The organism is Methylobacterium sp. W2, assembly GCF_020662345.1.
Classification (GTDB): Bacteria; Pseudomonadota; Alphaproteobacteria; order Rhizobiales; family Beijerinckiaceae; genus Methylobacterium.
The window spans coordinates 168843-226513 of record NZ_VMOA01000001.1 but is presented as its reverse complement, the minus strand read 5'-3'; the positions used below and the strand labels follow the sequence as shown (position 1 = coordinate 226513).

The window sequence follows — 57671 nt, the reverse complement described above, 5'->3', positions numbered from 1 at the left end:
ATTCCGCCCCAGAACGTTGACCGTGACGGTGCCGCCGACGCCCAGATTGAGCGCCCGCCCGAGCTCCGCATCGAAGGACACCAGCGGCTTCGCGCCTTCCTCGGCGCTCCACCACGCCCCGTCGACGAGGCTGGAGCCCTCCGGCAGATCGTCGGAATAGGTGATGCCGCGGTCGCCATCGAGCACCCAGGCGGCATCCTCCGGCGGCTTGATGGCGGCGGCGGGGGTATCGTTGATGGCCACGATCCGCCCGCGCATCATCGGCACGCGCTCGATCTTGGCGCCGGGCGCGAGCCTGCCGAGTTCCGCATGGAACCCGTCCGCGTCCGCCGCCGGGATGTCGAGAAAGAACAGGTTCGGCGCACGGGCCGGCAGCGAACTCGTCAGCGTTCGCCGGACATTGGCGTCGATCAGGCTCAGCGTCACCAGCAGGGTCACGCCGAGACCGAGCGACAGGACGATGGCGGGGGTGAGCGCGCCGGGGCGGTGGAGGTTGGCCAAAGCCATGCGGGGCGCTGCCGAACGCGGCCGGGGCAGACGCCGCGCCCCGGCCATGAGGCCGAGGGCGACGAGGCGCAGAAGCCCGAAGGCAAGGCCGGCCGCCACGATGAACATCAGCGCCACCCTGCGGTCGAAGGCGGTGGCCAGCGCCAGCGCCACCAGGGCGGCGAGCGCCGCGACGAGGATCAGCCGGTAGCGCAGCCGAGTCTTGCGGGTGTCGGGATCGACCACATCCCGGAACAGGCCGGAGACCGGCACGTCATGGGCGTGGCCCAGGGGAATGATGGCGAAGGCGAGCGCCGTCAGCAGGCCGTAGGCGGCGGCGAGCAGCAGCTCTGCCGGTGCCAGGGTCGGGTTCAACGGCAGTGGCAGCGCATCGTGGAACAGGGCATCGAGGAGGAAGGGCAGGCCCGCCCCGATCGCGAGTCCGATCACAGTGCCGAGCCCGGCCACCAGCATCACCTGCGTGAGATAGATGGCAACCACCTGCCCCCCCGGCGCACCGACGCTCTTCAGGGTGGCGATAGACCCGCGCTTCCTCGCCACGAAGGCATTGACGGCATTGGCGACACCGACTCCACCGACGATCAGCGCCGTGAGACCGACCAGGGTGAGGAACTGGGTGAAGCGCTCGACGCTCTTGGCGAAACGCGGATCGGCATTGGAGCGCGAGCGCATCTCCCAGCCGGCATCCGGCGCCGCCCTGGCGACGGTCGCGACCCGCCGCTCCAGCTCCGCATCGTCGGCGGCGGGCGCCTGGATACGATAGCTCCAGCGGTTGAGGCTGCCCGGGCGGATCAGCCCCGTCGCCTGGAGCGTCGCGGCCGAGACGAGGAGGCGCGGGCCGAAGCCGATGCCGTTGGCGATCTTGTCCGGCTCGGAGACCAGGGTGGCCCGGATGGCGATCGGCTTGCCGGCGATCTCGATCCGGTCGCCGACTTTGAGGTCGAGGCGCGTGAGCAGGATCGGGTCGGCGACGGCGCCGAACGTCCCATCCTTCTCCGCCAGCAGATCGGAAAGCGGCAAGGCCGGGTCGGTGACGAGGTCCCCGGCAGCGGGATAGGCGCCGTCCACGGCCTTGAGTTCCACCAGGGCCGCCCCCTTGTCGCCGGCCAGAGCCATGGCCCGCAGGGTCGTGACCACAGAGACCTTGCCCTGCGCGTCGAGGGCGGCCCGCTCGTTCACCGTCGCCTCGCGGTTGATCAGGCTGTAGGTGAGATCGCCGCCGAGGATGCGCTTGCCCTCGCGGCCGAGACCGTCCGTGAGCGAGCGCGAGATCGAGGCGACCCCGGCAATGGCCGCGACGCCCAGCGCGATGCAGGCGAGGAACACGGCAAAACCGGCGAGCCCGGCGCGCAGCTCGCGGAAGGCGAGGCGCAGGGTGAGCGGGACGCGGCTGCGGCGCGGGGTCGGGCCCGGCCTGGCGAGGGTGCCGTGCATGGATCAGGCCTTCCGCCGAACACAAGGATTCAGCTGGATCACGCCGCCACTGCCTCGTCCACCTGTCCCGAGCGCAGGCGCACGGTGCGGTCGCAGAGCCGAGCGAGGCCGGGATCGTGGGTGACGAGGACGAGGGTCGCGCCGCGATCGCGCTTCAGGGCGAAGAGAAGGTCCACGATCTGCCGGCCCGTGGCCTCGTCGAGATTGCCGGTGGGTTCGTCCGCCACCAGGATTGCCGGGTCCGGCGCGATGGCGCGGGCGATGGCGACGCGCTGCTGCTCGCCGCCCGAGAGCTGAGCGGGGTAGTGGTGCAGCCGGTGGCCGAGGCCGACCGCCTCCAATTCCGCCCGCGCCCGCTCGTGCGCACCCGGCTTGTCGGCGAGTTCGAGGGGCAGCGCGACGTTCTCCAGGGCCGTCATCGTCGGCACGAGGTGGAAAGCCTGGAACACGATGCCGATGCGCCGGCCGCGAAACCGCGCGAGGGCATCCTCGTCGAGCGCTCCGAGATCGGTGCCCTCCACATGGATCGCTCCGGATTCCGGGCGCTCCAGACCCGCCATCACCATCAGCAGGGTCGACTTGCCCGAGCCGGAGGGGCCGACGAGGCCGACCGCCTCGCCGCGTGCCACATCGAGGGAGATGCCACGCAGGACATGGACCCGCGCCGCGCCCCGGCCGAGGCTGAGATCGATCCGCGACAGCGCGATCGCGGGAGCGTCCACCTTGCCGGGCATCACGGCAGGACCGATCTGTGTTGGACCATCGTCATGAACACCATAGGTCGAGGCTGTGCGGGAATGGGTCTGTGTCATACGTCACACGACGAGGTCGATATGGTTGGTCTCGCCCCACCACGCCAGCATTCCCGCCGGGCGATGCTGGTGATGGCACTCTTTGCCGCATTGGGGACGGGCATCGGCCATGCCGCGGCACGTCCCCTCAACCTCGTGGCCTTCGGCGACAGCCTGACCGCAGGGTATCGCCTGCCCTCGGCCGCGGCCTTCCCCTCCGTGCTGGAACGCGAACTGAAGGCCAAGGGCCGCGCCGTGTCGATCGCCAATGCGGGCGTCTCCGGCGACACCAGCACCGGCGGCTTGGACCGGCTCGACTGGTCGGTCCCCGATGGGACCGACGGAGTCATCCTCGAACTCGGCGCCAACGACATGCTGCGCGGCACCGACCCAGCCGTCACGAGAAAGGCCCTCGACACCATCGTCTCCCGGCTCAAGGCCCGCAACATCCCGGTCCTGCTCGCCGGCATGAAGGCCTCGACCAATCTCGGGCCGGATTACGTGGCGCGGTTCGACGCGATCTACCCCGATCTCGCCCGGCAACACGGCCTCGTCTTCTACCCGTTCTTCCTGGAGGGCATCCTCAACGACCGGCGCTTCAACCTGGAGGATGGGCTGCACCCGAACGTGAAGGGCGTCGAGACCATCGTCGCCGGCATCCTGCCCACGGTGGAGACCTTCCTCGACCGGCTCGGCGCGGGGCAGAAATAGACCGATGCCGCGCCTGTTCACCGCCCTGGAATGTCCCGACGACCTCGCCGAGGCGCTGTCGCGGTACCAATGCGGCCTGCGCGGCGCGCGCTGGATCGAGCGCGGCGACCTCCACATCACCCTGCGCTTCCTCGGCGACGTGGAGGACGAGGTGGCCGAGGCGTTCCATGCCGGCCTCGTCGAAGCGCGCCCGCGCCCGCCTCTCAACGTGACGCTGTCCGGACTCGACGCGTTCGGCGGAGACAAGCCTCGCGCGATCATCGCAGGCGTGACTGCCGGCCCCGACCTCCTCGACCTGCAGGAGGAGCATGAGCGCATCGCCCGCGCCGCCGGCGCCGAACCCGAGCGACGCAAGTTCATGCCGCACGTGACCCTGGCCCGTCTCGCCAAGCGCGACACCAGCGCGCCGGACGTGGCGGAGTATCTCGCCGAGATGGGCCTGTTTCCGGCGCTGCGGTTCACCGCGACGCGGGTGGCCCTGTTCTCGGCGCGCGAATCGCGGGGCGGCGGGCCGTATGTGGTGGAGGCGGCGTATCCGCTGGGGTGAGGGATACGCTCCGGCTCACAACCGCCGCAGCGCCACGCTCTCGATTCGATGGCTTGCGCCCTTGGCCAGGATCAGGCTCGCGCGCTGGCGCGTCGGCAGGATGTTGTCGCGTAGGTTCGGCAGGTTGATCGTGGTCCAGAGGTTGTCGGCGATCTCGAGGGCTTCGGCCTCGGTCACCTCGGCGTATTTGCGGAAATACGAGAGCGGATCGCGGAAGGCGGTCTGGCGCAGGCGCAGGAAGCGGTTGACGTACCAGCGGTGCAGGTCGTCCTCGTGCCCGTCGAGATAGATCGAGAAATCGAAGAAGTCGGAGACGAAGGGGATCGCGGTGCCGTCGCGCGGCAGGCGCGCCGGCTGAAGCACGTTGAGGCCCTCGACGATGAGAATGTCGGGAGATTCCACCACCCGCTCCTCGCCCGCCACCACGTCATAGACGAGGTGAGAATACAGCGGCGCGGCCACGCGCTTCTTGCCGGCCTTGATGTCGGTGAGAAAGCGCAGGAGGGCGGCGGTGTCGTAGCTCTCGGGAAAGCCCTTGCGCTCCATGGCGCCCATGCGCTTCAGCTCGGCATTGGGCAGCAGGAACCCGTCCGTGGTGATGAGGTCGACCTTCGGCGTGTTCGGCCAGCGGGCGAGCAGCGCCTTGAGGACGCGGGCGGTGGTGGATTTGCCCACCGCCACCGAGCCGGCCACCCCGATAATGTAGGGGACCTTGGCCTCGCGCTCGGCGATCAGGAAGCGCTGCGTCGCCTTGAACAGCCCCTGCGTCGCCGCGACGTAGAGGGAGAGCAGGCGCGACAACGGGAGATAGATCGCCACCACCTCCTCGATGGAGATGGGATCGTTGAGCGATTGCAGGCGGGTGACGTCGTCCCCCGTCAGCGTCAACGGGGTATCGGCGCGCAACTGCGCCCATTCCTCGCGGGAAAACAGGCGATAAGGCGACAGGCGCTCGGGGCCGATCCCCGTCACCGGATCCTGGCCGAGGGCGGGATCACGCTCGGACACGATCGCGATGGGCCGTGACGGCTCGACGGTCACGTGTGCCTCCGGGCCGCTTTCTCGGCGATGCCGCTCTGGGCGGTGCGGCGCTCCAGTTCCGCCATCACCTCCGGCAGGCCGACGCCGCCGGCACGCAGCAGCACGAGGAGGTGGTAGAGCACGTCCGCCGCCTCGCTCACGAGCCCGTCACGATCGCCCTGCACGGCGGCGATGGCGGCCTCGACCGCTTCCTCGCCGAGCTTCTTGGCGGGCTTGGCCGGACCGCCGGCCAGGAGCTTGGCCGTGTAGGACTGGTCCGGCGGCGCGGCGGCGCGGTCGGCGATGAGGGCGTCGAGGTCGCTCAGGGTGAAATCGGTCATGCGATCCTAGCTCTCGGCAGGCCGGACGATGCACGCTACGGCGACGAGCCTGCGGCAAGGGAGGAGATTGGGCAAGGGCCGGACTTCGGCGCCGCGCCCCGTCACGGGTCGAGCCGCATGCGCAAGCCGGCCTTGGCCATATGCGCCTTGGCCTCGGCGATGGTGTGCTGGCCGAAATGGAAGATCGAGGCAGCCAGCACCGCGCTGGCGCCGCCGTCGCGCACTCCTGCCACGAGGTCGTCGAGGCCGCCGACGCCACCCGAGGCGATGACCGGCACCGAGACCGCGTCCGAGATCGCCCGCGTCAGGGCGATGTCGTAGCCCGAGCGCATCCCGTCCCGGTCCATGGAAGTGACGAGGAGTTCACCGGCGCCGCGCGCCGCCACGGTCCGGGCGAAGTCGATGGCATCGAGCCCGGTGGGCTTGCGCCCGCCATGGGTGAAGATCTGCCAGGCATCCGGCTCGCCCGGCGCGGAGGTCCGCTTGGCGTCGATGGCGACGACGATGCACTGGCTGCCGAACTTGAGGGCGCCGCGCTCCACGAAGGAAGGGTCGTTCACCGCCGCCGTATTGATCGAGACCTTGTCGGCCCCGGCGAGCAGCAGGGTGCGGATGTCCTCCACCGTGCGCACGCCGCCGCCCACGGTGAGCGGCATGAAGCAGGCCTCGGCCGTACGGCTCACCACGTCGAGCAGGGTGCCGCGGGCCTCGTGGCTCGCGGTGATGTCGAGGAAACAGAGTTCGTCGGCGCCGGCCGCGTCATAGGCCTTGGCCGCCTCCACCGGATCGCCGGCATCGCGCAGTTCCAGGAACTGGACGCCCTTGACGACGCGCCCGTCCTTCACGTCGAGGCAGGGGATGATACGGGTCTTCAACATGGTGGACCTGTCACGCTTGCGGCCGAACCGGGTCGCACGCATCGGGCCATGCCCGTCCCTGCACCATTCCGTCAACTCGACGGCGGGGATCGGCACCATTTTGCAGGGTCGTTCGCCGGAATTTGAAACCCGAACCGGGCGTCGGGGATTCTCAACCCTATCCCCACAGGTCCGGCGTCGGCGGATGGATCAGACTGCCGTCGAAGCGCAGGGCCGGCTCGCGGTCCCGCGCTAGAAGCAGCGGGCCGTCGAGATCGACATAGTCCGCGTGGTGGGCGAGCAGCATGGCAGGCGCCATGGCCAGCGACGTGCCGACCATGCAGCCGATCATCAGCGACAAGCCCCGCGCCTTGGCCTCGTGCGCCAGCATCACCGCCTCGGTGAGGCCGCCGGCCTTGTCGAGCTTGATGTTGATGGCGTCGTAGCGGTCGGAGAGCGCGTCGAGCCCGGCCCGGTCGTGCAGGCTCTCATCGGCGCAGATCGGGATCGGCCGGGCGATACGGGCGAGCAACTCGTCCTCGCCGGCCGGGAGAGGTTGCTCGATGAGGCCGACCCCCGCGGCGACGCAGGCGGCCAGATTCGCCTCGATGGTCTCCGCGCGCCACGCCTCGTTGGCATCGACGATCAGGCGCGACTCCGGCGCGCCGCGACGCACGGCGGCGATGCGCTCGGGATCCCCCTCGCCACCGAGCTTGACCTTGAGCAGGGGCCGGTGCGCCGCGCCGCGCGCGGCCTCCTCCATGCTCTCCGGCGTGCCGAGGCTCAGCGTATAAGCGGTGGTGGCGACCTGCGGCGGGCTCAGGCCCGCGATCTCCCAGGCCGGGCGGCCGCGCTGCTTGGCCTCCAGATCGAGGAGGGCGCAATCGAGAGCGTTGCGCGCGGCTCCCGCCTTCATTAGCGCGAGCAGATTGGTGCGGGTGGCCCCCGCCGCGATCGCGTCGGCCTGTGCGAGGATCAAGGCGCAGACGCTCTCGGGGGATTCGCCGTAGCGGGGATAGGGCACGCATTCGCCCCGGCCCAGATGGCCGTCGGCATCGTCCGTGATGGTGGCGAGCACCACCACCGCTTCCGTGCGGCTGCCCCGCGCGATGGTGAAGGCTCCGGCGATGGGGAAGCGCTCGACAGCGACGGTGAGGCGGCGGGTCATGCCGCACTCCCGGCGGGGAACTCCGCCAGCAGGCGGGCGATGATTCCGTCGACACCGAAGCGGACCGGATCGGTGGCGGGCAACCCATGCTCCTTGGTCAGATCCTGGAGCAGGGTGCGGGCCTCGTCCTCCCCGAGCTTCTGCGTGTTCACGGCGATCCCCACCGGGCAGATGCCGGGATTGGTGAGGCTGCCGAGCTGGATCGTGAGGTCGATCACCTGCTGGATCGAGGGCAGCGGATGCGTCACGCCGCGCATGGCGGTGCGGCTTGGCTCGTGACAGACGACGAAGGCATCGGCCTGGGCACCGTGGAGCAGGCCGAGGCTGACGCCCGCGAAAGACGGGTGGTAGAGCGAGCCCTGTCCCTCGATCAGGTCCCAATGGTCCGGGTCCGCCGCGGGAGCGATCCATTCCACGGCACCGGAGATGAAGTCGGCCACCACCGCATCGATGGCGACGCCGCGCCCGGAGATGAACACGCCGGTCTGGCCGGTGGCCCGGAAATCCGCGTCGAGGCCGCGCTCGCGCATGCCGCGCTCCAGGGCGAGGACGGTGTATTTCTTCCCCACGGAGCAATCGGTGCCGACGCTGAGGAGCCGGCGTCCGGGCCGCCGGATGCCCTTGCCGGTGTCGAAGGTCTCGGTGGTGTGGCGCACGTCATGGAGCTGACGGCCGTTCCTCTCGGCCGCCTCGGCGATCTCCGGCAGCGAACCGAGGCGCACGTGAAGGCCGCTGGCGATGTCGAGCCCCGCATTCAAGGCAGCCACGACCTCCGAGACCCAATGCTTCGGAAGCACGCCGCCGGCATTGGCGACGCCGATGACCATGGTCCTGCAGCCCTTGGCCACGGCCTCGTCCAGGGTGAGGTCCGGGATGCCGAGATCGGCGGCGCAGCCGGGCAGGCGCAACTGGCCGACGCACCAGTCCGGGCGCCAGTCGGCGATGCCGTAGGCAGTCTTGGCTGCCAACGTATCGGGCACGTCGCCGAGGAACATCAGGTAGGGCGTTTCGATCTGCATCTCGCGGGCACCCATCGCAATCGCGGTCTTCCGAACCGTTCCCGACGTCTATGCGCGAAGCGGGCGGTGCTGCCAAATGCAGGATAGAGGCCGGTGGTACGATGACGGACGGAGCGCCCGCGGCCGCGAACCATCGCCAAGCCCTGCCCGACGCACCGTCGCCGATCGCGACCGCCATGCATCAGTGGCGAGGGCGGAAGTGAAGTGGGGCGGTGGCCATTAGATTTTTAACCGGGCTGCCGTCCGGAAATGGCAGAAAGCTGGTTCCCGGGCGCACCAGATCCAGGGCTAAAGTATCGAGATACCGCGATCCGGATGTCTGCTTGATCTCAGCCTTCTCGACGACCCCCGATCGGTTGACGACGAAGACGAGCAGGACAGTTCCCCCGAACGGGTACCGGTAGCCGGTATTGTTCAACCGGAAGGCCAAGGTCTTCGCCAAAGTAGATTTATATTCGCTCATTGAAACGAAAAATTTCCGCTCATTCTGACCCAAGGCCTGGGAGTTTAACGCGCAGATAACGACGAGACCGCCAAGGGCTCGCGTTACGGATGCGCGGAGGGAATGGATCGACCGGTTCGTCATTCATTTAGCTCCTGCGGTCACGATCGCTCTCGCTCATCCGCGGAACCGGGATGAAGAGTTTCTACAACCGCACCGTGTCTCCATAGACGCTCTTTGCCGCCGGTGGGATGATCTATCGGCCGCTGATGGACCGGAAGCCGAACCTTGGCTGTGGACAGGGGATGGCTCGGCTTGGTGCACGCGAAGGGTCGTCGCCGGTCTTGGCTGACGCAGGATCGACATCCGTCGGTGGGAGCACGTGAATTACTGACGGAATCGGCACTTGCGATCGGCGCAGTTGTCGGGTGTGGTCCCCGCCGAACAAAGGCTGAAGGGGAGACGGCCATGAAGATGTACGGCAACTGGCGCTCGGCCGCCGCTTTCCGGGTGCGCATCGCCCTCAACCTCAAGGGCCTCCCCTGCGAGGAGACCTTCATCGATCTCGATGCCGGCGACCAGTTCAAGCCCGAGTATCTCGCCATCAACCCGCAGGGCGCCGTGCCGGCCTTCTTCGACGGCGACGGCCCTCCCCTGACCCAATCGCTGGCGATCCTCGACTATCTCGAGGACATCCATCCCGAGCCGGCCCTGCTGCCGAGCGATCCGAAAGCCCGGGCACGCGCCCGCTCCCTGGCGCAGGTCGTCGCGTGTGACACCCATCCGCTCTACGTCCCACGGGTGCGCAACTACCTGATGTCGGCCTACGACATCCCGAAGGACGGCATGATGGGGTTCGTGCGGCACTGGTTCGAGAGCGGACTCAAGACGCTGGAGACCCGCCTCGCCCATGAGCCGGGCACCGGCCGCTACGCGCAGGGAGACGCGATCAGCCATGCCGATCTCTGCCTCGTGAGCCTCTGGGTCGGCACCGGCATCTTCGGCGTCGAGACCGCGCCCTATCCCACCGTGAAGCGGATCGCCGAGGATTGCCTGTTGCAGGAGGCGTTCGCCAGAGCGCATCCCCTGCGCCAGCCCGGCGCGCCCGCGTGAGAATATCGGCCGGGCTGCGCGCCTGAGGCTGCCGCTCAAATAAGATTTTGCCTATAATACCCGAGCGGAGAAAAAGGCGGACTGCCTGCCGCTCAAGTTTGAGGGACGAGGGACGCATGGTACCGGGCGAAACCGTGGACAACCTCCACCGCATCGTGGTCGTCGGTGGAGGCGCGGCTGGGCTCCAGCTCGCCACCAAGCTCGGCGACACGCTGGGCCGGAAGGGCAAGGCGCACGTCACCCTCGTGGACAGGGCACGGACCCATATCTGGAAGCCGCTGCTGCACGAGGTCGCCGCGGGCAGCCTCGATGTCGGTCACCACGCGGTCGATTATCTCCACCACGCGCATCAGCATCATTTCCGCTATCGCATCGGCTCGATGACGGGGCTCGACCGGACCGCGCGCACGATCCAGCTCGCGGCGAGCCACGACGCCGAGGGCCGCGAGGTCACGCCCGTCCGCTCGATCCCCTACGATACGCTGGTCCTGGCTGTCGGCTCGACCACCAACGATTTCGGCACGCCGGGGGTGAAGGAGAACGCCATCGCCCTCGACACGCCGGACCAGGCGGTGCGGTTCCACCAGCGCCTCGTCAACGGCATGCTGCGCGCGCATACGCAGGTCGGGCCGGTCCGCCCCGGCCAGCTCCATGTGACGGTGATCGGGGCCGGCGCCACCGGCACCGAACTCGCGGCGGAGCTCCATCGCACCACCCGGGACGTGGCCTCCACCGGCCTCGACAAGATCGACCCGGCCAAGGACCTGAAGATCACCCTCGTCGAGGCGGCGAGCCGGATCCTGCCGGCCGTCCCCGAGCGTCTGTCGGCGGAGGTGATGGCACTGCTGAACAAGATCGGCGTCGAGGTTCGCACCCAGGCGCGGGTGACGGAAGTCCGCGCCGACGGCGTTCAGCTCGCCGATGGCGGGTTCATCCCCTCCGAACTCGTGGTCTGGGCGGCCGGCGTGAAGGCGCCGCCGTTCCTGCAGGAGATCGGCGGCCTCGAGACGACGCGCAACAACCAGCTCGTGGTCACGCCGACGCTCCAGACCACGCGCGATCCCGACATCTTCGCCATGGGCGACTGCGCCTATCTCGTGGAGCAGGGCTCGGACACGCCGATCCCGCCGCGTGCGCAGGCGGCGCACCAGCAGGCGAGCCATCTCATCAAGCAGATCCCGATCAAGATGGCCGGGGAGCCCCTGAAGCCGTTCAAGTACCGGGATTTCGGCTCGCTGGTGTCCCTCGGGGAATATTCCACGGTGGGCAACCTGATGGGCTTCATCCAGGGAAAGAACATGTTCATCGCCGGGCTGTTCGCGCGGATGATGTACTGGTCGCTCTACAAGATGCACGAGCGCGCCCTGCACGGCACGATCAAGACCGCCCTCGACGCCACGGCCCGCGCCCTGACGCGCCGTACGGAGCCGCGGGTGAAGCTCCATTAGCCAACGACCGAATTCGCCGGGGGCCATGCCGCGCCCCCGGCAGGACCATGACGAGACACGATCATGATCGACATCATCCAGGGCCTGCAGCAGCGCAATCCCACGCTCGGCCCCTACGTCCTCGTGCTGCGCTCGGATTCCCGCGCGAGAGATCCGTCCGACCCGGCGCGGCTCTGCGCCGAGGCGGAGGCCTGGATCGCCGAGAAGACCCCTGGGGCGCGTCTGTCCCAGGAGACCGTGCTGGTCGCGCCCTATCCGGGTGGGATGCCCACCGAGCGCAACGTCTCGGTGATGGCCTTCAAGGATGCGATGCAGCTCGCCGCCTTCGCCACGGCCTGGACGGCGGAGCCCGAACCGGACGACGAGCCGACGCCCGAAGCGGAGTGATACCGGACCTCCCTGATCCTGACCTATGGGTCAGGGTCAGGGAGACTTGGTATGAGCCCGGGCGGAACGGTCAGGCGGCTTGCAGCATCCTGATCGTCCCGAGGGTGCCGTCACGGACGACGACGAGGCGCTCGACCAGCGGCGCGAGATCGTCCCCGTTGCGGCAGGCGGTTTCGATCTCGCGGCAGAGATCCGACAGACCGACGAAGCCGAGCAGACCGGCGGCCGACACCATGACGTGCGCGTCGTAGGCCAAATCCGCCGGTTCGAGGCCCGTCAGATCCACGGCCTTCGGCGACGATCCGAACCGGTCGACGAGTTCATCGGCGAGCATCGACAGCAGGACCGTCGCACGCTCCGGTCCCACCATGTCCTTCAGCGACTCGTAGACCTCGCGATCGAGAATAGTCGGGGGGGCCGGCGCGTCAACGGTGGCCGGTGTGCCGCTCCAACGGGCGATGGCCGCATAGAGCGCATCGCGCTTGAACGGCTTGCCGACATGATCGTCCATGCCGGCGGCCGTCAGCGAGGCGACCTTCTCGGGCAGAACGTTGGCGGTCATGGCGATGATCGGCACCGCGCAGGCCGGGGCAGGCAGAGCGCGGATCATGCGCGTCGCGGCGAGCCCGTCCATGCCGGGCATCTGGACGTCCATGAGGACGAGGTCGAAGGCGAGCGGTCCGCCCGCATGGGCTCGGATCGCGGCCACCGCCTCCGCACCGTTGCCCACCACTTCGACACTGTGACCGGCGAGTTCGAGAACCGCCCGAGCCAGCGTCTGGTTCACCGGCACGTCCTCGGCGACGAGGATCCGCACCGGCCTCGGCGCCACGGCATTCCCGGCGGCCGGGATACCGGGCCCGGCCTCAACGGGGCCGCTCGCCGCCTCCGCGCGCGGCAGGGTGAGAGTGAACCAGAAGGTCGATCCTTCGCCGGGACGGCTTGTGACCCCGATCTCCCCCTCCATCATCGAGACGAGGCGGCGGCAGATGGCGAGGCCGAGTCCGGTGCCGCCGAAGCGGCGGCTGATGGAGGAATCGACCTGGCTGAAGCGCTGGAACAGATGGACCTGCTGCTCCTCCGAGATGCCGATTCCCGTATCCACCACTTCGAAGCGCAGGACGGGGCCAGCCGCCTCCTCGCCGCATTGGCTGACATTGAGGATGACGGAACCGGACGGGGTGAACTTCACGGCGTTGTTGAGGAGATTGAGCAGGACCTGCCTGAGCCGGTTCGCATCCCCCAGGGCCCAGGGCGGCAGCGCGGGGTCGAGCCGCGAGACGATGGTCACGGGGCTCTTCAGCGCGCTGCCGCGCACGATCTCGACGGTGTTCTCGATGAGATCGCGCAACGGGAACGGCAGCAATTCCAGGGTGAATTGTCCCGCTTCGATCTTCGAGAAGTCGAGAACGTCGTTGACGATGGTGAGGAGCGCGGCGCCCGCCCCACGGATCAATTCGAGGCGGTGCGTGTCGTCCGGTGTCCGGCTCGGTTCCTCCAGCAGGAGGTCGGCATAGCCGAGGATGCTGTTGAGCGGCGTGCGGATCTCGTGGCTCATGGCGGCGAGGAACTCGCTCTTCGCAGCGCTGGCTTGCTCGGCCCTGACTGTGGCCGCCTGCAACGCGGCCTCCACCGTCTTGCGCTCGGTGATGTCGAAATGCAGGCCGACCATACGATAGGGCGCGCCGGCGCCGTCGTAGAGCACGCGACCACAGGTCGAGATCCAGCGCTCCTCCGCCTCCACGACAATGCGGTATTCGGTGACGTAATTGGTCCGGTTTCGGATCGCGTGGGCCGCTTCCTCGCGGACCGCCTGCCTGTCGTCGGGATGGACCAGCGGGATCCAGTCCCGGGCGGGCATGGCCCGAGCACCCTCGCCGGGGAGGCCGAACAGGCCGACGGCTTTCGGGCTGAGGGTGATGGTGTCCGTCCAGAGGTCGAGATCCCAGGTGCCCGCATCGGCCGCTTCCTGGGCGATGCGCAGCAGATCGGTCGTCTCCTCCAACCGCTGGCGGGCGGTGATGATGTCGTCGATGTCGAGGGCGGTGCCGAGCCATTCGGCATCATCCGGCGCCCGGTCGTCATGGGTCGGGATCGGGATCATCACGATCTTGTGCCAGCGGTAGACGCCGTCATGGCGGCGCAGCCGCCCCTCCACCGTGAAGGTCCGCCCCCGCTTGCGGGCGTTTCGCCAGGCGACCTCCATGCGTTCGGCATCGTCGGGATGGTTGCGCGCCGTGCGCTCCGTCCGCTCGGGACCGATATCGCCGTAGAAATCGGTGAAGGCGGGATTCACGTAGGTCGCCGTTCCATCGGGCGGCCGCGTGGTCCAGATCAGGGCCGGCAGCGCCTCCGCGAGGGTGCGGTAGCGATCCTCGCTGCGCTGGAGCTCGAGTTCCGCGGCGCGGCGCTCGGTGATGTCGCGGGTGACCTCGGCATAGCCGACCACGGCCCCCTCGTCGTCGCGGATGGCGTCGATGGCGACGCTGGCGAAGAATTGCGAGCCGTCGCGGCGAACCCGCCAGCACTCGAATTTGAGCCGCCCCTCATAGGCGGCGGTGGCGAGCGCGATGCGCGGCGCCCCGGATTCGAGGCCCTCCGTGGTGTAGAAGCGCGAGACGTGGCGCCCGATGGCCTCCTTTGCGGAATAGCCGGTGATCCGCTCGGCTCCGCTGTTCCAGTTGGCGACGTGGCCGGTCCGGTCGAGGGTGACGAAGGCGCAATCGCTCACCGCGTCCACGAGACGGCGGAACTGGCTCGTCCGCTCCCGCAAGGCGGCGTCGGAATTGCGGGCATCCGTCACATCGATGGCGGTGCCGACGAGACCGATGGCCAGGCCCGCCATGTCGAGTTCGCAGATGCCGCGAACCACCATCGTCCGGACTTCCCCCGTCGGACGAACCATCCTCGCTTCGAAGGCGAAAGCCCCCCTGCGCTCCAGCGCATCGGAGATGCTGGACCGAACCAGCTCATGGTCGTCGGGATGATGCAGATCGATGGCCCCGTCGAACGTCGGGGCGAAAGTCGCGGGATCGAGCCCGGCGATCACGTAGATGCCGGTGGACCAGAAGGTCTGGCCATCGGCGAGCCGAACCCGCCAATGCCCGATCCCGGCAGCCTCCTCCGCCATGGCGAGCAAGTGATGGGCGCTGGCGAGCGCGTTCTGGCGCTGCTGCAATTCTTCCCGCTGGTCGGCGATCGTCGCCTGATGGGCTGCGCGTTCCTCGGCCTCGCCGATCAGCCTGACATGGACGTCGGCAAGGCGAAGATGGGCTGTGACGATGGCCGCAAGGTCGTGCAGAGCCGCCTCATCCTCCGCGCCGAACGGGCGCGGCGTACTGTGCATGAGACAGAACGAGCCGACGCGGAAACCCGATTCGAGGCAGAGCGGCACGCCGGCGTAGAACACGACGGGGTCCGGGCCGGTCACCAGCGGATTCAGGGCGAAGCGTGGATCGAGGCGCGCATCCGGCACCACGAGCAGGTCGTCGCCCGCGATGGTGTGATGGCAGAACGATTGGAGGCGCGGAATCTCCTTGCGGCCGAGATCGCAGTCCGACTTGATCCACTGCCGGTCGGAATCGATGAGGGCGACATAGGCTTTCTCGACCCCGAAGAGGCGTTTGGCCGTGCGCGACACCGCGTCGAAATGCTCTTCGGGGGGCGTATCGAGGATACCGAGGCCGTGAAGCGCGGCGACGCGCTCGGCTTCATGAGACGGCGTGATCAAGGATCGGGCCTCGTTGAACGGCAATGGCAGCCTTGCGGAGCATCACCTGTGCCGGTCGCAAGGATAACGTTCTATGTCTCGAATGAGAATTTTGCCCGCCACCGCCTCATTCTCGATGGCGCACAGTATCATTCCTTCGCCGGCGAGACTTCGCTGCCACGGCGATAGATCCAACGTGTGACTTCAGGTGGTCGATCGCTGTTGAGACAACCAGCGAACACGCGCGGCTTCGAGCCCCCATAGCATTCCCAGCATCATATAAACATGACGCCACTTCTCGATATCGATCTGAAATGCCTGGAGGAAGAACATCAGGAGGGCCGGAAACACGATCTGGGCGAGCCCCTGATACGGGGATGGTTTGAGGCACAGGCGAAACCCGACGAAGATGGAGGTCAGGACGATGGAGACGAAAGCGAAACCTCCGAGCCATCCCCCATTCGCGAACCCGCCGATATAGGAATTGTGCGGCTCCAGATCGAAGACCACACGCCATCTTAAAGGCCCGAAACCGAGGGGGCGATCGATGAGCATCGGGATGCCGCGGAGCTGATTGCCGAACCGACCGGTCTCGCCCTCGTCATAATCCTTCGTGACCTGCGCCCGATCGGTGAACCGCTCGGAAACACCCTCCATCGACAGGAGGCCGCCGATCAGGAGCGCTCCGACGAGCACGGTCAGCGCCGACAATCGGGCGATGCGCCGCCGAACGGCCCGCGATGGAGAGGTCGCCCAGGTGAGACCGATCGTCAGGCAGATACCGAGGAGGCATGCGCCCCAGGATCCGCGCGAGAACGAGAGGAAGACGCAGGCCAGCAGGACGAGCAGGGCCGCCGCGGACAGGAACACCCGCCGCGTCTCCCCCACCAGCATCCTGCGGATGAGATACAGCACCGACAGGATCAGGAAGGATCCGAGCAGGTTGGGGTCCTGGAACACGCCCGAGGCGCGTCCGTCCATCTTGAACAGCACGTCTTCGCCGAGCACGTCGAAATAGCTGAAGATGCCGCAGACCGCCGCGAAAAGGGCTCCCGCGAGGTAGGCCTTGAGAACGAAACCGATCCTGCCGGATGTCTCGTCCGAGAAGAACATCACGAAGAAGATCCCGGTCAACCCGAGATAGACGGCCTGATAGGTCCACTCGACCGAGTTGGTCTCGTCGAGATAGGGGATCAGCGCGATGACGATCGCCATCAGATAGATCAGCAGCAATGCGACGATGACGATCGTCGCACGGTAGAGCCTGATCCCCAGCAGGAACCACAGCGCGATCGTCGGCAATGCCAGAAAATCATAGGGCGACGGCTTCATGAAGGTGAAGCACGTGAAGAAGATGACCAGCGCCAATAGCGCGTAGCCGAGGGCGTGGAGCGGACCCGAAGAGACACGGCGAGGATCAGCCGACGTCATGGTGACGCCCGCCGCATTCGCGCTCCATCCCCCGCCTGCCGCCATTCCGCCCGTCCAACCCGCCTGAGGATACGCGCCCGGCCTCAGCATGAGGCACTCCCCGTCAGCGAAGACTTAAGCGAACGGTCCTGCGTCCCTCGCATGCCAAGAGCCATCGCCCAAGCGTCAGGCGGTCGCTGTCCTGGGAGGCCGGGGGCGGACCAGGATTTCCTGGATGAAGCGGGTCATCGGCCGTTCCACAAACCGGTGCGCGAACACGGCAAAGACACAGCACGATACGACAGTCACGGCGAGCATCGGCCAAGCCTGCGTCGTTTCCTCGAAGCCGGTCCATTGCATGGCCTTGCGGATCCCGACGATCACGAACGGGTGGCTGAGATAGAGCACATACGATGCATCGCCGAGATGGACCCCGAGCTTCGTGAGACGCGAAGGCTGCCCCTGACGGCCGAGGGCGGCGGCGCAGACGATCAATGCGGCGGGAAGTCCCCAGCCAATGACTCGCCAGGCGTCGTTGGGCGTCGTCCAATCGATGGCCTGATGCGAAGAGTTGATCGGGTCGGCAACCAGGATTGTGACTCCGCCGACGAGAATGGCTGCCCGCATCAGTCCGGATAGAACAACGCCGTGGCGGAGAAGCAGAGCGATCCCCATTCCGAGGACGAATTCGAGAACGATGGGGCGGGTCCAGAAGAACGGGGCGGCAGCGCTCGGCTGCAGGATGAAACCCGCAAAGACGAGACTGCCGAGCAGGGCCGCGACGGCGACCACCGTCTGATTGCGTCGCAGGCCAAGGAAGACCGCGAAGACGACATAGAAGAACATCTCGTAATTCAGCGTCCATCCCAGTTCGAGGACGGGCATGGGAGCCGCGTGCCCCGCAGCATAGGCGGGCCAGAAAGCAAAGGATGCGACGATGTTCGGCCAGCCTGAAAATTCCTTCGTCGCGCCCGCGAGCCCGACCATGAGGAACAGAATGTAGAGCGCCGTGAACATCCAATAGAGTGGGACAATCCGCGCCACGCGCCGGGCAAGGAACTCGCGCGACGCACCCTCGCGGCCAAAAAAGTCTTCGGACGCGTAGACCATGATGAAGCCGGAGATGACGAAGAAGATGTCGACACCGGCGCCCCAAGGCAGAAAATGGACGCGCTCGAACGAACCGCCGAGCTTTATCGACTGTACGAGAGTGTGATGCTGGGCATGGCCGAAAACGACCATGAGGGCCGCCAGTCCTCGCAGGATCTGCACGGAAGCGATCTGTTTCACGGGGGCACGGCCTCGCCAGCGGCATGATGCCGATCGCGGCGGATGGTCGGTCCGAGGCGGTTAAATCCCGATAAAACAGATGCCGGAAAATGGGGTCCGGGGTCGGATTATCCGATCAGCCCCCGCACGAGCGCGCGGAACTGGTCGCCCCGATCCTCGAAACTCTTGAACTGGTCGTAGGAGGCACAAGCCGGCGAGAGGAGGACCACCGGTTCTGGCGCCTCTGACCGGGCAGCCGCTTCCGCCGCCTGCTTCGTCGCCACATCCAGGGTGCCGCAGCGGGTGTAGGGCACCGTCCCCTCCAGCGTCGCGGCGAAGGCGTCGCTCGCCGCGCCGATGAGGTAGGCGTGGGCGACGCGGTCGAACAGCGGCGCCAGCAGGTCGATGCCGCCCTTCTTCGGCTTGCCGCCGAGGATCCAGTGGATGTCGCGGAAGGCGGTGAGGGCCTTCTCGGTGGAATCCGCGTTGGTCGCCTTGGAATCGTTGACGAACAGGACACGCCCGCGCCGGCCGACCTCCTCCATCCGGTGCGGCAGGCCGGGGAAGCTCGTGAGCGCCGATGCGATCCGCCCATCGGCCACATCGAGGGCTTGGGCCACGGCAATGGCGACGGCAGCGTTCTGCCAGTTATGCGCTCCACGGAGCGACCCGATGCCGGATAGATCGGCGATGGCCTCCCCGGAGCGCCCGGCCACGATCCCGTCGCGGACGGTCAGCCCATCCACATCCTGCAGCGCGACACCGATCCGTACGAGGGGGCCCCGATGCCGGTCGGCGATGGCGCGGCTCGGCTCGTCGTCGACGCCGATCACCACAAAGGCGGAGCCCTGGATCAGCCGCTCCTTGATTGCCGCGTAGTTCTCCATCGTCCCGTGCCGGTCGAGATGGTCGGGCGTGATGTTGAGGAGCACGCCAACGCTGGGGTTAAGCGACGGCGTCAGGTCGATCTGGAACGAGGACAGTTCGATGACGTGGTAGCGCCCCGGGGCCGGCGGCTCCAGCGACAGGATCGCCGTGCCGATATTCCCGCCCATCTGAACGTCGAGGCCGGCGTCGCTCAGGATATGCGCGATCAGCGCCGTGGTGGTGGACTTGCCGTTGGTGCCGGTGATGGCGACGAAGGGCGCATCGGGGGCGATCTTGGCCCGCTCCCGGCAGAACAGCTCCACATCGCCGATGATCTCGATCCCGGCCGCCCTGGCGAGATCGACGCTCCAATGCGGCACGGGATGGGTCAACGGCACGCCGGGGGCGAGGATCAGGGCGGCAAAACCCGACCAGTCGGCGCTGCGCAGATCCGCGACGGTGATGCCCTGTTCGCGTGCCCGGGCCTGGCCCACGGGGCTGTCGTCCCAGGCGACGACGCGGGCGCCCCCGGCCTGGAGCGAGAGCGCCGTGGCAAGGCCGGAGCCGCCGAGGCCGAACAGAGCGACCGTGCGGCCGGCGAAGGTGGTGGCGGGGGTCATGCGGGTCTCGAACTCGACATCTGCCCGGTCCGTCTCCCGCCCTCTACCTCATTCTCCTGAGGTGGATCGGTGGGACAACAGGCCATCGCGGAGGATCATCATACCATGCTCAGCGCAGCTTCAGCGTCGCGAGGCCGGCGAGCGCCAGGATCACGGCGATGATCCAGAACCGGATCACGACCTGCGGCTCCTTCCAGCCCTTCTGTTCGAAATGGTGGTGGATCGGCGCCATGCGGAAGACGCGCTTGCCGGTGAGCTTGAACGAGGCGACCTGGATGATCACCGACATGATCTCCAGGACGAACAGGCCGCCGACGATGGCGAGAACGATCTCGTGCTTGGTGGCGACGGCCACGGTGCCGAGGAGGCCGCCGAGGGCGAGCGACCCGGTATCGCCCATGAAGATCTGGGCCGGGGGCGCGTTGAACCACAGGAAGCCGAGCCCGGCGCCGATCACCGCACCGCAGACGACGGCGAGCTCGCCGGTGTCGCGGACGTAGTTCACCTGGAGGTAGCCGGCGGTGAAGACGTTGCCGACGAGGTAGGCGATGACGCCGAACGTGCCGCAGGCGATCATCACCGGCACGATGGCGAGCCCGTCGAGACCGTCGGTGATGTTCACCGCATTGCCGGCACCGACGATGACGAAGCCGGCGAACAGAACGTAGAACCAGCCGAGGTTCAGGAGCGCGTCCTTGAAGACCGGGAAGGCGAGCTGGTTCTGCAGCGCGGGCGCCGAATAATACGAGATCAGGGTGCAGGCCGAGATGGCAATGGAGGCTTCGAGCAGCAGCCGGAACTTGCCCGAGAACCCCTTATGCGACTGCTTCGTCACCTTGAGATAGTCGTCGTAGAAGCCGATGGCGCCAAAGCCGAGGGTCACCGCCAGCGTCACCCAGACGAAATGATTGCGCGGATTGGCCCAGAGCAGGATCGCCACGATGGCACCGGCCAGGATCATCAGCCCGCCCATGGTCGGCGTGCCGCGCTTGGTCAGATGGGTCTGAGGCCCGTCCTCGCGGATCGGCTGGCCCTTGCCCTGGCGCAGACGCAGCAGCGAGATGATGAGCGGCCCGAACCAGAACACGAACAGGCCCGCCGTGAACAGCGCGCCGCCGGTGCGGAAGGTGATGTAGCGGAAGACGTTGAGGGGCGAGAGCGTGCCGCTCAGGTCCGACAGGAGATACAGCATCCGACACCCGGTCGCGGTTTGTCTGGGAATGGATCATCGGGGTTGGAGGAGGCCGCGCGCCTTTCCGTCCCCGCCGTGTCGCCCGGCTCGCGGGCGCTCCCGGCACGAGGCCAGGCCTGACACGGAGGTCTATTGGCGGATCGCGGCCTGCGCCGACTCGGCGCGGTCCACGGCGCCCGCGTAGCGGGCTTTGAGGGCTTCGACAATGCGGCCCATGCGGATGCTGTTCGATCCCTTGACCATCACGGCGTCTCCGGCGCGCAAGGTACCCAGCAGCGGATCGACGAGGTCCGACGACGTTCCGGCCGAGACGCCGCGCCGGCTCACCGGCAGCGCCTCGAACAGGTGGCGCATCATCGGGCCGGCGGTGAAGACGAGATCGATCCCGGCCTCTTCCACGGCCGAGGCGAGGGCGCGGTGATGCTCTTCCGCCCCGGCACCGAGTTCCAGCATGTCGCCGAGAACCGCGATGCGGCGCCCGCGCGATCCGGTCTCGATGCCGGACAGGGTGGCCAGGGCCGCGCGCACCGAGGCCGGGTTGGCGTTGTAACTCTCGTCCACCAGGAAGGCCTCGCCGTCCCGGAGCTTGAGCGCCGTGCGCTCGCCGCGCCCGACGGGCGGCTTCAACGCGGCGAGAGACAGGGCGGCCCGCGCCAGGTCGGCGCCCAGGGCATGGACCACCGCCATGACGCCGAGGGAGTTCATCGCCGTGTGCCGGCCGGGCGTTCCGAGCTGGTAGGTAACGGGGATCCCCATCACCGATGCGTCCACCACGGAGAGATCGGGCCGCATGACGATGCGGAGGGCGCGGACATCCGCCTCCTCGTGCTCGCCGAACGTGACGACCCGCCCCGCCTGCGAGGCATGGGCATGGGCCAGCAATCGCGAAAAGTTCGGGTTGTCGCGGTTGATGATCGCGGTCCCGCCGACGCTCAGCCCGGAAAAGATCTCGCCCTTGGCGTCGGCGATGGCCGAGAGCGAGGCGAAATGCTCGATATGCACCGGCTCGACGGTGGTGATCAGCGCGATGTCCGGCCGGACCATGGCCGTCAGTGGCACGATCTCGCCGGGATGGTTCATGCCGATCTCGAACACGCCGTAATCGCTGTCGGCGGGCATCCGCGCCAGGGTCAGCGGCACGCCCCAATGGTTGTTATAGGAGGCGATGGAGGCATGGGTCCGCCCCTGCGCGGAGAGGACGTGGAGCAGAGCCTCTTTCGTGCCGGTCTTGCCGACGGAGCCGGTGACGGCGACGATGCCGGCTTGGCTGCGCTGGCGGGAGGCCGCGCCGAGGGCACGCATGGCGTCGAGGATCGGATCCTCGCCCGCTCCCGGCACGGCAACGACGCCGCCCGCCCCGGCGAATTCTTCGGCCCGGTCGGCGGCGACCACGGCCGCTCCGGCACCGCGCGCCAGGGCATCGCGAACGAAGTCGTGACCGTCCCGTGCTTCGCCGCGAATGGCGAAGAACAGGTCGCCCGGCTGCAGCGTCCGCGTGTCGATGGAGGCGCCGGTGATTGGCTTCGGATTGCCGAGCAAGGTGCCGCCGGTGGCGGCTTCCAGGGTCTCGGGGGACCAGAGGGGCGTCGTCATCGGCGGGTCACTCGTAATGAACGGTCAGACGCATCCCCTCTCCCCGCCTGCGGGGAGAGGGCCGTGTCTCCCCCCTGTCGGGGAGCACGGCGAGGCGGCAGCCGATGGTGAGGGGGCGATGACGGACGAGTCTCTTTCGGAGATCCCCCCTCACCTTCGCTCCGCTCGCTTCCTGCACGGCAAGGTGCAGGAAGCCCTCTCCCCGCCCGCGGGGAGAGACGGACGCACACCCCTCGCAGCGGATCGACCGACGACCGTCTCACGCCCCCACCTCCGCGATCGCGGCCCGGATCACCTCGTGATCCGAGAACGGAAGCACCTGTGATCCCACGATCTGGCCGGTTTCATGACCCTTGCCAGCCACGACCAGAACGTCGCCGGACCGGAGCCCGCGCATAGCGGTCCGGATCGCCTCGGCCCGGTCGCCGATCTCGATGGCGCCGGGAGAGGCGGCAAGGATGGCGGCGCGGATCGAGGCCGGATCCTCGCTGCGCGGATTGTCGTCGGTGACGATGACGAGGTCGGCTTTCCGCGCGGCGATCTCGCCCATGAGCGGCCGCTTGCCGGTGTCGCGGTCGCCGCCGCAGCCGAAGACGCACACAAGGCGACCGGAGGCGAAGGGGCGCAACGCGTTGAGCACGCTCTCCAGCGCCTCCGGTTTATGGGCGTAATCCACGAGGCAGAGGGCGCCGTTGACCTCGCCGATCCGCTCCATGCGGCCGGGCACACCGATGAGGTGTTCGAGGGTGGCGAGGATGTCACCCATGCGGTCGCGGCCGATAGCGGCGCCGACGAGGCCGGCGGCGAGGAGCGCATTCTCCACCTGGAAGGCGCCGACGAGGGGCAGGTCGACCCGGTGCGTTTCCGGCTCGTTCCCGAGCCGGATCGTCAGAACCTGGGCGAAGCCTTCGGTCCGGGCATCGACGAGGCGGATGGCGTCGCCCTTCATGCCGGTCGTCAGGACATCGTGCCCGGCGTCGCGCGCGGCCTCGATGACCCGCTCGGCAAAGGGGCCATCGGCATTGACGATCGCGGGCCGGCCATTCGGCAGGAGCGTCGTGAAGAGCCGCAGCTTGGCCTGGAGATACTCCTCAATGGTGGCGTGGTAATCGAGGTGGTCGCGGCCGAGATTGGTGAAGCCGGCGACGGCGAGCGTCACGCCGTCGAGGCGGCGCTGCTCGATCCCGTGGGACGAGGCCTCCATGGCGAGATGGGTGATGCCGTCATCGGCCAGCCGCGCCAGGGTCTCGTGCAACGAGACCGGATCGGGCGTGGTCAGCGAGCCGTATTGCGCGCCGCGATCGGTGACGATGCCGACCGTGCCGAGGCTCGCGGAGGCGAGCCCCAAGCGCGACAGGATCTGGCGGACGAAATCGGCCACCGAACTCTTGCCGCTGGTTCCGGTGACGGCGATCACGGTCTCCGGCTGGCGGCCGGAGAAGCGCGCGGCGGCCAGGGCAAGGGCCCGGCGCGCATCGGAAACGGCGATCCAGAGAGCCTCGGCCGGCAGGTCGGCGGGCCGGTCGCCCTCCCCCAGGATGGCCACGGAGCCATCCGCGAACGCCTTGGCCGCGAAGGTCTTTCCGTCGACCTTCGTTCCCGGCACCGCCACGAAGACGCCGCCGGGAACGACCCGGCGGCTGTCGGCGGTGATGCCCTGCACGGCGTGTCCCGACGCCGTTCCGAGGTCGGCGTCGGGAAACAATCCGCCGAGGGTCATGCCGCTCATCGTCCGTCGAGCATCGTCGCGTGATACGCGCCGAGCTTCACCATCAGGGGGAACGGCTTCACCGGCGGATCGAATTGCGGCGGCAGACCGATGATCGGGGCGACGCGCTCGATCACCCGCCCGGTGACGACGCCGGAGTTCCAGGCGGCCGTGGCGTAGCCGCCGGATTCCGGTAGGCCCTGCGGCTCGTCCATGATGGTGACGAACAGGTATTTCGGGTTGTTCATGGGCGCGGCGGCCATGAAGGTCGTGAACAGCCGGTTCTTCACGTAGCGGCCATGGATGACCTTCTCGGCCGTGCCGGTCTTGCCGCCCACGTAGTAGAGCGGGATCGACGCCTTCTTGGCCGAGCCCTCCACCGCGTTGAGGCGCATGATGAAGCGCATCGCCTCGCTGGTCTCGGGCTTGAGCACGCGGGTCGCCTTCTTCAGCGCCTCGGCCTCGGTGGTCTTGAGGAAGGTCGGCACGATGAGGTTGCCGCCATTGGTGATGGCGCCCACCGCCGCCGCCGCCTGGAGCGGCGCCACCGCAAGGCCGTGACCGAAGGCGATGGTGATGGTGTTGATCTCGGTCCAGCGCGAGGGAACGATGGGCTCCGCGCTTTCGGGCAGCTCCGTCCGCATCCGGTCGGTGAGGCCCATCTTCTTCAGAAAGGCCCTGTGGCCGGGCACGCCGATGCCGAGCGCCATCTTGGCCGAGCCGATGTTGGAGGAGTGCGTGAACACCTCCGGCATGGTGATGGTGCGGTTGGTGCCGTGATATTCGTGGATTTTCTGCCGGCCCCAGGTGAGCACGCCACCGCGGGTGTCGAAGGTAGAATTGACGTTGTACTTGCCGGAATCGAGGGCCATGGCGAGGGTCATTGCCTTGAAGGTCGAGCCCATCTCGTAGACGCCGACATTCATCCGGTTGATCCGGTCGGGATTGTTCGCCTCGGCCGGGTTGTTGGGGTCGAAATCCGGCAGGGAGGCGAGCGCGATCACCTCGCCGGTGGTCACGTCGAGGATCATGCCCGCCGCGGCCTTGGCCTTGAAGTGGTCGAGGCCCCAGGCCAGCTCGTCGCGCAGGGCGAATTGGGCCCGCAGGTCGATAGAGAGCTGGACCGGCCGGAGGTCGGTGGATTTGGCGACGAAGCCGAGGCTGTTGAGGTCCTTCAGGCCGGTATTGTCGATGTACTTCTCGATGCCGGCGATGCCGATATTGTCGAGGTTGGTGACGCCCAGGATATGGGCCGCCGCTGTGCCGTTGGGGTAGACGCGCTTGTGATCGGGCAGGAAGCCGACGCCGGGGATGCCGAGGCGGTGCACTTCGAGCTGCTGCTTCGGGGTGATCTCGCGCTTGACCCAGACGAAGCCCTTCTTCGTCGAGAGCTTGGCGCGCAGGTCGGTGGCGTTGAGCTCGGGCAGGACGGCGGTGAGGAGCTCCACCGCCTCGTCCTTGTCGTAGATGTTCTTCGGCTCGGCGAAGACCGAAACCGTGCGGATATCGGTGGCGAGGATCTCGCCGTTGCGGTCGACGATGTCGGGACGGATCGCGGTGGTCGCCGCGGCGGCGACGCGGTTGTCGCCGTTATCGGCCTGGGGGAAGGCCGCCATCGCCACGAGCCGACCGGCGATGGTGAGGAACACCACCGCAAAGCCGAGACCGACGAGGCCGACGCGGGCGTAGGACCGCTCGATGGCCAGATGGAACATCGCCCGCACCACGCCCATTACCGTCCAGGTCGGTCGCGCGGCGGGCGCCGGCTGCGGAGCGCTCTCCGGAAGGTGGGCGTCCCCGGCCTCTTCGGCGGTGTGGGGCGCGTGATCGTGAACGGTCTCGTCTGACACGGGACTACCTCGAAACCGTATTGGGCGTTCTGGTGGTTTGGACGGTGGTCGTCTTGGTCGCCGACGCGGTGGTCGTCGGCTTGGTGGTCGTCGTGCGCGTGGTGATCGACCCGGTCGTCCTCGGCTCGTCGGCGGTCTTCACCGCCGACTTTTCCTTGGGCGTCGCGGTGGCGGCCAGCAGGCGGCCGATCTCGTCGCCGCGGTCGGGACGCATCGGCAGGTCGGCGAGGCGACCGAGATGGTTCACGCCGATGGGCTCCAGGGCGAGATGGCGCTCCACCGCCGCCTGCAGGCGGTCGGGACGGGTCAGGAGCTGCCACTCGGCCCGCAGCACCGCGATGGCCTGCCGCTCCTTGTGGAGCTGGCTCTTGGCCTTCGAGACCTGACCGGCCTGATACAGCGTGTCGTACTTGATCGAGTAGGCGTAGATCGCCGAGCCGATCAGGCCAAGGATGGCGAGGACGTTCAGCAGACGGATCACCGACGCACTCCACCGCTCTTCGGGACGAGGTGACCGCGCTGGGCGGGAAGGGCCGCCAGCGCTTCGATGGCGGCCAGCGGCGGCGCAACGGGCGCCATGGTACGCTCGGCGGCCCGAAGCTTGGCCGAGCGCGAGCGCGGATTGGCATGGATCTCGGAATCCGAGGCCGTCACCGGCCCTTTCGTCACCATGCTGAAGCTGCGCGGGGTCGGCGCATCGGCGCTCGGCAGGTGGCGGGAGGCCTGGGCCGCCCGGCCGCTGCGCGCGGAGAAGAACTGCTTGACGATGCGGTCTTCCAGGGAATGGAAGGTGACCACGGCGAGGCGCCCGCCGGGACGGAGGATGCGCTCGGCGGCATGCAGCGCCTGGACGAGTTCGCCGAGTTCGTCGTTCACGGCGATGCGCAGGCCCTGGAAGGTCCGCGTCGCCGGATGGATACCGCTGGCGGGGTCCGCCCAGACCACGCTCGACACGATCTCGGCCAGCGCCGCCGTGGTTTCGATCGGGCCTTTCCGCCGGGCCTCGATGATGGCGCGGGCCACCGCCCGCGAGCGGCGCTCCTCGCCGTAATGGTAGATGATGTCGGCCAGCGTCGCTTCCTCGGCGCCGTTGACGAGATCGGCGGCGCTCTGGCCGGCGCGCTCCATGCGCATGTCGAGGGGGCCGTCGTTGCGGAACGAGAAGCCGCGGTCGGCCTGGTCGATCTGCATCGAGGAGACGCCGATATCGAGGACGACGGCGTCGGCCGTCTCAATGCCCTGCTCCCGGACGAGGGCATCGAGCGTGCCGAACCGGCCCGGCACCAGGGTCAGGCGCCCTGCGGAGGCGGCCACGAGGCCCGCGCCTCCGGCAATGGCATTGGGATCGCGGTCGATGGCGAGCACGCGCACGCCCGGATCGGCCTGCAGCATCGCGCGGGTATAGCCGCCCGCGCCGAAGGTGCCGTCCACGGCCAGGGACGCGCCGGTCAGCCCGAGCGAGGCCACGACCTCCGCGAGCAGCACGGGAATGTGGGGCGGAGCCGCCATCGGGCCGTCGGGGAGGTCGTCATGAAGGACCGTCATGCCGCGAACCGGCCGATGGCGGGGCTCGGAACGGGCCGAGGCGAAACGCGCCGAAACGGAACGGGTCGAGGACGCCGGACGGCGACGGAAAACTGAATGTGACGCATGCGTCCCTGCGGCGGGCATCGACCGCTTCGAGGCGGCCGGAAGAGACGGAACGGCAAGGGAAGACGAGACGTCGCGGACGCGGCCCGCACTTCGCCCCAGGCGTGCGCCCTGTGCGTCCGCCGTTCCCAAAATCGCCGCTGACGAAGTGATTCCGGGTAACATGAGCCTCTGAGCACCGTCAACGCGCGGACCCGCATGGGCACCGTCGAGACCGATCAGACCTCAGCAAGGTTAACCGACGGTAAGTTTCGTCGGTTTTATGCGGCCTATTCGATGCATAAGAGAGAGTTCGCCGGGCAGTGGCGAGAGGCGGATCAGCCGGCCTTTAAGCCGGGTTCTGTAGGGCCCGGGAGCGAACTCCCGGACGTGGCGGCCATTCCTCTGGGACGATCGTTACCGAACGCCTCGAGCAACCAACCCGGGCGACGAGCCTGGAGAGAGGGCCTGCCCAGTCCTGTCGGACCGAGCGTGTCGCCCCTATTCGGTTTTGCTCCCGGTGGGGTTTGCCGTGCCGTCCGCGTTGCCGCGTCCGCGGTGCGCTCTTACCGCACCCTTTCACCCTTACCCTGCATGAAGCAGGGCGGTCTGCTCTCTGTGGCACTGTCCCTGGGGTCGCCCCCGCCGGACGTTATCCGGCACCGTCTCTCCATGGAGCCCGGACTTTCCTCCCCGGTTCGCACCGGAGCGGCCGCCCGGCCGACTGATCCGGCGCGGATGTGCGCCGCCATCGCGCCGGAGGTCAAGGCGCCGGATGCCCATCCGGGCGCCATGGCGGGATTTTGTTCGGCGGCTTGCTCGACGATCCGCGCGGCCCTAGCTCCCCGAGTGGGGCCGCACTCGTCGTGGCGGCCCATCGACGTGAGGAGGTGACCATGGCAACGAGCGATTCGGCCTGGACGCTCGAAAACGTATCCGAACTCCGGACGCTGGCGCGCGAGCGCGTGCCGGTCTCCATCATCAGCCTGAAGCTCAAGCGGCCGATCGAAGCCGTCTCGGCTAAGCTCGCCGAACTCGGCATCACGCCGGCCAGCGAAACCGGCGGCGCATAGCGTTGAAACACCATGAGCGGGGCGCGCGATGACGCGCCCCGCGATCTAGCCAGCCTACCAGGAGCCGGTATTCTCCATGGAGGCCCACGGCTCCTGCGGCGCCTTGGCCTCGCCCTTCTGCAGGATCTCGATGGAGATCCCGTCCGGCGACTTCACGAACGCCATGTAGCCGTCGCGCGGCGGCCGGTTGATGGTCACGCCCTTGTCCTGCAGGCGCGCGCAGAAAGCGTAGATGTCGTCCACCTGATAGGCGAGATGGCCGAAATTGCGCCCGCCGGAATAGGTCTCCGGATCCCAATTGTAGGTGAGCTCCACCTGGAGCGCCTTCGTCTCCAGGGCCGTGTCGTAATCGCCGGGGGCCGCGAGGAAGACGAGGGTGAAGCGGCCCTTCTCATTCTCCACCCGGCGCGTCTCGCGCAGGCCGAACGTATCGACGTAGAAGGCGAGCGCCTTGTCGAGATCCGCCACGCGGACCATCGTGTGCAGGTATTCCATGGGCTGGGTCGTCTCCGGTTGATGCCGCCTATGTGGCCCGGCTATGCCAGGCGTCAACGCCGCCGGGCCTCCGACGCTCCCGAACTCCTCACGCCCGGAGGGTGGAAGCCGAGCGGGCCGACGACGGGGAGCCGTTCTCAATCCTCGCTCCCGATCAGGACCGACCGCATGCGCACCGAAACTCCGATCCTGATCCGTCTCGAGGATTACCGGCCGAGCGACCACCTCATCGACACGGTGGCACTCGACGTTCGGCTCCATCCCCGCGAGACCGGGATCGTCGCGACCCTGGCCCTGCGCCCGAACCCGGACGGACGCCCGAACGCGCCCCTGGTACTCGACGGCGACGATCTCGCGCTGACGCGGCTGTCGCTCGACGGCGCCATCCTCGATCCGGCGGCCTATTCCGCCACCGCCTCGGCACTGACGGTGCATGAGCCGCCGCGAAAGCCCTTCACGCTGACGATCGAGACGCGGATCGACCCGACCGCCAACACCAAGCTCATGGGGCTCTATCGCTCGAGCGGCGTCTACTGCACCCAGTGCGAGGCCGACGGCTTCCGGCGGATCACCTACTTCCTCGACCGGCCCGATGTGATGTCGGTCTATACGACCCGGATCGAGGCCGATGCCGACGAAGCGCCGGTCCTTCTCGGCAACGGCAACCTGACGGAAGCCGGCCCCGCCGGCCCGGGCCGGCATTATGCGATCTGGCACGATCCGCACCCGAAGCCCGCCTATCTCTTCGCCCTCGTCGGTGGCCGCCTCGACCGGGTGTCCGCTGAGTTCACCACGATGGAGGGCCGCCCCGTTTCCCTTGCCGTCTACGTCGAGCCGGGCAAGGCGGACCGGGCCGCCTATGCCCTCGACGCCATCGCCCGCTCGATGACCTGGGACGAGGAGGCGTTCGGCCGCCCCTACGACCTCGACGTCTTCAACGTCGTGGCGGTGTCCGACTTCAACATGGGCGCCATGGAGAACAAGGGCCTCAACATCTTCAACGACAAATACGTCCTCGCCTCGCCCGACACCGCCACCGATGCCGATTACGCGGCGATCGAGCGGATCATCGCCCACGAGTATTTCCACAATTGGTCCGGCAACCGCGTCACCTGCCGCGACTGGTTCCAGCTCTGCCTGAAAGAGGGCCTCACGGTCTTCCGCGATCAGGAATTCTCGTCCGACATGCGCTCGCGCGCGGTCCATCGCATCGGCGAGGTCAGGACGCTGCGGGCGCGCCAGTTCCCGGAGGATGCCGGGCCGCTGGCCCACCCGGTCCGGCCCCAGGCCTATGCCGAGATCAACAACTTCTACACGGCCACCGTCTACGAGAAGGGCGCGGAGATCGTGCGGATGCTGCGCAGCCTGATCGGCGCGGCCGCCTTCCGCGCCGGGATGGACCGCTACTTCGCCGACAATGACGGACGAGCCGCCACGGTGGAGGATTTCCTCGCCGCGTTCAGTGCCGAGACCGGGCGCGACCTGTCGGATTTCGCGCGGTGGTACGAGCGGCCGGGAACGCCGGTGGTCGGCGTCGAGGCGGATTACGACGCCACGGCGCGGACCTATCGCCTGCGCTTCCGCCAGCGCTTGGCCGGTGCCGAGGACAGCCCGCCCCTCGTCATCCCCATCGCCCTCGGCCTCGTCGGCGAGAGCGGCCCCGTCGCCGCGTCCTGCGAGCACGTGAGTGAGGGCGTCTTCGTCCTCGACCGGGCCTCCGACGAGATCGTGTTCTCCGGGGTCGCCGAGAGGCCGGTCCCGTCCCTGTTCCGGGGCTTCTCCGCCCCGGTCCGGATCGAGATGGCATCGAGCGATGCCGACCGCCTGCGGCTGCTGGCCCGTGACACCGACGCGTTCAACCGCTGGCAGGCGGCCCAGAGCGTCGCCATGCGCCTGATCGTCGAACGGGCAAGGGCCGATGCCCCGCCGGCGGAGATTGCGGGACCGGACGTGCGGGCCTTCATCGAGGCTCTCGCCACCTTCCTCGATGCCGAGGCCCTCAGCGATCCGGCCTTCGCCGCCCTCGTCCTCGGGCTGCCGAGCGAGGGCGACGTCGCCACCGAGCTCGGCGGCAACGTCGATCCCGATGCGATCCATCGCGCCCGGCGGACCCTGCGGCGCCAGATCGGACGGGGTCTCGGACCGCGACTGGACTCCCTCTACGCCGCCATGGCCGACACGCCGGGCACGGCCTTCAGCCCCGATGCGGCCTCGGCCGGGCGCCGGGCCCTGCGCAATGCCGCCCTCGACCTCATCGCCGCGGCGGACGAAGCCCGAGGCGGCGAACGCGCCGCCACCCAGTTCGCCGACGCCGCCAACATGACCGACCGGTTGGCGGCCCTCGCGACCCTGGCCGCGATCCCTGGCGAAGCGAGGGAGGCGGCACTCCATGCCTTCGGCGCCCGTTATGCCGACGAACCGCTCGTCCTCGACAAGTGGTTCGCCATTCAGGCGATGATCCCCGATGATGACACGATCGCCCGCGTCACGGCGCTTCAGGGCCATCCGGCTTTTGCCATCACCAACCCGAACCGGGTGCGCGCCCTTCTCGGAACCTTCGCCATGGCGAACCCGACCCAGTTCGCCCGGCCCGACGGAGCGGGCTTCAGATTGATGGCGGACGCGATCCGGACCATCGACGGGACGAATCCACAGCTCGCCGCGCGGCTTTTGACCGCGTTCGGTTCGTGGAAAATGTTGGAATCCGGACGGCGGACTCAAGCCACGGTCACGCTTGGCGAATTCGACTCCGCCGGGGGGCTTTCCCGTGATGTGGCCGATATCCTCGGCCGGACACTCGCGGATGGTTAACGCTTTCTAAAATAAGGTCAAATTCGAACTATCGATTCCCCGAATCCGAATGCCACACCGAGCCGAGAGTCAAGGACGGCGCCAAGAATTTCGTGGACAAGTTGGCTGTGGAAATGCTGAATTGGATACGATTCGAAGCGTGACTCACCCCACGCCGAGGAACGACTCATCCACAGCTGCGGGGACTTGTCATGCTGGAGGCGGATTCCGCTTCCCTCTCCGCACGTGCGGATACGATTCTTGGTATTCACCGCCCTCAGACCGCGGCCCATACCCGGTTCGTCCGTGCCGAGATCTGGCTCCGCTATGCGGTGCCCGCCTTTCTAGCCACGTTTCTCGTTTGCCTGGCGGCTGGCGCGGCGCTGCACCTGCGCGGCGAGCGCAGCGAGATCCTGCGCGATACGGTCACCGACATCGAAACCTTCACGCGTCTCGTCACCGGCGCCCTGGCGGATGTGGAAGCGACCTCCCCCGCGATCCGGTCACGCCTGGAGACGCTCCTTCCCGTGTCCCTGATGCCGGCCGGTCGCCAGATCCTCGTGACCTCGGCATCCGAGACCATCCTCGGCGCCCATCCGGCACTGACGGATCTGAGCGGGACCCTGACGGACCGCCTCGGCGAGATGCAGGCGCTCAGCACACTGGGCGAGCGCGCCGGCGTGATGGCCCTGACCCTCGCCAACGGTGAGCAGGCCTTCGCGGCCTTGCGGACGCTTCCCAGGGGCCGCGGCCAGATCGCCGTGATCCAGCCCATCGCGCCGGTCCTCGACGCCTGGGCCATACGGATGCGGCATCAGGTGGTCCTCTACGGCGCCGCCGCCCTCGTCATCCTCGGGATCGGAATCGCCTATGCGCTCCAGACCCAGCGCGCCTACGCGGTGGACAGGCTCTGCGAGCAGATCAAGCAGCGGCTCGACACGGCCCTCGGCCGTGGCCGCTGCGGATTGTGGGACTGGGATATCCCGCGCGGCCGGATCTACTGGTCGGATTCGATGTACGCCCTGCTCGGCTACCGCCGGGAGCGGGAATTCCTGTCCTTCGGGGACGTGAACGCCCTGGTCCATCCCGATGACGGCGACCTCTACGCCCTGGCCCGCCAGCTGGCCGCGAGCCAATCCACCGTCGATCACGAATTCCGCATGCGCAGCGCCAATGGCGGCTGGATCTGGCTGCGCACCCGCGCCGAGATCGTCCCCGATCAGGTCGATGGCGGCCGTCACCTCGTCGGCATCGCCCTCGACGTCACCGAGCAACGCCAGCTCGCCGAATCCAATGCCACCGCCGACATGCGCCTGCGCGACGCGGTGGAGGCGATCTCGGAAGCCTTCGTCCTGTGGGACACGAGCAACCGCCTCGTCCTGTGCAATTCGAAGTTCCGCCACCTCCATGCCCTCAGCCCGGACGATGCGATTCCGGGCAAGCGCTACCATGAGATCATGGGCCGGGGCGTCCTGCCGCCGGTGCGCCGTGAACTCCGCGAAATCGAGGCCTCGTCGGCCACGGCCCGCACCTTCGAGGCGGAACTCACCGATGGCCGCTGGCTCCAGATCAGCGAGCGGCGAACCAAGGACGGCGGCTACGTCTCTGTCGGCACCGACATCACCAACCTCAAGCGCCAGCAGGAGCAGCTCGTCGCCTCGGAGCGGGAGCTGATCGAGACGGTCAAGGACCTGAAACGCTCGCGCCGGACGCTGGAACTCCAGACCCAGCAGCTCGCGGACCTGGCCGAGCGCTACCTCGACCAGAAGGCCCAGGCTGAGACCGCCAACCAGGCGAAATCGGAATTCCTCGCCACCATGAGCCACGAGCTGCGCACGCCGCTCAACGCGATCATGGGCTTTGCCGAATTGATGGAGAGCGGGGTCTACGGGACGCTCGGCTCCCCGCGCTACACCGAGTATTGCCGCGATATCCGCTCCAGCGGCGATTACCTGCTCTCGGTCATCGACGACATCCTCAACATGTCGCGCATCGAATCGCACCGCGTCCGCCTCGCCCTCCGGGAGGTGCCCCTCGACGGCGCGGTCCAGAATGCCCTGAAGCTGGTGGCCGAGGCGGCCAGGGCAAAGTCGCTGACCATCGACGTCGATGTCGCCGACGACCTGACCCTGCTGGCCGATGGCCGCGCCCTGCACCAGATCCTGCTGAATCTCATCCAGAACGCGGTGAAGTTCACCCCCGGAGGAGACGGGCGCATCGTCGTCAAGGCGCGCCCCTCGGGCGATCTGGTCAACATCTTCATCGAGGATAACGGGATCGGCATCCCGAAGGCCGCCCTGCGCCGCCTCGGCTCGCCCTTCCAGCAGGTCGAGACCAATCTCACGCGGACTCATAAGGGGTCCGGGCTGGGTCTCGCCATCGCCCGCTCCATGGCGGAACTGCATGGCGGCTCGCTGCGCATCCGCTCGGAGGAGGGCCTCGGCACCATCATCATGGTGCGCATGCCGATCCCGACGGCGGAACGGCGGCGCGATCTCGTCGCGGCGAGCTCCGACGAGATGGTGGATTCCCTGCGCGAGGCGTCGGGCGCGCGGCCCCGCGGCGGCGCCGGAACGGCCGGGATGCAGCCCCGGGCCCTGGCACCCGCATCGGCCTGAATGCGGCCATCCTCGCCGGGCCGGCCGCTTTCCTCGGACGGGGATGGTCGGCGAGCAGCGAAACCCACCCGTCGGGTTGCCGGTCGGCGGGTGGAGGAACGCCGGCGCATCCCTCCACCCCCGGGGATCTTCCCGCCTCTCAGTACTCGACGATGTCCTCGAGCGCGTAGTGCTTCACCGTCTTGCGGTTGGCGATGAGCTCGTCGATGGTCGGCTCGCCCTTGATGGCCCGGGCGATGGCGAGCTTCGTCGCCTCGTAATTGGTGCGGTAGAGATCCTTCTGGTCGAGATTGGCATCCTCGGCGCAGCGCGGGTCGAGCCAGATCATGATGATCATGCACAGTTCGTCGAGGCCGTCCTTCGGCAGGATGCCTTCGATCACGCAATCGACGATGGCGTCGCCCGTGGCGGCCTGAACCACGCCGCCCAGCAGGTTCACGTATTCCACCGTGTGGATCGTCGCCTTGGTGGTCATCATCGTGGAGGGGCGCACGAGCTGGTTCAGATCGCGCACCACGAACATGCGGGTGTGGCCCTGGACCTGCCCCATCATGCCGGCGAAGGCCTGGCCCACCGGGCCGCGGGTGGAGCCGATCAGCACCTCCGGCATCGCGTCGGTGTACTGGCCGTCGGCGGCGAGCACGGTGGCCTCTCCGGTGCGGAACCAGATCTCGGACATGTCGGCGTTTCCTTGTTCCTGGGCGAGTGTTGCCCGGCCGGCGATCCGGCCGTTTCGCGGGCGGAGAAACACCGTTCCGCCGCCGCCCGTCAATCGTTCGCGGGCGAGAGAGTTTCGCGGCCCGCGCTTCCCCTCTGGCCTCACGCGCCGCAATCGGTCATTCCATGCGCGGTTTCCGGCATCGCGACATCGGCATCAGCCGATGGATCAGATCCCATCGTCGGGCCGATGCCGCGAACCGAACGGGAGTGGGGCACATGAACGGGCAGCAGGAACGGGACTGGAGTCTCGCCGTCGCCGCATTGCCGGACGGTGTGCGGCTCGAACTCGGCCTCGCGGACCTGTCCGGGACGCCCTTCACCGCCATTCTCGCCCTCGACCGGCGGGAGGCGCGCGATCTCGCCCGTGCCCTGCTCGCGGCATCGGGGGATGCGGCCGAGCGGACCTTTCCGCGTCCGTCCTCACCAAGTGGGGACTGACGCGTCAGATCGGGTGTCGCATCAGCGTCCGGGAAGCCTCGGCACCTTCAGGCCGCGCTCTTCCGGCGTCGGCTTGCAGATGTAGGAGAACTCGGTCTGCAGGTCGGAGAAGATCGCCTCACCGGTGATCTTGCAATTTTCGCGGGCCGTCTCGTCGAGGAAGGTCCGTGCCGCCTCGCGCAGCCGCTTGGCGCGGGTCTCCGCCGGGCCGCCCTGCCCGTCGTAGCGCTCGTCGATGCCGCAGCCCGTAAATTCCCGCACACCATCGGAGACGACGAGCATCTTGCTCACGCGGCGCTGGTCGTAGACGGAATAGGGATCCTTGCAGCCGATGGTCACGACCTGGACGCCCACGGTGGCATAGTTCTTCGACAGGTAGGAGAAACCGGTGCAGCCCGAGACCCCGAGGGCGAGCGTGACCGCGACGGCCAGGATTCCGGTGGTCCGGTTCAACGTGGTCGCGCTCCGCTCAAGCCATCGATCAAGGGATCGCATTGAAGCGCGGGCGGTCCGACGGTCAAGCCTCGCCGGGACACACCTGCGCTCCATTCCACCGAATCGCGCGCCTTACTCCGCCGCCGCCGCGAGATAGCGGGCCGGATCGTAGTTGAGGATCGGCCCGAGCCAGCGCTCGACCTCGCGCAGATCCATGCCCTTGCGCAGGGCGTAATCCTCGACCTGATCCCGCTCCACCTTGGCGACGCCGAAGTAATGCGCCTCCGGATGGGCGATGTAGAGCCCCGACACGGACGAGCCCGGCCACATCGCGTAGCTCTCGGTGAGCTTCACTCCGATCCGCGGCTCGGCCTTCAACAGGTCGAACAGCGTGACCTTCTCGGTATGGTCGGGCTGGGATGGGTAGCCGGGGGCCGGGCGAATGCCGGCATACTCTTCGCGCACGAGGTCTTCGGGCGCGTAGCTTTCTGCGGCGGCATAGCCCCAGAACTCCTTGCGGACGCGCTCGTGCATGCGTTCGGCCAGCGCTTCGGCGATGCGGTCGGCCAGCGCCTTCACCAGGATCGAGCGGTAATCGTCGTTGGCCCGCTCGAAGCGCTCGGCGATGCGCACCTCCTCCAGCCCCGCCGTGACGACGAAGCCGCCGACGTAGTCGCCGATGCCCGATTCCTTCGGTGCCACGAAATCGGAAAGGCAGGTATTGGCGCGCCCGTCGCGCTTCGACAGCTGCTGGCGCAGACCATGGAAGGTGGCGAGTTTTTCAGAGCGGCTCTCGCCGGTATAGAGCGCGATGTCGTCGCCCACCGCATTCGCCGGCCAGAACCCGATGATCGCCTTCGGGTTGAACCAGCGCTCGTCCACGATCTGCTTCAGCATCTCCTGCGCGTCGTCGAACAGGGCCTTCGCCGCCGGCCCCTGGTTCGGGTCCTCGAAGATCGCCGGATAGCGGCCCTTGAACTCGTAGGTCTGCAGGAACGGCGTCCAGTCGATGTAGGGGACGAGATCCGCCACCTCGTAGGAGGCAAAGACGCGAGCGCCGGTGAAGGTGGGCTTCGTCGGTGCGTAGCCGGTCCAGTCGATCCGGAACGGGTTGGCGCGGGCTTTCGCCAGCGGCAGGCGCTGCTTGTCCAGCTCCGAACGCGCATGCGCATCGGCGACCTTCCTGTACTCGGCCCGCACCTTCTCGATGGTCGCGTCCCGCGTCTCCTTGGAGAGCAGGCTCGACACCACGCCGACGGCGCGGCTGGCATCGGTGACGTAGACGGTCTGGCCGCGTGCGTAGGACGGGTGGATCTTCACGGCGGTATGGACGCGACTCGTGGTGGCGCCGCCGATGAGCAGGGGCACATCGAAGCCCTCGCGCTCCATCTCGGCGGCCACATGCACCATCTCGTCCAGCGACGGCGTGATCAGGCCGGAGAGACCGACGATGTCGACATTCTCGCGGCGGGCCACGTCGAGGATTTTGGCCGCCGGCACCATCACGCCCAGATCGATGATCTCGTAATTGTTGCAGGCGAGCACGACGCCGACGATGTTCTTGCCGATGTCGTGGACGTCGCCCTTCACCGTCGCCATCAGGATCTTACCGGCGGCCTGGCGCTTGCCGTCGCCGCCATTGGCGAGTTTTTCCGCCTCCATGAAGGGTTCGAGATAGGCCACGGCCTGCTTCATCACGCGGGCGGACTTCACCACCTGCGGCAGGAACATTTTTCCGGAGCCGAACAGGTCGCCGACCACGTTCATGCCGGCCATCAGCGGGCCTTCGATGACATGGAGCGGGCGCGCGGATTCCAGCCGGGCTTCCTCGGTATCGGCGACCACGTATTCGGTGATGCCGTTGACGAGGGCGTGCTCCAGACGCTTAGCGACGGGGGCCTCGCGCCAGCTGAGATCGGCGGTCTTGGCCTGGACGCCGCCACCCGACTTGAAGCGTGCGGCCGCGTCGAGCAGCCGGTCGGTGGAATCGTCGCGCCGGTTGAGGACGACGTCCTCGCACAGCTCGCGCAACTCGGCCGGCAGCTCGTCGTAGATCGCGAGCTGGCCGGCGTTGACGATGCCCATATCCATGCCGACCTGGATCGCGTGGTACAGGAACACCGCGTGCATGGCCTCGCGCACCGGCTCGTTGCCGCGGAAGGCGAAGCTCAGGTTCGAGATGCCGCCCGAGATATGGGCATGGGGCAGGGTCTCGCGGATGGTCTTCGTCGCCTCGATGAAGGCGACGCCGTAGCCGTTATGCTCCTCGATACCGGTGGCGACGGCAAAGACGTTGGGATCGAAGATGATGTCTTCCGGCGGGAAGCCGATCTCCTCGGTGAGCACCTTGTAGGCCTTGGTGCAGATCTCGACCTTGCGCTCGTAGCTGTCGGCCTGGCCCTGCTCGTCGAAGGCCATCACCACCACGGCGGCGCCGTAGGAACGGCACACCTTGGCGTCGGCGATGAACTTCTCGACGCCCTCCTTCATGGAGATCGAGTTCACGATGGCCTTGCCCTGGACGCATTTGAGCCCGGCCTCGATGACGTGGAATTTCGAGGAATCGATCATCACCGGCACGCGGGCGATGTCCGGCTCGGCGGCCACGAGATTGAGGAACTCCACCATCGCCTTCTCGGAATCGAGCAGGCCCTCGTCCATGTTGATGTCGATGATGCTGGCGCCCGCCGCCACCTGGTCGCGGGCGACGTCGAGGGCCGCCGCGTAGTCGCCGGCGGTGACGAGCTTCCTGAACTTGGCCGAGCCGGTGACGTTGGTGCGCTCGCCGACATTGACGAAGGGGATCTCCTTCGTGAGCGTGAACGGCTCGAGGCCCGACAGGCGCATCAGACGGGGCACCTCGGGGATGGCGCGGGGCTTCACACCCGCGACGGCTTCAGCGATGGCGCGGATATGGTCCGGCGTGGTGCCGCAGCAGCCGCCGACCATGTTCACAAGGCCGGAGGTGGCGAACTCGCCCACCAGCTTGCCCATGGCCTCCGGGCTCTCGTCGTAGAGACCGAACTCGTTGGGGAGACCCGCATTCGGATAGGCGCAGACCAGGGTGTCGGCGATGCGCGAGAGTTCGGAGATATGCCCGCGCATCTCCTTGGCGCCGAGCGCACAGTTGAGGCCGATGGTGAGCGGGCTGGAATGGCGCAGCGCGTTCCAGAACGCTTCCGGCGTCTGGCCCGACAGGGTGCGGCCGGAGAGATCCGTGATCGTGCCCGAGATCATGATCGGCAGGGTGATGCCGGTCTCCTCGAACACCGCCCAGGCCGCCGCCACCGCCGCCTTGGCGTTGAGCGTGTCGAAGATCGTCTCGATGAGGATGAGTTCGGCGCCGCCGTCGATGAGGCCGCGCACCTGCTCCATGTAGGCGGTCTTGACCTGATCGAAGGTCACCGCCCGGTAGCCGGGATTGTTCACGTCGGGCGAGATCGACAGGGTGCGGTTCGTCGGGCCGATGGCGCCGGCGACGAAACGGCGGCGGCCATCCTGCTCCTCGGCAAGTTTCGCGGCCTCGCGGGCGAGGCGCGCGCCCTGCGCGTTCAGCTCGTGGACGATCGATTCCATGCCGTAATCGGCCTGGGCGATGGTGGTGCCCGAGAAGGTGTTGGTCTCACAGAGATCGGCGCCGGCCAGGAAATAATCGAGGTGGATCTGCCGGATCGCGTCGGGCTGGGTCAGGATCAGGAGGTCGTTGTTGCCCTTCTGGTCATGGGAATGATCCATGAAGCGCGACCCGCGAAAATCGGCCTCGCCGTAGCCGAGGCGCTGGATCACGGTGCCCATCGCCCCATCGAGGACGAGGATTTTTTCCGCTGCCCGCTGGCGCAGGGCGGTTTCGATCTCTTGGCCGTCAACGGGGCGGAGGTCTGTCATGGATGTCTCGCTGTCATTCCGGGGCCGCGGAGCGGAGCCCGGAATCCATTGCCGCACGGGCTCCGGATGGGACTTATCGGTTGCCGGGGGGGCACCCTCGACGGGATCGGTGCGTCTGGATCCCGGGCTCGCCTGTCGGCGCCCCGGGATGACGGGATAGGTCAGGCGGCCTTTGCGGATGCCTTGGCAGAATCCTGGGCAGGCTCCTTGGCCGCCACCTTCGGCGCCTGCGCGCGCAGGCCGAGCAGGTGGCAGATCGCATAGACGAGGTCGGAGCGGTTCATCGAGTAGAAATGGAAGTCGTTGACGCCTTCGTCCACCAGATCGAGCACCTGCTCGGCCGCCACGGCGGCGGCGATCAGGCGGCGGGTATCGACGTCGTTGTCCAGCCCCTCGAACCGGGCGGCCAGCCAATACGGCACCGAGGCGCCGGTGCGGCGGGCGAAATTGGCCGATTGCTTGAAGTTCTGCACCGGCAGGATGCCGGGGATGATCGGGATCTCGATCCCGGCCGCGCGGACCTTGTCGACGTAGCGGAGATAGACGTCGTTCTCGAAGAAGAACTGCGTGATCGCCTGATCGGCGCCCGCATCGACCTTGGCCTTCAGGGCATCGATATCGGCATCGAGCGAGGCGGCCTCGGGATGCTTCTCCGGATAGGCCGAGACCGAGACCTTGAAGTCGCCGATCCGCTTGATGCCGGCCACGAGATCACTCGTCCGGGCATAGCCGCCGGGATGCGGACGATAGGCGGTGCCGACGCCGTCCTGCGGGTCGCCGCGCAGGGCCACGATGTGGCGTACCCCGGCATCCCAGTAGGATTGCACGACCTCGTCGATCTCCTCGCGGGTGGCGTCGACGCAGGTGAGATGGGCAGCCGGCTTGAGGCCGGTCTCCTTGATCATCCGCGCCACGGTGTTGTGGGTGCGCTCGCGGGTGGAGCCGCCGGCGCCGTAGGTCACCGAGACGAATTTCGGCTGGAGCGGGGCGAGCCGCTCGATCGACGACCACAGGACCTTCTCCATCTCGTCGGTCTTCGGCGGGAAGAACTCGATGGAGACCTGGATCGGGCGGTAGCCGTCGCGGCTGGCGCGGTGATGGGAAGCGGTGGGCATCGGGTCGTCCTCAAGATCGGTCGGTTCAGACGTAACGGGGTCGAGGCAGAGAGACGAAGGCCGGTCAGGCCACCGCGCGCTCCACCTCGGAATCGAGGGCCGGCTCGGCCGCGGCGGCGGCGAGCCAGAGGGTGACGGTGAGCTGGTCGCCGCTCTCGTCACCGGGCGAGAGATGCCGGGTGGAGACCGTGCCGAGGCCGGCATCGGCGAGCCATCCCGTGACCTGCTCGGCGGCAAAGCCCAGGCGCCGATGGGCCTGGTCCTCACGCAGGAATTCGAGGTCGTGCGGGGCGAAATCCACCACGAGGAGACGGCCGCCCGGCGCCACGAGTCGTGCCGCCTCGCGCAGGGCGCGGGCCGGATCGTCGAGATAATGCAGCACCTGATGCACCACGACGAGGTCGAAGCCGCCCCGGCCGAAGGGCGGCGCGTGGATGTCGCCCTGGCGCAGGTCGACCCCGGACAGGCCGGCCCGTTCGAGATTGGCGCGGGCGACGGAGAGCATGGCATGGTTCGAGTCGAGGCCCGTGGCGCGGCCGGCGCGCGGGGCCAGCAGACCGAGCATCCGTCCCGTGCCGGTGCCGAGATCGATGAGGTTCCTCACGGGGCGGGGCCCGAGCGTGTCGATCACCGCCGCTTCCACCATCGCCTCCGGCACATGGAGCGAGCGAAGCTGGTCCCATTTCGGAGCGAGGCGCGCGAAGAAGGTCTGCGCCGCATCGGCGCGCTGGGTCCGCACGCCATCGAGGCGGGCCCGGTCCTCGGACAGGGGCGGGCTCGCGCGGTCGAGGCTGCCAACCAGGGGCTCCACCAGTCCGGCCCGCGCCTCGATGAGGCGGAAGAACGCCCAGGCGCCCTCCCGGTGCCGCTCCACCAGGCCGGCCTCGACGAGGAGCTTGAGATGACGCGAGATCCGCGGCTGCGACTGGCCGAGGATGTCGGTGAGATCCGAGACCGAAAGCTCGCCCTGCATGAGCAGCGCGAGGATGCGCAACCGCGTTTCCTCCGCGGTGGCGCGCAGCACGCCGAGGGCGTCGGCGAAAGGAAGGGCGGTCTTCGCCTCGGCGCTCTCTTGAGACATAAAGATATGTTTATGTCCGATCCGGCCGCATGGCAAGGGGAAACGAGCGGATATGGCCAAGCCTCCGCCATCGTTCCCCGCCCGGCGGACGCATCCCTCTCGGCGGAGAGACGCGTTTCGGTGGAGAGACGCGAGGGCGTGACTTTGGAGGGGAGCGTTCGGCGGTTTCTGCCGATATGGTCTTCCTCGACGCCGTCCTTTGATCCTGGAACAACAGAAACGCCACCGCGTGACACAACCGAATTCCCGCCCCCCGATCCGTTTCCGCGGCCGCTCGTTCATGGCCCTGGTGCTCGCCCCCTCGGCCCCGGTGCAGGACTGGCTCGAGGATCTCGACGCCCTGGCCCGCCGATCCCCGGCCTTCTTCGTCGGCCGTCCGGTCATCCTCGACGTGTCCGGCCTCGGCCTCGACCGGGGGGATCTCACCGCGCTGGTGAGCGACCTGAAGGCGCGCGACGTCACGGTGATGGGGATCGAGGGGGCGAAATCCGGAAGCCTCGGGGACGGGCTGCCCCCGGCCCCAGCCGGAGGACGGCCCGTGGACGAGGTCGCCACGCCGGATGCGCCGGCCCCCGCCGAGCCACCCCGCCCGCCCCGCTCGCTGATCCTCGACCAGCCGGTCCGCTCGGGCCAAACGGTCCTGCATCTCGACGGTGACATCACCATCATGGGCTCGGTGGCCTCCGGCGCGGAAGTGATCGCCGGCGGCTCGATCCACATCTACGGGGCGCTGCGCGGGCGGGCCATCGCCGGCGCCTCCGGCAATCCCGATGCCCGCATCACCTGCCGCAAGTTCGAGCCCGAACTGCTCGCCATCGACGGTCTCTACCGCACCGCCGACGATCTCGGCCCAGGCCATCACGGTCAGGCGGTCCAGATCCGCCTGGAGGGCGATGCGATCAAGGTCGCCGCGCTGGAGTAGCGCCGTCACAGGAACCCGGGATTGCAGGATTATCGGCTCACAGGATCACAGAAAGCCGGCTCGTTAACCAACCGGTAACCATAAGGGACGTCAATGGTTCGGTAAGGAATCGCGAGAGCCCGTGACACACGCCCCTCCATCCCGCCGATCCGTCCAGCTTCGAGGCCGTGCCTTCAAGGCGCTCGTCCTGGCTCCGGAAGCCCCGCTTCCCGATTGGTTCGCCGATCTGGATGCCTCGCTGAAGCGTTCGCCGACCCTCCTCGACGGACGCCCCCTCATCCTCGACATCGCGGCGCTCGGGTCGGACCCGGACGTGCTCGGCAAGGTTCTGGCCGATCTCGGGGCCCGCCGCATCCGCATCCTCGGCATTGAGGGCGCGGCGGCGACCCTGGCGGGAACGACGTTGCTCGACGGCCTCGCCCTGCCCCCGCTCCTGGTGGACGGACGGCCCACCCTCGGCATCGAGATCCCGAAGGATGCCGAGCCGGAAACCACGTCTCTCATGATCGAGGGCTCGGTCCGGTCCGGCCAGTCGATCACGCATCCCACCGGTGACGTCACCGTCATGGGTTCGGTGGCGTCCGGCGCCGAAATCCTCGCCGGCGGCTCGATCCACGTCTACGGGGCGCTTCGCGGCCGGGCCATCGCCGGTGCCGCCCGCAACCCCCGCGCCCGCATCTACTGCCGCAAGTTTGAGCCCGAACTGCTCGGGATCGATCGCCTCGTCCGCACGGCCGAGGACATGGGCACGACCCTGCGCGGGAAACCCGTGCAGATCTGGCTCGATAGCGGCTCCATCAAAATGGCAACCTTGGATTAAGGAGAGATACGAACATGGCCAAGGTTCTGGTCGTTACATCTGGCAAGGGCGGCGTCGGCAAGACGACCACCACGGCGGCTCTCGGCGCGGCGCTCGCGCAGGCCGGCCAAAGCGTGGCGGTGGTCGATTTCGACGTCGGCCTGCGCAACCTCGACCTCGTGATGGGCGCCGAGCGGCGCGTGGTCTACGACCTCATCAACGTGGTCAACGGCGACGCCAAGCTCAACCAGGCGCTGATCCGCGACAAGCGGCTCGAGAACCTGTCGCTGCTGCCCGCCTCGCAGACCCGCGACAAGGATGCCCTCACCGACGAGGGCGTCGCCAAGGTGATGGACGAGCTGCGCGAGAAGTTCGACTGGGTGATCTGCGATTCCCCGGCCGGCATTGAGCGCGGAGCGACGCTGGCCATGCGCCACGCCGATCTCGCCGTGGTCGTCACGAACCCGGAAGTCTCCTCGGTGCGCGATTCCGACCGCATCATCGGTCTTCTCGATTCGAAGACGCTGAAGGCCGAGCGCGGCGAGGTGATGGAGAAACACCTCATTCTCACCCGCTACGACCCCGCCCGCGCCGACCGCGGCGACATGCTCAAGGTCGACGACGTGCTCGAGATCCTCTCGATCCCGCTCCTCGCCATCATCCCCGAGAGCCTCGAAGTCCTGCGCGCGTCCAACGTCGGCTGCCCGGTGACGATGAACAACCCGCTCAGCGCCCCGGCCCGGGCCTATATCGACGCCGTCCGCCGCCTGAAGGGCGATACGGTGCCGATGACCGTGCCGTCCGACAAGAAGTCGCTCCTCAACAAGCTGTTCACCCGGAGGGCGGCATGAGCCTGCGGAACCTCTTCAACAAGCGCGCTTCGGCCCCGACGGCCCGCGACCGTCTCCAGCTGATCCTGGCCCATGAACGGGCCGGGGCCGGCGGCTCCGATCTGGTGATGCTCCTGCGGGAGGAGATCCTCGCCGTCATCGCCAAGCATGTCACGGTGGAACGGGACAAGGTCCAGATCCGCCTGGAACGGGGCCAGGACATGTCGACCCTCGGCGTCGACATCGAACTCCCGATGACGGCTCCGGCCAAGGCCGCCCCGGCATCCGCCAAGGCGTCCAAGGCCAAGCGCGCGGCCGCGTGACCGCGTCCCGTCAGCCGATGAACAGCCCGGCGATGGTCGCACTCGTCAGGTTCGACAACGTACCAGCCAGGATCGCGCGCAATCCGTAGCGCGCGATCTCGGACCTCCTCTCGGGGACGAGGCTCGCCAGACTCGCGAGCTGGATTGCGATGGAGGCGAGATTGGCAAAGCCGCACAGGGCGAAGCAGACGATCGCCGTGGTCCTGGCATCCAACGTGCCGCCCTTCAGCACCGGCGAGAGCTGGGCATAGGCCAGGAACTCGTTGAACGCGATCTTCTGCCCGATGGCGCCGCCGACAAGACCGGCCTCGCTCCAGGGCACGCCCATCAGCCAGGCGAGCGGCGCGAAGGCGAGCCCGAGCACGCCCTCGATGCTCAGGGCCGGATAGCCGACGAGCCCGCCGCCCCATCCCGCGACGCCGTTGAGCAGCGCGATGAGCCCGGTGAAGGCGATCAGCATGGCGCCCACCGACACCGCGATGACAAGGCCCTTCTGGGTGCCGTCGGCGGCCGCCTCGATCAGGTTCACCGCCCGCGTCTCGGCGAACTCCACCCGCATGGTCGTCACCCGCGTCGGCTCCGTCGAGGGCATCAGGATCTTGGCGTAGAGGAGCCCGCCGGGGATCGCCATCACGCCGGCCGCCAGCAGATACTCCATCGGCACGCCCAAAGCCGCGTAGCCGGCGAGGATCGAGCCGGCGGTGGACGCGGCCCCGCTCGACATCACGGCGAACAATTCGGCCCCGGTCAGCAGGGTGAGGAAGGGCCGCAGGGCCACCGCGATCTCGCTCTGGCCGATGACGATGGTGATGACCGCCGAGAAGGTCTCGATGGGCGACGTGCCGATCACCCGCTGCAAGCCGGCGCCGATGATCCGGGCGAGGGTCTGCATCACCTTGAGATGATACAGGATGGCGATGAGCGCGGAGACGTAGAGGATCTGCGGCAGCACGCGCAGGGCCAGGATGAAGCCGCTGCCGCCGAACAGCTCGAACATGCGCGGCTCCACGAGGCCGCCGAAGAGGAACAGGACGCCGCGGTCGCCATAGCCGAGCACCGTCTGCACGAGGCTGGAGGCCGCATCGAGGGCCTGCCGCCCCAGCGGCACGAACAGGACGATCGCCCCGATCGCCACCTGGAGGGCGAGGGCCGCGATCACGACGCGGGGCCGGATCGCCCGGCGGTTGGTGGATAACAGGATCGCGACGGCGAGAAGCAGCGCGAGGCTCGCACCCGCATGGAACAGTCTGTCGATCATCGCTCCCCCTTTGTGGTCTTCGGAGCAAGGGCGATGCCGTTCGTCCTCGGCACGTCCATGGCAGAAGCGGTGAGCGGACGGGATTCTCCGGAACGGGAGAGGCCTTCGGCGTGTTGACCATCAAGCTGCGCCGTATGCCGGCGCGTGACCGGTTTTGAAGGGATACAGCCATGAGCCTCATCGGACGCCTCGTCACCAAGCTCCTCGGCAACGACAACCGCCCCGTCGTCCGCGACGACCGCAACTACGATTCGAGCAACCCGATCGGGCGCCTCGTGACGAAGATCCTGCGCAAGTAAGCTCGACGAACATCCCCTCTCCCCGCACGCGGGGCGAGGGAAGCAACGCCCCCGTTGTCATTGTGGCGGGGCGGCAACCGGGGGTGTAGGGCGATCCACGAGGAGTCCCGCCCGGAATCACTTCTCACTCTCCCACCATGAACCTCATCCTGAGGTGCCGCGTGAGCGGCCTCGAAGGACGAGGTCGGCGGGTTAGAAGTCCGTACCTTGAGTGGACGCTTCGCCAATCTCTGCAAGGCCTCCCAGTCGCTGGCGATGAGGGCTTCCTTTTTCGCCCGGCTCCATCCTTTCAGCCTGCGCTCGAATGCAATGGCATCGGTGATCCATTCGAATTGCGTGGCGTAGACGAGAACGACGGGGTGACGGCTGCTGGCATAGCCGGGAAACGTGCCGGCGTGATGCTCGCCAAGTCGCCTGTCGAGAGAATCCCCGCGCGTCGATCCGACATAGTAGCTGCCGTCGGCACAGCGCAGGATGTCGACAAAGGCCGCCACGCGAAGGAGCCTCTCCCTCTACGCCGCCTTGCGCTTGTTCTTCTTCTCCCGGCCCTGACCGGGCGCGGTCTTGCCGGTCTTCGAGCGGTCGAGGACGAAGCGGGCGTAATCGTCCATGTCGCCGGCGAACGGCTTTACGGTCCTGTCGGCAGCGAGCCAGAGTCGGTCGGCCACGAGTTCCATCAGCGAACGATCGTGGGTGATGAGGATGACGGCGCCGGCGTAATCGTTCAGCGCGTCGAGCAAGGCCCGGCGGCTGTCGATGTCGAGATGGTTCGTCGGCTCGTCGAGGATGAGCAGGTGGGGCGCCTGCATCGCCACGAGGTTGAGCAGGAGTCTCGCCCGCTCCCCACCCGACAGGGCGTCCACCGTCGTCTCCTGCTTGTCGAAGTTCAGGCCGAAGCTCGCGAGCTTGGCCCGGCGGCCGGATTCGCTGTCGTCCGGGCGCTCGCGGCGGATGATGGCCAGCGGCGTGTCCTTGGGGTCGAGGGCTTCGATCTGGTGCTGGTGGAACCAGCCGACCTGCACCCTGCCCTCGCGGACCATGCGTCCGTCGCGCAGTTTCAGGGCGCCGGCCGCCATCTTGGCGAAGGTGGATTTGCCGGCGCCGTTCACGCCGAGCAGTCCGATCCGGTCGTCGACGTCGAGGGTCAGGTTGAGGTCGCGCAGCACCGGCTCGTCGTCGCCGTAGCCGATGGTGGCATCGGTGAGATGCATGAGGGGCGGCGCCAGCGGACGCTTCGGCGAGGGCAGGTGGAACGGCGCCACATGCTCCTCGATGGTGGTGGCGATGGGCTCCATCTTGGCGAGACGCTTCATGCGCGACTGGGCCTGGGCCGCCTTGGAGGCGGAGGCCTTGAACCGGTCGACGAAGCTCTGGAGATGGGCGCGCTCGGCGTCCTGCTTCATCTTGGTCGAGGCCTGGAGGCGTGCCTTCTCGGCCCGGCGCTTCTCGAAATCGTCGTAGCCGCCGGTGTAGAGTTCGAGCTTGCCGTTGGCGACGTGCAGGATCGCGTCCACCGAGTTGTTCAGGAGTTCGCGGTCGTGGCTGATGATCAGCGCCGAATGCGGATAGCGCTTGAGCCGCGCCTCCAGCCACAGGGCGCCCTCCAGATCGAGGTAGTTGGTGGGCTCGTCGAGGAGCAGCATGTCCGGCTCGGCGAAGAGTGCTGCGGCGAGCGCCACGCGCATGCGCCAGCCGCCGGAGAATTCCGACATCGGCCGGGTCAGATCCTCCACCGAGAAGCCGAGACCGGCCAGGATCTCGCCCGCCCGCGCCGGCGCCCGGTCGGCGTCGATCTCGATGAGGCGGCCGTAGATCTCGCCCATGCGCTCCGGCTCGGCGGTCTCGAGTTCGAGGTTGAGGGCCTCGCGTTCGAGATCGGCGGCGAGGATCGTGTCGATCAGGCTCACCGGTGTCGCCGGGTGCTCCTGGTCCACCGAAGCGACGCGGGCGGTCTTCGGCAGCAGGATGGCGCCGCTATCGGCCTGGAACTCGCCGAGGATGATCTTGAACAGGGTCGACTTGCCGACGCCGTTGCGCCCCACGAGGCCGACTTTCGAGCCGGGAGGGACCGCGACGCTGGCGCGATCGAAGAAGCGCCGGCCCCAGGCGCTGAAGGTGAGGTCTTCGATCTGGATCATAGGTCAGCGGCCATACGCAAGGGAGATGCGGGCCGGTGGCCACACGGGGGATGGCGCCACTCCTATCGCAGTGCAGCAACGAGCGCGAGGGCGGGCGGCGCAGGGCACCACCCCGCCGGGGGGATGGCGCCTGCCCGTCAGTTCCGCTCGACGCCGGCGGCGATGGCCTTCACCAGGGGAGCCGTGGGCACGCTCTTGCGCCAGAAGGTTCCGGCCCGGCCGGTCTCCCGCCCGCTCTCGTAGAGCTTGCGCATGTAGCCGGTGTCGAAGCCGCGCGCCGTCGTGGTGTTCGGCGCGGATTCGTCGATATAGGTCAGGTTGAAGCCCATGCCGTTGCCGCGGGTGAAGGCATAGGTCGCGGCCAGCGTCGCGCGGCTGCGGGCCCGGCTCGCGGTGGTGAACGAGCGCTCGACGATGGACAGGGTATTGTTCTGCGCCACGTCGAATTCCGGCTCGAGCCGCCCGTTGATGATGACGTAGATGTCGGCCTTGCCCGCCGTGCGCAGGCGACCGTCCCGCAGCAGGAACGATTGCGGCAGGGTGAAGACCGGCGTCACCACCGACCCGTCCACGTGCATCTCCTGGAACGCCCTGCCTTCGGCCTGCACGTCGAGGAGCTGGGGCGGGAACACGGCGGGGATGCTGGCGGAGGCCGTCAGCACATCCGTGAACAGCGCGACGGCGTTGGGCCCGCCATTGGTGGCGATGGCGCCCATGTTCCAGATGACCGCGCGCTGGGAATCGAGGTTCGTCGTCACCACGAGGAGGCGGCGCCCCTTGGCGTGCTGCTCGGCGATGGCGGCGAGGAGATCGGACGTCACGTAGCGGCGCACGAGGTCGCGGAGTCGTCCGTCCCCGAAGAGGCCCGATCCGAACACGATGTTGGTCACGCTCGGCGATTGCACCAGGGTCGAGGCGACGCCGCTGGTGTAGATGTCGGTGAGGGTGGAATCGTAGGCCGGGCCGAGGAAGGCGAAGGGCGCGATCAGGGCGCCGGTGCTCACCCCCGAGACGAGGGCGAATTCGGGCCGCTTGCCGGATTCAGACCAGCCGTTGAGGATACCGGCGCCGTAGGCACCGTCACCGCCGCCGCCCGACAGGGCGAGATAGGCGAAGCCGTGCTTCGAGCGTTCCGGCCGCGCCACCATCTCGGTGAAGGTGCTCTCCGACGCGTCGGCATAGGCGCGGACGGTGAGATCCATGCCGGCCGGCACCGCCGCCGAGGCCTGGTCGGCGGTGTAGGCCACGCGGGGGATGGAGCCGCAGGCGGCCAGCTGTGCGGCCATGACGAGAGCAGCCGCGCCCTTGACCCATCCGAACCGGCGAAATGTCGACATGACGGGGTGATCCTGGCGTTCGACCTGCATCGCCACCGGCCTGCGGAGCGTCAAGCCCAGCGATAACGAGCTTGGCCATTCTACCGTTTCGGGCAATGGCGGGCAATCATCACCGGTTGTGGCGGGTCCGATCGGCATACCGCGTGATGGATCAGCAACGGTTTTCAGACCGTGTTCGGACACACGCTCCGCGCAATGACCCTTGCAGGACGGGAACGCTGCGGCACACCAAAGCTTGTCGAATGGATGAGCCCCCCTATGTCGTTGAGATCAACTCACAACGATATCGCGGCTCGTCATTCGTGTGGCTTGGCTCGACGCCATGCCATCGAGGCGCGAATCCTCGCGACAGCGGGGATGCCTCGTCGTTGTCGAAGACTTTGCCCTGGCCGCGAGACGCGCCGGGCAACACGGGAAGGCAGAATGGAAGCGGACGACGCCTGGCACCTCACCGACCGATTGGGGGCCGAGCACGGAAGGGGCGACCCTTTCGCGGCGGCCATCCGTGCGACGCGCATGGCGATGCTGATCACCGATCCGCGTCAGTCGGACAATCCCATCGTCTTCGTCAACGACGCCTTCCTCAGGATGACCGGCTACAGCCGCGCCGAGGTCATGGGCCGGAACTGCCGCCTCCTCCAGGGTGAAGACACGGATCCCGACGCCGTTGGCCAGATCCGCGACGCGATCGCGGCCAAGCGCGATATCGCCGTCGACATCCTCAACTACCGCAAGGACGGGAGCCAGTTCTGGAACGCCCTCTATGTCAGCCCCGTGAGCAGCGACGAGGGCGAGACCGTGTATTTCTTCGCGTCGCAGCTCGACGTCACGGACCGGATCGACGCGCTCATGCAGACGCGCAACGAGAAGCTCCATTTCGAGCGCGAGGTGGAGAAGCGCACGCGGCAGCTCACCGAGGCGCTGGCGGCCAAGACCATGCTGGTCCACGAGGTGGACCACCGGGTGAAGAACAACCTGCAGATGATCGCCTCGCTGCTCACCCTGCAGACGCGGACCATCTCCGACCCGGACGCGAAGGCGTCGCTCAAATCCATGCTGGCCCGCGTCGAGGCCCTCGGCACGGTGCATAAGCGCCTCTACCAGTCCAACGACGTGCAGCGTTTCGATGTCGCCGCCTTCGCGCAGGAACTCGCCGTCGATCTGGTGCGCGGCTCCGGGCGACAGGGGATCGAGCTCGATGTCGACCTCGTCCCCGTGGAGGTCGCCGTCGAACAGGCGCCCCCGGTCGCCCTGGTGATGAACGAGCTGCTGACCAACGCCCTCAAGCATGCCTTTCCGCGTGACGCGGGCGGCCGGCTCTCGGTTTCGGTCAAACCCGAAGGCGAGGCAATTCGCATCACGATCGCCGATGACGGCATCGGCATGCCGCAGGACGGCGCCGGCGGCCGGACGTTCGGCAAGCGCCTGATCGAAAGTCTCGTGCGCCAGCTGAATGCCGACATCGCCTGGCACCCGGCCAATCCCGGGACGCGGATCGATATCCGCCTGCCCGTCGGCGGGACGGGCCACAGGGAATCAACGTGAGTGAACCTCTCCGGATCGTCGTCGTCGAAGACGAAGCCCTGATCGTGATGCAGCTCGAGATCCTGCTCGAAGAGGCGGGGCACGAGGTCGTCGGCACGGCCGTCTCCGCGAGGGATGCCGTCGCGGTGGCCCGGCGGACCCGGCCCGACATCGTCCTCATCGACCTGCAGCTGAAGGGCGGTTCCTCCGGCCTCGACGTGGCGAAGGATCTGGCGGACGAGCCCGCGATGATGCTGGTCTTCCTGACCGCGAATGCCAGCCGCTTCCACGACGACTTCGCCGGTGCGGTGGCGGTGATCGCCAAGCCCTTCTCCGAGGCCATCATCGGGAACACGATGGGCTTCCTCGAGGAATGCATCCGGACCCCGCCTCCGGTCTCGGCCCTGCCCCTCGGCCTGCGCCTCGCCCCCGGCTATCTCGACAGCCTCGGCGGCTGAATCCCCGCTGTCCTGCTCCGTCAGGCCGCCCTCTCGGCGCGCGACAACCGGGCGATGACGCCGGACAGGTCCCGCGCCGGAACCGGCTTGCTGAACAAGAAGCCCTGGACCTCGTTGCAGCCTTCCGCCCGCACGAGATCGCGCTGCGCCCGGGTCTCCACCCCCTCCGCCGTGATCGTCGTTCCGCGCCTCTCGCCGAGCCCGACGATGGCGCGCACGATGGCGGCGGTGTCCGGGTCGGCGATCTCGCGGATGAAGGAGCGGTCGATCTTGATCTTGTCGAACGGAAACTGCCGCAGGTAGCTCAAGGAGGAGTAGCCGGTCCCGAAATCGTCGAGGGCGATACGGACGCCGAGGTAGCGCAGGCGGTGCAGGCAGGCGATCACCGCCTCGGTGTCCTGGATCAGGACGCTCTCGGTGATCTCCAGCTCCAGCCTGTCCGCCGCGAGGCCCGAGGCCGACAGGGCCATGATCACGCTTTGCTCGAGGCCCGGCTCGCGAAACTGCACCGCCGACACGTTGACCGCGATGCGGGCCGAATGCGCCCACGACGCGGCCTCGCGGCAGGCTTCGCGCAGAGCCCAGTTTCCGAGTTCGACGATCAGGCCGGTTTCCTCGGCGATCTCGACGAAGGTCGCGGGTGGGATCATCCCGCGGGTGGGATGAGGCCAGCGCATCAGCGCTTCGACGCCGCTCACGCTGTCGGTGGCGAGGTCGACCACCGGCTGGTAGTGCAGGATCAGGTCGCGGCGCAGGATGGCCTCGCGCAGCTCGAATTCGAGCTGGATCCGCTCCTCGATCGCCGCATCCATGCTGGCTTCATAGACGCGGACGGTGTTCCGCCCGGCGGCCTTCGCCCGATACAGGGCGAGATCGGCATGCCGCAGGAGGGGATCGGCCTCGACTCCGTCCGCCGGGGCATGGGCGACGCCGATGCTGATCCCGATATTGGCCAGGTGTCCGTCCAGCTTGACCGGCTGCGCGATGGCGTCGATCACCCTGCGGGCGACCTCGACCGCCTCGTCGACCCCACGGATATCAGCGAGGATGATGCCGAACTCATCGCCGCCGAGGCGGGAGACGACATCGCACGGCCTCAGCACCTGGCTCATGCGTTCGGCGACGACCGTCAGCAGGATGTCGCCCGCCAGATGTCCGAACGTGTCGTTGATCGCCTTGAACCGGTCGAGATCGAGACAGAGCACCGCCATCGCGCAATTGCCGCTCCGCACCGAGCGGAGAGCCTGTTCCAGGCGGTTGTGGAACATCGCCCTGTTGGGCAGCCCGGTGAGGGCGTCGTGGCAGGCGAGATGGGCGATCCGCTGATCGGCCTCCTTGCGGGCCGTGATGTCGATATGGGTTCCGACGAAACGGATCGGGGTGCCGTCGGGGGCGCGGGTCACGACCTTGCCGCGGGCAAGGAGCCAGAGGTAGCCCCCCGCCCTGGTGCGGACCCGGACCTCGATCTCGAAGGCCGGTTGCCGTCCCTCGAAATGCGCGACCGCCTCCCGTCGGCAACCGTCCCGATCGTCCGGATGGACCAGGGTACCGACGTAGTCGAAGGACCGGCCGAACTCGCCGGGCGCATAGCCGAGCATGCTCTGAGCCCGGTCGGAGAACCAGACCTCGCCGGTTTGTAGATCGGCATCCCACAGGCCGTCCCTGCCGCTGTCGAGGGCCAGGGCCAGCCGCTCCTCGCTCACGCGTCGGCGCGCGTCGCTTGCCCTGAACGCCTCTTCGACCTCCTTGCGGGCGGTGATGTGGAGATTCATGCCGACGAAGCGGCAGACCTCGCCCGTCTCCGGGTCGAGGACGGCGCGGCCGAATCCCTGGAACCAGCGGCATTCGCCGGTCGACGGGTGCAGGACGCGAAACTCCACCCTGTGATTGGTGCGCGTCGCGACGGCCCGGTTCGCTTCCGCCCGGACCCGAACGACGTCCTCGGCCGGCAGGTTTCGCTCCCACTCCGTCATGGTCATCACGAGGCCGGCGGCCGGATCCGCTTCCTCGAGCGGCAAACCCTGCATCCGTGCGCTTTCCTGGGACTGCCAGATCCGGTCCGAGGCGACGTCCCACTCCCAGACCCCCGCCTCGGCCGCGTCCTGGGCGAGGCGCAGCAGGTCGCCGGTGCGCTCCAGCGCGATCCTGGCGGTGATGATGTCATCGATATCCAGGGCCGTGGCGAGCCATCCGGGCTCGCCGTCGAGGAGGCGGATCGGGCGCTTGCTGACCTTGTGCCAACGGTAGACGCCATCGGCGCGGCGGATGCGGACCTCGAAATCGTAATCCTGCCACGCCTTGTGGCGGTCGCAGACATCGCCATGGACGCGGCTGCGATCGTCCGGGTGATACGAGTCGAACCGCTCCGTCAGGGAGACGAGGGGCCGTTCGTAATAGTGCCCGCAATGGCGGTTGCAGTAGGTGGTCTCGTCGCGGTCGTTCGTGATCCAGACCATCTGGGGCAGGAAATCCGCGAGCAGGCGGTAGGACGCCTCGCTCTCGCGAAGCGAGCGTTCGGCCCTGTGCCGGGCGGTGATATCGGCGAAGGTATAGACGGTGCTGCCGTCCGCCAGCGGCACGCCGCTGAGCTCGAGGAGGGTCCCGTCCCGTTGCAGGTGCTCGCCGCTGGCACCCGCCTCGCCGTGATCGCGTTTCGCGTCACGGACGCGCCGGTCCAGGGTCGCCGGCAGCGAACCGTCCCGTTCGGTGATGTGGCGGCGGAGGTCGTCGAAGGGGGCTCCGTCGTGGAGCATTTCCTGGGGCAGGTCGAGGAGCAGGTTCAGGCGCTCGTTATGGACCCTGACACGGTCGTCCGCATCGACCATGACGAGGCCTTCGTCGATGCTCTCGAGGGTGATGCGCAGGAGGTCCGTCGTCTCGCGCAGGTGCTGGTCCGAGCGGGCCAGTTCCGTGACGTCGAGGCAGATTCCGGAGATGGCCCGGATGCTCCTGTCCGGACCACGCTCGACGATGCCGCGCTCGGCGACCACCCGGCAATCCCCGCCCGGTCGGACGATCCGCGACCGATGCTCGTAATCGTCCCGCGCGAAGGCCCCCGACCCCGCCACGGCCTCGTCGAGATGCCAGCGGACACGCTCCCGGTCCTGGGGATGGTAGAAGGCCAGATGCTCGTCCAGGGGAATGCGCGCGAGGTCCGCGGGTGCGCGGCCGTGGATCCGCGCCATCCCCGCCGACCATTCGATCCGGCGTTCGGCGACGTCGATGCGCCAATGCCCGAAACCCGCGATCTCCTCGGCCATGCGCTGAGATGCCAGGGCGGCTTCGAGATGGGCTTCGCGGCGGGTGAGGATGGTCGCGACGCGCAGGCGCTCGCGCAGCTCCACCTCGCGCTCCGCATTGGCCTGGTGGAGACGCAGGTGTCCGGTGACGAGGAGGGCGAGATCCTCGAGCTGGTCCAGGTGCTCGTCGGTGAAGTCGGGACGCGGGACGGTATCGATCAGGCACAGCATGCCGGTCCTGTGCCCGGGACGGAGCGTGAGGGGCACGCCCGCATAGAAGCGGGCCTTGAGCCCGCCCGTCACCAGGGGATGGTCGGCAAATCTGTGGTCGGCGAGGAGATCGCGGATCACCACCGGGCCGTCCGATTCGCCCGTGATGGCGTTCACGACGAACCCATCGCACCAACCCGGCACCGCTCCCCCGGTGCCCGAGCCCGCCTTCAACGCAGGAAATTCGGCATTGACGAGGGGAACGAGGACGATGGGAACGCGGAACAGGGCCGAAGCGGTGCGGCACACGGCGTCGAGATGAGGCTCCGGATCACAATCGCTCGGGTGCGCGGAATTCGCCTCGACGGCACCCTTCCCTTCCCTGTCGCCTCGGTCGTGTGCTCGATCTTGCACGTCGCACCATCCAGGAAAGTAAGCCGACGCTATCCGCCCTGCCGATGGCGTCGATCGACGCTGCCTCACGGACGCTTCGCGGTATACGTTACGCTGATCAACCTTGCGATAGTCCTACCCGTTCTGTCGAACCGCCACCGTCATTCGGCCGATGCCGGGCGGGAACGCGAAACGGCGGTTTCGTCATCGGAAGGGATCGCACGGCCAGGGCGATCGCTCGAAGCCGTGCGGGCGGCTTCGCGGCGCGAAGAGCGCCGCGCGGAGCGGGCCTGTCAGGACGAACGTCCTGGCAGGCGTTGAGCGGAGCGAGTGCCTGAGCCCGCGGCGGCGGGCGCCGGCGACCGAGGCCGGCGAGACAACCAGGGCGAGCGCTTCAGGCGATTGCCCTGATCGAATGGCCGAGCTTCCTTTCGCAGGGCGCAATTTCATCGTAACCGTTGGTGACCGTATCCGGTCATGCACCGTTCCCGCCGCCTCGAACCCCGTTCAGCCGCCTTGTTCCTTCCCGGCGAAAGCCATCTCTCCAGCGCGGGCTCCCGTGGCTTCTCGAGCGTCGACACCTGGGTGTTCGATCTCGACAACACGCTCTACCCCAGCGACGCCCTCGTCTGGCCGCAGGTCGACGAGCGGATCACCCTGTACGTCATGCAGCTCTACGGGCTCGACGGGATTTCGGCGCGGGCGCTGCAGAAGCATTTCTACCATCGCTACGGCACCACCCTGAAGGCGCTGATGGTGGAGGAGAACGTCGATCCCTACCATTTCCTCGATTTCGCCCACGACATCGACCATTCCACGATCCGCCTCGATGCGGCTCTGGGTGACGCCATCGAGCGGCTTCCGGGTCGCAAGCTGATCCTGACCAACGGCTCCCGCCGCCATGCCGAGAACGTGGCCGCCAAGCTCGGCATCCTCGACCATTTCGAGGATGTGTTCGACATCGCCGCCGCCGACTTCGTCCCGAAGCCCGAACGCTCCACCTACGAGCGCTTCCTCATCCGGCACGAGGTCGATCCGCACCGTTCGGCCCTGTTCGAGGACATCGCCCGCAACCTCGTCGTGCCCCACGAGATCGGGATGGCGACGGTTCTGGTCGTGCCCCGCACCATCGATCCGTTCCGCGAGGCTTTCGAGCAGGAGGCGGTGAAGGAGCCGCATATCGACCACATCACCAACGATCTCGCCGCGTTCCTCTGCGAGCGGGTCCTCCCGGTCCTCGGATGACGGCGCCCGCCCGGACCTGGTCCGATCTCCAGGCACCGTCCCTCGACGACGTGGAGATCCTGGCGCGCGACGCCCTCGCCCGCCTGCCGCCGGAATTCCTCGCCTTGTGCGAGGGCGTGACGATCCATGTGGAGGATTTTCCCGACGACGCCACCCTCCGCGAGATGGAGTGCGAGAGCGAGTTCGACCTGCTCGGCCTGTTCCGGGGCATCGGCCTCGCTCAAGGAGGCGAGGTGGCGACCGGGCAGCTGCACAACCGGGTCTGGCTCTACCGCAGGCCGCTCCTCGACTATTGGGCCGAGCACGAGGAGACCCTCGGCCATCTCGTCACCCATGTCCTCGTCCACGAGATCGGCCACCATATGGGCCTGTCCGACGACGACATGACCGCCATCGAGGCGGCGGCGGACGAGT

The 57671-nt window shown here is 67.8% G+C and carries 47 protein-coding genes and 1 other RNA gene (2 of these 48 cut by a window edge); 18 read left to right on the top strand and 30 right to left on the bottom strand.

Features of this window, described 5'->3' with window-relative positions; translation table 11 throughout:
* Both FPV16_RS01050 and FPV16_RS01045 read right to left on the bottom strand, forming a co-directional pair.
* Positions 1–1941: the 5' portion of an ABC transporter permease gene (locus tag FPV16_RS01050; protein ID WP_227435444.1), read on the bottom strand. It extends 636 nt beyond the left edge of the window; 1941 of the gene's 2577 nt are visible here — the first part of the coding sequence; it begins with the start codon at positions 1939–1941; the stop codon falls past the left edge of the window.
* Positions 1942–1979: 38 nt separating this feature from the next.
* Complete coding sequence (locus FPV16_RS01045) at positions 1980–2675, bottom strand: ABC transporter ATP-binding protein (RefSeq protein WP_227435551.1); 696 nt, start codon at positions 2673–2675, stop codon at positions 1980–1982.
* 141 nt (positions 2676–2816) lie between these two features.
* On the opposite strand from FPV16_RS01045, the gene FPV16_RS01040 reads away from it, so the two are divergent.
* Together FPV16_RS01040 and thpR are read left to right on the top strand one after the other, a co-directional pair.
* Positions 2817–3443, top strand: a complete 627-nt coding sequence (locus FPV16_RS01040) for an arylesterase (protein ID WP_227435549.1) — start codon at positions 2817–2819, stop codon at positions 3441–3443.
* Positions 3444–3447: 4 nt separating this feature from the next.
* Positions 3448–3990: an RNA 2',3'-cyclic phosphodiesterase gene (gene thpR, locus FPV16_RS01035; protein WP_227435442.1), complete on the top strand. Its 543-nt coding sequence runs from the start codon at positions 3448–3450 to the stop codon at positions 3988–3990.
* Between the two features lie 15 nt (positions 3991–4005).
* On the opposite strand, the gene coaA is transcribed toward thpR, so the two are convergent.
* The 6 genes from coaA to FPV16_RS01005 all read right to left on the bottom strand — a co-directional run bounded on the left by coaA (position 4006) and on the right by FPV16_RS01005 (position 8981).
* Entirely contained in the window at positions 4006–4998 is a 993-nt protein-coding gene (coaA, locus tag FPV16_RS01030; RefSeq protein ID WP_227435547.1) for a type I pantothenate kinase, read from the bottom strand.
* Positions 4999–5027: 29 nt separating this feature from the next.
* Positions 5028–5351, bottom strand: a complete 324-nt coding sequence (locus tag FPV16_RS01025) for a phosphoribosyl-ATP diphosphatase (protein WP_027172044.1) — start codon at positions 5349–5351, stop codon at positions 5028–5030.
* A 101-nt stretch (positions 5352–5452) separates the two neighbouring features.
* Positions 5453–6229 (bottom strand): imidazole glycerol phosphate synthase subunit HisF, encoded by a 777-nt coding sequence (gene hisF / locus FPV16_RS01020; protein WP_227435440.1) that lies wholly within the window; start codon positions 6227–6229, stop codon positions 5453–5455.
* 157 nt (positions 6230–6386) lie between these two features.
* On the bottom strand, positions 6387–7376 hold the full coding sequence (gene dgcA, locus FPV16_RS01015) for an N-acetyl-D-Glu racemase DgcA (RefSeq protein WP_227435438.1): 990 nt from the start codon (positions 7374–7376) through the stop codon (positions 6387–6389).
* Positions 7373–8395: an N-acetyltransferase DgcN gene (gene dgcN, locus FPV16_RS01010; protein WP_227435545.1), complete on the bottom strand. Its 1023-nt coding sequence runs from the start codon at positions 8393–8395 to the stop codon at positions 7373–7375. The genes dgcA and dgcN overlap by 4 nt, the downstream gene beginning before the upstream one ends.
* A gap of 181 nt (positions 8396–8576) precedes the next feature.
* Positions 8577–8981, bottom strand: a complete 405-nt coding sequence (locus tag FPV16_RS01005) for an energy transducer TonB (protein ID WP_227435436.1) — start codon at positions 8979–8981, stop codon at positions 8577–8579.
* A 324-nt stretch (positions 8982–9305) separates the two neighbouring features.
* On the opposite strand from FPV16_RS01005, the gene maiA reads away from it, so the two are divergent.
* From maiA to FPV16_RS00990, 3 genes are all read left to right on the top strand, one after another.
* Entirely contained in the window at positions 9306–9950 is a 645-nt protein-coding gene (maiA, locus tag FPV16_RS01000; protein WP_227435433.1) for a maleylacetoacetate isomerase, read from the top strand.
* A 116-nt stretch (positions 9951–10066) separates the two neighbouring features.
* Entirely contained in the window at positions 10067–11398 is a 1332-nt protein-coding gene (locus FPV16_RS00995) for an NAD(P)/FAD-dependent oxidoreductase (protein WP_027172039.1), read from the top strand.
* Positions 11399–11461: 63 nt separating this feature from the next.
* Positions 11462–11785, top strand: a complete 324-nt coding sequence (locus FPV16_RS00990) for a hypothetical protein (RefSeq protein ID WP_227435431.1) — start codon at positions 11462–11464, stop codon at positions 11783–11785.
* Positions 11786–11855: 70 nt separating this feature from the next.
* On the opposite strand, the gene FPV16_RS00985 is transcribed toward FPV16_RS00990, so the two are convergent.
* From FPV16_RS00985 to rnpB, 11 genes are all read right to left on the bottom strand, one after another.
* Positions 11856–15515, bottom strand: coding sequence for a PAS domain S-box protein (locus FPV16_RS00985; RefSeq protein ID WP_227435429.1), 3660 nt, complete (start codon positions 15513–15515; stop codon positions 11856–11858).
* Positions 15516–15698: 183 nt separating this feature from the next.
* Complete coding sequence (locus tag FPV16_RS00980; RefSeq protein WP_227435427.1) at positions 15699–16925, bottom strand: O-antigen ligase family protein; 1227 nt, start codon at positions 16923–16925, stop codon at positions 15699–15701.
* Between the two features lie 165 nt (positions 16926–17090).
* Positions 17091–18194, bottom strand: a complete 1104-nt coding sequence (locus FPV16_RS00975) for an acyltransferase family protein (protein WP_227435425.1) — start codon at positions 18192–18194, stop codon at positions 17091–17093.
* A gap of 107 nt (positions 18195–18301) precedes the next feature.
* Complete coding sequence (gene murD / locus FPV16_RS00970) at positions 18302–19660, bottom strand: UDP-N-acetylmuramoyl-L-alanine--D-glutamate ligase (RefSeq protein ID WP_227435423.1); 1359 nt, start codon at positions 19658–19660, stop codon at positions 18302–18304.
* A gap of 109 nt (positions 19661–19769) precedes the next feature.
* On the bottom strand, positions 19770–20852 hold the full coding sequence (gene mraY / locus FPV16_RS00965) for a phospho-N-acetylmuramoyl-pentapeptide-transferase (RefSeq protein WP_227435421.1): 1083 nt from the start codon (positions 20850–20852) through the stop codon (positions 19770–19772).
* A gap of 129 nt (positions 20853–20981) precedes the next feature.
* Positions 20982–22445, bottom strand: a complete 1464-nt coding sequence (locus FPV16_RS00960; RefSeq protein WP_227435420.1) for a UDP-N-acetylmuramoylalanyl-D-glutamyl-2,6-diaminopimelate--D-alanyl-D-alanine ligase — start codon at positions 22443–22445, stop codon at positions 20982–20984.
* A gap of 259 nt (positions 22446–22704) precedes the next feature.
* A complete protein-coding gene (locus tag FPV16_RS00955) occupies positions 22705–24174 on the bottom strand; it encodes a UDP-N-acetylmuramoyl-L-alanyl-D-glutamate--2,6-diaminopimelate ligase (protein ID WP_227435419.1) in 1470 nt (489 codons plus the stop codon).
* Positions 24171–26003 carry a peptidoglycan D,D-transpeptidase FtsI family protein gene (locus tag FPV16_RS00950; protein ID WP_413629137.1) on the bottom strand — a complete coding sequence of 611 codons (1833 nt, stop codon included), beginning with the start codon at positions 26001–26003 and terminating at the stop codon, positions 24171–24173. Before FPV16_RS00950 ends, FPV16_RS00955 begins: the two co-directional genes overlap by 4 nt.
* A gap of 4 nt (positions 26004–26007) precedes the next feature.
* Positions 26008–26484 (bottom strand): hypothetical protein, encoded by a 477-nt coding sequence (locus tag FPV16_RS00945; protein WP_227435418.1) that lies wholly within the window; start codon positions 26482–26484, stop codon positions 26008–26010.
* Positions 26481–27512 (bottom strand): 16S rRNA (cytosine(1402)-N(4))-methyltransferase RsmH, encoded by a 1032-nt coding sequence (gene rsmH, locus FPV16_RS00940; protein WP_227435542.1) that lies wholly within the window; start codon positions 27510–27512, stop codon positions 26481–26483. Before rsmH ends, FPV16_RS00945 begins: the two co-directional genes overlap by 4 nt.
* 454 nt (positions 27513–27966) lie before the next feature.
* Positions 27967–28360: RNase P RNA component class A (gene rnpB, locus FPV16_RS00935), an RNA gene on the bottom strand.
* A 168-nt stretch (positions 28361–28528) separates the two neighbouring features.
* Here rnpB and FPV16_RS00930 point away from each other — a divergent pair.
* Complete coding sequence (locus FPV16_RS00930; protein WP_227435417.1) at positions 28529–28705, top strand: hypothetical protein; 177 nt, start codon at positions 28529–28531, stop codon at positions 28703–28705.
* 54 nt (positions 28706–28759) lie between these two features.
* Here FPV16_RS00930 and FPV16_RS00925 read toward each other — a convergent pair whose 3' ends face one another.
* Positions 28760–29200: a VOC family protein gene (locus FPV16_RS00925; protein ID WP_227435416.1), complete on the bottom strand. Its 441-nt coding sequence runs from the start codon at positions 29198–29200 to the stop codon at positions 28760–28762.
* 168 nt (positions 29201–29368) lie between these two features.
* Between FPV16_RS00925 and pepN the strand changes: the two genes are divergently transcribed.
* Both pepN and FPV16_RS00915 read left to right on the top strand, forming a co-directional pair.
* Positions 29369–32011, top strand: a complete 2643-nt coding sequence (pepN, locus tag FPV16_RS00920) for an aminopeptidase N (RefSeq protein WP_227435415.1) — start codon at positions 29369–29371, stop codon at positions 32009–32011.
* Between the two features lie 191 nt (positions 32012–32202).
* Complete coding sequence (locus FPV16_RS00915; RefSeq protein WP_227435414.1) at positions 32203–34608, top strand: PAS domain-containing sensor histidine kinase; 2406 nt, start codon at positions 32203–32205, stop codon at positions 34606–34608.
* 139 nt (positions 34609–34747) lie between these two features.
* On the opposite strand, the gene fae is transcribed toward FPV16_RS00915, so the two are convergent.
* Positions 34748–35287 (bottom strand): formaldehyde-activating enzyme, encoded by a 540-nt coding sequence (gene fae, locus FPV16_RS00910; RefSeq protein WP_227435412.1) that lies wholly within the window; start codon positions 35285–35287, stop codon positions 34748–34750.
* Positions 35288–35544: 257 nt separating this feature from the next.
* On the opposite strand from fae, the gene FPV16_RS00905 reads away from it, so the two are divergent.
* Positions 35545–35766 (top strand): hypothetical protein, encoded by a 222-nt coding sequence (locus FPV16_RS00905; RefSeq protein WP_227435411.1) that lies wholly within the window; start codon positions 35545–35547, stop codon positions 35764–35766.
* Positions 35767–35787: 21 nt separating this feature from the next.
* On the opposite strand, the gene FPV16_RS00900 is transcribed toward FPV16_RS00905, so the two are convergent.
* The 4 genes from FPV16_RS00900 to FPV16_RS00885 all read right to left on the bottom strand — a co-directional run bounded on the left by FPV16_RS00900 (position 35788) and on the right by FPV16_RS00885 (position 42282).
* On the bottom strand, positions 35788–36219 hold the full coding sequence (locus FPV16_RS00900; RefSeq protein WP_227435409.1) for a hypothetical protein: 432 nt from the start codon (positions 36217–36219) through the stop codon (positions 35788–35790).
* A gap of 114 nt (positions 36220–36333) precedes the next feature.
* Entirely contained in the window at positions 36334–40086 is a 3753-nt protein-coding gene (gene metH / locus FPV16_RS00895) for a methionine synthase (protein ID WP_227435408.1), read from the bottom strand.
* A gap of 161 nt (positions 40087–40247) precedes the next feature.
* The gene (gene metF, locus FPV16_RS00890) at positions 40248–41201 is read right to left on the bottom strand and encodes a methylenetetrahydrofolate reductase [NAD(P)H] (protein WP_227435407.1); all 954 of its coding nucleotides are present in this window, start codon (positions 41199–41201) and stop codon (positions 40248–40250) included.
* 64 nt (positions 41202–41265) lie between these two features.
* Positions 41266–42282: an ArsR/SmtB family transcription factor gene (locus FPV16_RS00885; RefSeq protein ID WP_227435406.1), complete on the bottom strand. Its 1017-nt coding sequence runs from the start codon at positions 42280–42282 to the stop codon at positions 41266–41268.
* A gap of 229 nt (positions 42283–42511) precedes the next feature.
* On the opposite strand from FPV16_RS00885, the gene minC (FPV16_RS00880) reads away from it, so the two are divergent.
* From minC (FPV16_RS00880) to minE, 4 genes are all read left to right on the top strand, one after another.
* Positions 42512–43204: a septum site-determining protein MinC gene (gene minC / locus FPV16_RS00880; RefSeq protein WP_227435405.1), complete on the top strand. Its 693-nt coding sequence runs from the start codon at positions 42512–42514 to the stop codon at positions 43202–43204.
* Positions 43205–43325: 121 nt separating this feature from the next.
* Positions 43326–44024, top strand: coding sequence for a septum site-determining protein MinC (minC, locus tag FPV16_RS00875; RefSeq protein ID WP_227435404.1), 699 nt, complete (start codon positions 43326–43328; stop codon positions 44022–44024).
* A 14-nt stretch (positions 44025–44038) separates the two neighbouring features.
* Positions 44039–44854, top strand: a complete 816-nt coding sequence (minD, locus tag FPV16_RS00870) for a septum site-determining protein MinD (RefSeq protein ID WP_227435403.1) — start codon at positions 44039–44041, stop codon at positions 44852–44854.
* Complete coding sequence (gene minE, locus FPV16_RS00865; RefSeq protein WP_227435402.1) at positions 44851–45156, top strand: cell division topological specificity factor MinE; 306 nt, start codon at positions 44851–44853, stop codon at positions 45154–45156. Before minD ends, minE begins: the two co-directional genes overlap by 4 nt.
* A 10-nt stretch (positions 45157–45166) precedes the next feature.
* On the opposite strand, the gene FPV16_RS00860 is transcribed toward minE, so the two are convergent.
* A complete protein-coding gene (locus FPV16_RS00860) occupies positions 45167–46414 on the bottom strand; it encodes a NupC/NupG family nucleoside CNT transporter (RefSeq protein ID WP_227435401.1) in 1248 nt (415 codons plus the stop codon).
* A gap of 170 nt (positions 46415–46584) precedes the next feature.
* On the opposite strand from FPV16_RS00860, the gene FPV16_RS00855 reads away from it, so the two are divergent.
* Complete coding sequence (locus tag FPV16_RS00855) at positions 46585–46713, top strand: hypothetical protein (protein WP_018045197.1); 129 nt, start codon at positions 46585–46587, stop codon at positions 46711–46713.
* Here the strand turns inward: FPV16_RS00855 and FPV16_RS26225 are convergent.
* The 3 genes from FPV16_RS26225 to FPV16_RS00840 form a co-directional block, all read right to left on the bottom strand.
* Positions 46659–47207 (bottom strand): GIY-YIG nuclease family protein, encoded by a 549-nt coding sequence (locus FPV16_RS26225; protein WP_319802209.1) that lies wholly within the window; start codon positions 47205–47207, stop codon positions 46659–46661. The genes FPV16_RS00855 and FPV16_RS26225 overlap by 55 nt on opposite strands.
* Before the next feature lie 18 nt (positions 47208–47225).
* Positions 47226–48851, bottom strand: a complete 1626-nt coding sequence (locus FPV16_RS00845) for an ABC-F family ATP-binding cassette domain-containing protein (protein ID WP_227435399.1) — start codon at positions 48849–48851, stop codon at positions 47226–47228.
* A gap of 137 nt (positions 48852–48988) precedes the next feature.
* Positions 48989–50188: a patatin-like phospholipase family protein gene (locus FPV16_RS00840; RefSeq protein ID WP_227435398.1), complete on the bottom strand. Its 1200-nt coding sequence runs from the start codon at positions 50186–50188 to the stop codon at positions 48989–48991.
* A gap of 423 nt (positions 50189–50611) precedes the next feature.
* Here FPV16_RS00840 and FPV16_RS00835 point away from each other — a divergent pair, with 423 nt between their 5' ends.
* Both FPV16_RS00835 and FPV16_RS00830 read left to right on the top strand, forming a co-directional pair.
* Entirely contained in the window at positions 50612–51733 is a 1122-nt protein-coding gene (locus tag FPV16_RS00835; protein ID WP_227435397.1) for a histidine kinase dimerization/phosphoacceptor domain -containing protein, read from the top strand.
* On the top strand, positions 51730–52170 hold the full coding sequence (locus FPV16_RS00830; protein WP_227435396.1) for a response regulator: 441 nt from the start codon (positions 51730–51732) through the stop codon (positions 52168–52170). The genes FPV16_RS00835 and FPV16_RS00830 overlap by 4 nt, the downstream gene beginning before the upstream one ends.
* A 20-nt stretch (positions 52171–52190) precedes the next feature.
* Here FPV16_RS00830 and FPV16_RS00825 read toward each other — a convergent pair whose 3' ends face one another.
* Positions 52191–56033 (bottom strand): EAL domain-containing protein, encoded by a 3843-nt coding sequence (locus FPV16_RS00825; RefSeq protein ID WP_413629136.1) that lies wholly within the window; start codon positions 56031–56033, stop codon positions 52191–52193.
* A 495-nt stretch (positions 56034–56528) separates the two neighbouring features.
* Here FPV16_RS00825 and FPV16_RS00820 point away from each other — a divergent pair, with 495 nt between their 5' ends.
* Together FPV16_RS00820 and FPV16_RS00815 are read left to right on the top strand one after the other, a co-directional pair.
* A complete protein-coding gene (locus FPV16_RS00820) occupies positions 56529–57257 on the top strand; it encodes a pyrimidine 5'-nucleotidase (RefSeq protein ID WP_227435541.1) in 729 nt (242 codons plus the stop codon).
* On the top strand, positions 57254–57671 hold the 5' portion of the coding sequence (locus tag FPV16_RS00815; protein WP_227435393.1) for a metallopeptidase family protein. The gene runs 2 nt beyond the window's last position; 418 of the gene's 420 nt are visible here — the first part of the coding sequence; the start codon lies at positions 57254–57256; its stop codon straddles the right edge of the window (only 1 of its three bases is visible, at position 57671). Before FPV16_RS00820 ends, FPV16_RS00815 begins: the two co-directional genes overlap by 4 nt.

Bases quoted from the DNA above. Each gene is read 5' to 3' on its own strand.
- FPV16_RS01045 (WP_227435551.1), bottom strand. From the start codon at position 2,675: ATGCCCGGCAAGGTGGACGCTCCCGCGATCGCGCTGTCGCGGATCGAT.
- FPV16_RS01040 (WP_227435549.1), top strand. From the start codon at position 2,817: ATGCTGGTGATGGCACTCTTTGCCGCATTGGGGACGGGCATCGGCCAT.
- thpR (WP_227435442.1), top strand. From the start codon at position 3,448: ATGCCGCGCCTGTTCACCGCCCTGGAATGTCCCGACGACCTCGCCGAG.
- FPV16_RS01025 (WP_027172044.1), bottom strand. From the start codon at position 5,351: ATGACCGATTTCACCCTGAGCGACCTCGACGCCCTCATCGCCGACCGC.
- hisF (WP_227435440.1), bottom strand. From the start codon at position 6,229: ATGTTGAAGACCCGTATCATCCCCTGCCTCGACGTGAAGGACGGGCGC.
- dgcA (WP_227435438.1), bottom strand. From the start codon at position 7,376: ATGACCCGCCGCCTCACCGTCGCTGTCGAGCGCTTCCCCATCGCCGGA.
- dgcN (WP_227435545.1), bottom strand. From the start codon at position 8,395: ATGCAGATCGAAACGCCCTACCTGATGTTCCTCGGCGACGTGCCCGAT.
- FPV16_RS01005 (WP_227435436.1), bottom strand. From the start codon at position 8,981: ATGACGAACCGGTCGATCCATTCCCTCCGCGCATCCGTAACGCGAGCC.
- maiA (WP_227435433.1), top strand. From the start codon at position 9,306: ATGAAGATGTACGGCAACTGGCGCTCGGCCGCCGCTTTCCGGGTGCGC.
- FPV16_RS00995 (WP_027172039.1), top strand. From the start codon at position 10,067: ATGGTACCGGGCGAAACCGTGGACAACCTCCACCGCATCGTGGTCGTC.
- FPV16_RS00990 (WP_227435431.1), top strand. From the start codon at position 11,462: ATGATCGACATCATCCAGGGCCTGCAGCAGCGCAATCCCACGCTCGGC.
- FPV16_RS00980 (WP_227435427.1), bottom strand. From the start codon at position 16,925: ATGACGTCGGCTGATCCTCGCCGTGTCTCTTCGGGTCCGCTCCACGCC.
- murD (WP_227435423.1), bottom strand. From the start codon at position 19,660: ATGACCCCCGCCACCACCTTCGCCGGCCGCACGGTCGCTCTGTTCGGC.
- mraY (WP_227435421.1), bottom strand. From the start codon at position 20,852: ATGCTGTATCTCCTGTCGGACCTGAGCGGCACGCTCTCGCCCCTCAAC.
- FPV16_RS00960 (WP_227435420.1), bottom strand. From the start codon at position 22,445: ATGACGACGCCCCTCTGGTCCCCCGAGACCCTGGAAGCCGCCACCGGC.
- FPV16_RS00955 (WP_227435419.1), bottom strand. From the start codon at position 24,174: ATGAGCGGCATGACCCTCGGCGGATTGTTTCCCGACGCCGACCTCGGA.
- rsmH (WP_227435542.1), bottom strand. From the start codon at position 27,512: ATGGCGGCTCCGCCCCACATTCCCGTGCTGCTCGCGGAGGTCGTGGCC.
- FPV16_RS00930 (WP_227435417.1), top strand. From the start codon at position 28,529: ATGGCAACGAGCGATTCGGCCTGGACGCTCGAAAACGTATCCGAACTC.
- FPV16_RS00925 (WP_227435416.1), bottom strand. From the start codon at position 29,200: ATGGAATACCTGCACACGATGGTCCGCGTGGCGGATCTCGACAAGGCG.
- pepN (WP_227435415.1), top strand. From the start codon at position 29,369: ATGCGCACCGAAACTCCGATCCTGATCCGTCTCGAGGATTACCGGCCG.
- FPV16_RS00915 (WP_227435414.1), top strand. From the start codon at position 32,203: ATGCTGGAGGCGGATTCCGCTTCCCTCTCCGCACGTGCGGATACGATT.
- fae (WP_227435412.1), bottom strand. From the start codon at position 35,287: ATGTCCGAGATCTGGTTCCGCACCGGAGAGGCCACCGTGCTCGCCGCC.
- FPV16_RS00905 (WP_227435411.1), top strand. From the start codon at position 35,545: ATGAACGGGCAGCAGGAACGGGACTGGAGTCTCGCCGTCGCCGCATTG.
- metH (WP_227435408.1), bottom strand. From the start codon at position 40,086: ATGACAGACCTCCGCCCCGTTGACGGCCAAGAGATCGAAACCGCCCTG.
- metF (WP_227435407.1), bottom strand. From the start codon at position 41,201: ATGCCCACCGCTTCCCATCACCGCGCCAGCCGCGACGGCTACCGCCCG.
- FPV16_RS00885 (WP_227435406.1), bottom strand. From the start codon at position 42,282: ATGTCTCAAGAGAGCGCCGAGGCGAAGACCGCCCTTCCTTTCGCCGAC.
- minD (WP_227435403.1), top strand. From the start codon at position 44,039: ATGGCCAAGGTTCTGGTCGTTACATCTGGCAAGGGCGGCGTCGGCAAG.
- minE (WP_227435402.1), top strand. From the start codon at position 44,851: ATGAGCCTGCGGAACCTCTTCAACAAGCGCGCTTCGGCCCCGACGGCC.
- FPV16_RS00860 (WP_227435401.1), bottom strand. From the start codon at position 46,414: ATGATCGACAGACTGTTCCATGCGGGTGCGAGCCTCGCGCTGCTTCTC.
- FPV16_RS00855 (WP_018045197.1), top strand. From the start codon at position 46,585: ATGAGCCTCATCGGACGCCTCGTCACCAAGCTCCTCGGCAACGACAAC.
- FPV16_RS00845 (WP_227435399.1), bottom strand. From the start codon at position 48,851: ATGATCCAGATCGAAGACCTCACCTTCAGCGCCTGGGGCCGGCGCTTC.
- FPV16_RS00840 (WP_227435398.1), bottom strand. From the start codon at position 50,188: ATGTCGACATTTCGCCGGTTCGGATGGGTCAAGGGCGCGGCTGCTCTC.
- FPV16_RS00835 (WP_227435397.1), top strand. From the start codon at position 50,612: ATGGAAGCGGACGACGCCTGGCACCTCACCGACCGATTGGGGGCCGAG.